Genomic DNA, 42,490 nt, shown 5'->3' with positions numbered 1-42,490 from the left:
AAGTATTAAAGGCGTTGGTAAAGTTCTTTCTTTAGAAACAATCATTAAAACCAGGAACTTTTCACGCTTTAAAAATGCAAGAAAGTTTGCATGCTATTGTGGCACTGCGCCATTCCCTTGTGAGTCAGGAACCAGCCTTAAAATGAAAACTAAAGTTGATTCACATGCTGACAAGCGCATGAAAACATTGCTTGATCTTTCTGCAAAAACTGCTATTCAACATGACAAAGAACTAAGAGAATATTATTTAAAACGATTGGAAAAGGGTAAATCAAAAATGAGTACTATTAATATCGTTCGAAATAAGATCTTATATCGAATGTTTGCTGTAGTAAAGCGTCAAACACCATTTGTTGAGAACAATGTAAAAGCTGATTAGAAACTTTTTTTGGCAGTATCTATACCTTAGAATACGCAAAGATGAATACCAATCAAGCACGCCTGCACCCAATAGTGCCTCTCTGGCCTAAGAAACTACAAACTACACACTACAAACTACAAACTTCCTTAAACAGCATGTTTAAGGAGAAACACATTCTTACCAGGTAGCCCCATAACTGATCATAATAAAAGTTGGTGTCTCCATCCACTGTTCCTGTTGCCTTAATGTATCCTGTTTGCTTAGCCATATGATATTAGATTTTATAGCTGCAAGTTTTTGAAAATCCATGTCAGTTCGAAACCACCATGTCCGTTTTGGCCGCTTTTGGCCGATTTGACCGATAATGACCGCTTTTGGCCGGAAGGGAAGAGAGTCGGGAGTCTTGAGTCTGGAGTCGGGAGCCGAGGAATACAGGCACGTAATGGTAGCCTTAGGGCAGGCAACTTGCTACCAAAGCCCTATCTCCGGTATAGATACTGCGTGATCATCACGCAGTATCTATACCGGAGCTATACAGTTGATGGGGAGTAGATGGGGAGTACCCATAGAGAAGCCCGGCAGAAAATGAATAAATGGGTTGGCGAAGAACGGGAGAAAGCACAATGAGTAAATAAAATGGGGACTTCTATTTAAGCCCCCTTTTATAAACTTGTGTGATGATCTTCCGTTATTTAAACTTCTATCCAGATCAAAGACAAACGATTCGTATTGACAATAAAAATTAATTCGTTTTGGGAATGGTGTCGAATATGTTTTGGCGGTCGCCAGGTTTGGTTATAATCTCAATTACGCCATTTTTTCCTTTTTCTCCATATTTAGCGATGGCTGGCTTGTCTTTAAGCACATTAACTGACTGTATCATTGTAGGGTCAAGCTTATCAAGGGTGCCATTGAATTCTTTTCCATCAACATAAATAAGAGGCTTATCTTTTCCACGAATGTTGATGGGTGTGTCTTTTTCAGTATGAAAATCTTCCTTAGTCTCGAAATTCTTTTCTTTGATAAGTTTTCTTTGCCTGGCCTGCTCTATGGTTAAAGTTTCGCGGGTACCATCTTTGTAATCAATGGTTATCAATCCTTTGTTTTTATCGACATTCACTGAATTGATATCTACAGCTTTCTTATTAGGCAATGTGTCAGATAGGGTAGTATAAGAGCCTTTTTCAGTAGAGGCCGCATATCTTTCTACCGCCTTAAGGATCTTTCTGGCTACTAATTCCTGGTTCGCTTCATTGGTAATAAATTCCCTGTCTTTTTTATCTGTGATGTAACCACATTCGACCAACACTGAAGGACATATATTTTTGTCTACTACCCAAATACCAACGGCGCGCTTGATCAATTCAGGTGTGGTCGGGTATATGGAGGTTAATTCTTCTTTGATCACAGAACCTAATAACTCACTTTGATGCTGGAAGGGGGTGTTTTTATTTGAAACATAAACTTCCATGCCGTTACCGGTTTTATCGTTTTCTGCTGCAGCTACATGTAGTGAAATAAACAGGTCGGCATTGTTTTCTTTTGCCAAATCCACTCTTTTGTGAAGTTCTATGATGTTGTCATCTGTCCTGGTTAAAACGATATTTATTTTGGAGTTGGCATTGATGGACTTGATCTTTTTGGCAATGGCTAATACAATAGCATCTTCATAAATATTATTGCTGGAAGCACCTGATAAATGCCCATTGGTCATTTTTCCATGGCCTGCATCTATTACTATTGTAATAGGTTTTTCAAGGTGTGCGACAGATACAGTTTTGAAGCTGAAGGCTAATACTATACAAGCTATCAGGGGTAGTGCCAGTATACGGCTAAAATAAGTAATACGGGGGTTCTGAATTTTGGTAAGCATAAGGAGTCTTCGTTTTATAGATGATTGAAAAAAGGCATTGGTAAGCTGGCTGAAATGGTGCGGATAACTTGCCTGCAGTATCATGGCTGCCAGTGTAGCTGTATCATGTTGTTTAACAGCTTTTTGATCTGCTATGAATTCGTGGATCATTTGCAATTCTTTCCTGATCAGCCAAAAAAATGGATTGCACCAAAACACTATCAGTATAAGCTGTAGAAATAATTTATCCAAACTATGAGCTTCTTTTACATGCACCAGTTCATGTTGGAAAATTTGCTGGCCCGTTGGTGTGTTGATATCAATATCCTCGTTCCAAAGAATATAATTAAAAAATGAAAAAGGGGTTCCGGGCTCACGGGTAGAGATGAATTTGATCCGGTTAACCTGGCTGATAGTATGCCTGCGAATAAGGGCAACTATTTTCGACAAGGAAACAAAGGCACCAATAAGGATAATGACAGAAATGAAGCAATAGAGCAGGCCAAACCACTGTTCTGTACTGAATAACTTATTTTGACTACCCGATAATTCCTGCATATAGACATCTGCCGACTGCACTGCTTTTAATAAACGGATGGCATTATTTGGTTCATCCTGGTAATGGTACCAGGTAAATTGCAGGCAGGGGAGAGCAAGGGACAAGATGACAATAGCCAATAAATAAAAGCGGTTCCATTGATGAAAAACTTTATTGCGCAGGGCCATATGGTAATAGGCAAATAATAGCCCTGAACAAATAATAACCTTCAATAAATAATAGGCAAGGGCTATCATTTTTTTCCTTTTTTGAGTTGTTGTAATAGGGTTTCAAGGTCCTCAACACTGATACTGTTTTCTTTTACCATAAAAGAAACAGCATCGCTAAACGAACCACCAAAATAGCTTTTTACCAGTGACCTGATTGATGCTTTTGAATAGCTATCCTTGCTTACTAATGGATGGTATTGGTGCTGTCTTCCAAATATCCTGATGCCGACAAATTCTTTTTCAATTAAAATTTTAAGCAGTGTGGCTATTGTGTTCTGGTGTGGCCTGGGAGGTGGCATGGCATCCATTATATCGCGTATGAAGCCTTCTTTAAGCTTCCAGAGCACCTGCATCACCTGTTCTTCTGCTTTGGTTAATGTTTTCATTTGAATAATTATGGCGTTAAGTTATAACTAATTATTTAGTTTAACAACTAAAAACTTAGTTTATAAAATTATTGGCTTGGTGCATGGTCATTCTTATGTTATTTTGCACCAATTAAATTTGAGGAATGGCAGAGAGCATAATAGATATACGAAATGCCAATATTTACCAGGGCGATAATCTTATATTACAGGATGTCAATCTTACAGTAAATAAAGGTGAGTTCGTTTACCTGGTAGGTAAAACCGGTACTGGTAAGTCAAGTTTATTGAAAACCCTGTATGGTGAGCTGCCATTAAAAGAAGGACAGGCAACTGTTGTGGGTTATGATATAAAAACGCTGACCTGGAAAACTGTTCCTTACTTAAGAAGAAATATGGGAGTGGTATTCCAGGATTTTCAATTACTGACCGACAGGAATGTAAATGATAACCTCAAGTTTGTTTTGAAAGCGATAGGATGGAAAGATGAAAAACTGATGAATGAGAAGATCGCTGATGTTCTGGATAAGGTAGGGCTTCGTTCCAAGGGTTTTAAAATGCCTTACGAAATGAGTGGTGGAGAGCAGCAACGTGTAGATATTGCCAGGGCGTTATTAAATTCACCTAAATTGATATTGGCTGATGAACCAACAGGAAACCTTGATCCGGAAACATCTGATGAGATCATGAACCTTTTGATACATATAGCAAAGGATTATGGCACTGCTGTTGTTATGGCCACCCATGACTATATTGTTATTCAAAAGTTCCCTGCCAGGATGGTGAAAACAGAATCTGGAAGGGTTTATGACAACGCTACCATATTGCACTAAGCTTTAACGCATTGGTTTGATTGTTATACAATTCTTTGATGGACTGCCTTTCAGTGATCTGCTCTTCTTCAAAAGGCTTTTCAAATAAAGTAATAATTGTATTCCGGAAGTCTTCTGCAGTTTCTGCTGTATAGACTGATGTATTAATGCCTGTTCCTTTTATCCCCTGGTTATTAGTAATGCAGAACCGGCCATAGAATAGTGCATGTAACAACTTCAGTTTTACCCCGGTATTATTAAAGGAAGGAAGAACATTGATATGAGCATCTTTTATCAATGCGTCCAGTTCATTGGAAGGAGGTTGAAAGATAAGCCGTATGTTATTTTTTTTCCTTGCCAGCTTTTGCAGTTTCCCGGATATTCCTTTCCCTGCTATCACCAATGGAATATTTATTTGGTTAAAAACATTGTTGATCAACCATTCTGCAGCTATTTCGTTTTCAATGATACCCATATTACCATGATACAAACAATATTCTCCTTTGCCCGGGAGAGATTTTATTTCCTGCCAGGGTAAAAAACAAGGGATGAAATGAGTATTACTAAATCCCTGCTGCTTAAAGATGCCCAGGTCATTATTTGATAACACGGCCAGTTTAAGATGGTGGTCCAGTTTGTGTTGAAAGCGATTGATCCTTCCTGACTCAATTAAATAGTAGCTCTTGCGCAGCCAATTGGGTTCATTCAAGGCAAGGGCGCTATAATAAGCAGCTTCTTCATTATGCATTCTCAGCACTACACGTGATGGTTGCCTTAGGTATGGAATAATACCAGCGCAATGAAGGCCTTCCAGTAATATGGGATAGTTATCCTGGTTAATCTTATTGATCAACGCTTTATTGATTCTTGAAGTAGTGATATAAGGGTTGAAAATTGAAAGAGAGCTTAAGTATTTGCTTCTTTGATAAGCATTTATTTCAAGACAATACTTTTCAAGTCCCTCTACATTGCGATGCTCTTTATAATTGAAGTAATGCAAACTGATCTTCTTTCCCAGTTCTGCCATGGCCTTCACTTTGTAGTACATGTCAATAGCTCCACCATAATCCGGGGGCGATGGAGCATCAAGGCAAACTATGTGCAGGTTGTCATTCATTGGCAAAGATTTGGTTGTAATAAGCAACCAGTTTCTGTTCTTCAAATTGCCAGCAAAAAACTTCACGTGCCTGCATACAATTTGCTTCCATTTCTTTTAATAAGGCATCATTCTCCATAATTGAGTTAATGGTATTACTGATGTCTTTAGGCGAAAGGGAATCTATCAAAACTGCAATTTTAAATTGATGGTTTATTTTTTCATATTCGGGAAATCTCATGGCAATCTGTGGTAATCCACCATGCATGTAATCAAAAAACTTATTGGGAAGTGCCATGTATTGGTTCAGGCCTTCTTTTTCACTAATGGCAATACCAAGGGAAGCTTTCTGAGTATAAAGCGGGAGATCTCCAGGCAGTACCATTCCTTTTAATTCAATCTTGTCCTGCACCTGGTGTTTACTTATCACTTGTTTCAACTCAGTCATAAAATTTCCATCACCACAAATTACCAGTTTGTAGGGCACGCTCTTCATGGCTGGAATAAGGAATTCAAATCCACGGCCATGATTTACCGCTCCCTGGTATAAGATGGTTTTTTCTTTGGGCAGGTGCTGGTTATTTTTATTCAATACAGGGAGATTCCTGATAACCAGGTAATCCCGTTGGTATTTATGGTGAAAAGCTTCGGCAAGTCCATTGCTTACTGTGTAGCCCCATTTAAACTTAGGTACAGAAAATCTCTCAACAGCCCGCCAGGTTTTTTGCACCATTGGTCTTGTGTGTACTTCCTTTAACTCAGTAAAATATTCATGGGCATCATATATCCTTATAGTGTTTTTCAAACCAGATATAAACAGGCAGGGTAGGATGGTATCCAGGTCAATGGCACATATTGCATCCATTTTAACTGAGAGCAGGTAAAAGAAAAGCCGGGTATTGTATTCCAGGTAAAACAAGAACCCCTTATTAAAAAAACAACGGAGCCTTTTTTGTTTGTAGGTTCTTTTATCTAAAGGACGAGAGTTAGTTAATTGTCTGCCAATCAATGTTACATCAAAGCTATTATTGGCCAGGGACGTACATATTCTTTGCATACGCTGATCGTAAGTCAGGTCATTTGTTACAGTAAAGAATATGCGTTTCAAGATTGGAAAGATATGGTTGTTATGGCTTTATAAATTTTTTCTATAGCTTCTACGGTCCTCAATCCATCAAAAGCATTGGCAAAATCATTCTCTTTATTTTCAAGTGCGTATATCAAATGGTCGTATACTTCCTTATGGTTGCTCATTGATCCTTTATAAGATGTGTACTCATTAGAAGGTCTGCCGGAGCTATTAAACTCATTTTCATTTTCCAGGGATTGATATTGTATTTCATTTAAGTATTCGCCACCCAGCCGGATGGTACCTTTTTCCGCAACAATAGTAAGGGCGATCTCATGGTTTTTTTTATACGTGTTTACAGACCAGTGAAAACTTCCCATGATTCCTTCGTTCATATATAGTGCTGCTACCCCGGTATCTTCAAATTCCATCCCTAGCTTTTGAGCTGGTTTTCCGCTAAATCCTTTTGCCTCTGTTATTCCTCCAAATAATGACACGATGGTATCGATATAATGGCTGAATTGGGTATAAAGTGTGCCGCCATCGGGAAATGATTTGCCATGCCAATCCAGGTAATATTCTACCGGCCGGTTCCATAAGCAACTTAAATGAAAACTGTAAACCTTACCGAGTTTTCCTTCGTCCAATAATTTCTTTACCTGGATAAGAAGAGGGTTATACCTGTTAGATTTGACAACAAACAGGTGTTTGCGGCAAAATTTTTCTGTTTCAATCATCTGCCAGGCGGCTGCACTAGTCAGGCATAAAGGTTTTTCACACAAAACATGTTTGCCTGCCTGCAATGATTTAATAGCATGTTCGGCATGAAAACCATTGGGAGTGCATACTGATATAATATCTATTTCGTTTTCTGCCAGTAAAAGTGCATCAATAGAATAATAGGCTTTGCATTTGAATTCCTTTGCCAGCAGGTCTGCCTTTTCAGGGACTATATCACAAACAGCTTTTAAATGACCTATCCTTTGAATATTCTCTGTATGTCTCCTGGATATACGTCCGCAGCCAATGAGGGCAAATTGATACATAGGCATCAAAAATAATTAGTATAAAATAAAAAGCTCTCCTTTTGGGGAGAGCTTTCAAAACTATATTGATGTAATTACATGTTCATATTGCCCATATCAACATTGTTTTCTGCTTTTGTATTCTTGCGTTTGAATAGGTTGGCATCAAACTTACCAAAACGGTAGTTGAAGTTTAGCCTGAATATCTGCGGATCTCTTCTTCTGACTATATCCTGCACAAAGAATGTGGATTCCGAGTGTGCATCATACTTACGTGTACGCAGGATATCATTTACATTCAGTGAAAGCGATGCTTTCTTGTCCTTCAGGAAGTCAAATTTTATTGCAGCATCTACGCCATAATTAGGACGTATATAGCCCTGGGAAGCTGTATTGTTGCCTCCAAACATACCGCCACCGCCAAATCCACGACCACCACCACCTGGTGAAGAAATAATCTTGGACTGGTAGTCGCCAGAAAGCTGGAAAGAAAAGTTCTTAGGTAGTTTAAAAGTGTTATTAAGCTTTACAAAATAGCTTGGAAACTGTTCAGGACTTGGCTGGTTGTCAATGCTGACTTTAGCAGTAAACAGGTTTACGTTAGAGGTAAGATCCCACCAATTGGTCATTTTGTTCCTTGCTGTAAGTTCAAGACCCGTAATATACATGCGGTTAGCATTGATATAAGTGTTAACCACACCATACTTACTAATGCTCGTATCAATTTTCTGGAACCTGGTGATCAGGTCATTGGTGTTTTTAAAATAAGCTGAGGCAATAAAGTTATCCCTGTTCTTAAATGTCTTTGAATAGGACAGTTCAAAGGAGTTGGTAAATTCCGGTTGCAGGGCAGGGTTACCAACACTGACGTTAAGCAGGTCGCTGGAATCTATAAAAGGAAATAACTGGAACACATTAGGACGGTTGATCCTACGGCTGTAATTGAACTGAATTTCATCAGTTTCAGTCAGCTTTTGTGAAAGGAACATGCTTGGGAAGAAACTGATAGGAAAGTTGATCCTGAAAGTTTGATTCTTTGTTGGAATGTCTCCGGTATAATCAGACCTCTCTGCTCTTAGTCCTAACTGGTAGCCAAAATTTTTAATGCGATTAGAAAAGTTTGCATAAGCTGCATAAACATTGTCCTTATTATTATAAATAGTATTAAGGGAAGTTGGCTTTAGCTCTCCATTAATGGTCCTGGTATAGAACTGGTTGAAATTGTTGCTTTGACGCATAGATGCTCTTAACCCAACTTCAATTTTGGAATTGGCTGAAATAGGGTTTGCATAATCTGTTTGCAATACCCAGCTTTCATTATTTCCCCCACCTAATTGTATCTGCTGGTATGTTTTATTGAAAACATTTCCAGGCATGGCATAATAGTTAGTGTTGGTGTTATTCTCGCTTGTACTTTTCCCCTTGTCATAGGTGGCATCAGCTGTCAGTTCATGGCCTGTTTGAGGGAAATTATGTTTATAACTAAACTGGGCTCTTGAATTATTGAAAGTATAATCAGTATTAGAGATCCGGTGCTGGTAAGAGCTGCCATATCCCATATTATCAGCCAGTGAATCAATATTGATATCACTTGTTTGATTAGGTGACATTTTACCTTTCATAAGGGTACCACTTACCGTAAAAGTATTACGGTTGTCAATGAAATAGTCAATGCCAGCCCTACCAAAGCGGAACTGTCCTGTTCCACCTGAATTGTCATTTTGGGTAAAATGGGTGCTGCTATCATTGTTACCAAAGTTGGTTCTGTCAGTAAAGCCTGTACTAATGGATTTTCTCTGGAAAAGATTTCCGCTACCAAAAATGTTGATCTTATTTTGACGAAGATTAATATCAGCGCCTCCGCCTACACGGCCACGGCTATCGGCATTTATACGAACATTACCGCTATAGCCCACACGCCTGTTCTTCTTCATTACTATATTAAGTATTCCGGCAGTACCTCCGGAAGCATCAAATTTTGCAGAAGGATTGGTAATAATCTCTACGCTTTCAATAGCATCAGCTGGTATCTGTTCTAATGTTAAGTTGGTTGGACGACCGTCCACAAATATTTGGGGAGTATTATTTCTTAAAGTGACATTTCCATCAATGTCCACATTAACAGATGGAACATTCTTCATCACGTCTACTGCAGTTCCGCCTGCAGATGTAATATTCTTTTCTACATTAAATATTTTGCGGTCAATACCCATCTGCAATAGTGGCTTGGAAGCGGTAACTGTTACCGAGCCCAGAACATTTTCATCTATCTGCATTTTGATATTTCCCAGATCTTTATCCAGTGCGCCCAGCATTGCAGCCGGATCATTGCCCATGGCATTTTTATTGGGCATTTCAAAGGCAACAGGCATATTCAATTCTTTAAATCCAATGCCGGTGATCTTTAATTTGTATTTTCCAAAAACCGGTACGTTTTCTATGCTGAAGTCACCAACTGAACTGGTTAACATACCACCAATAATAATTTCTTTTGGTTTTTTAGTTGCGCTATCCATTTTAGTGGTCACCAGCGTAACAGACACTGCTTCCAGGCCTTTGTTTGCTGCATCAACCACTTTACCATAAAATCGTCCTGCAGGAGCCTGGCCATTTCCTCTCATTTGCCCTCCAGGCATTTGTGAAAATGATTGCAATGAAATAAATCCTAACAGTAATAAAATATAAAACTTTCTCATGTATTGTTAATTGCGATGCAAAGGTAGATGGCAATACTGCGGGTAGTTGATTAATTAACCTTATTTAACATTAAACTGTTTAAAAGGTTGATAGGCAATATCAATGGCAAATAAAAAGGCCTCCTGTTGCCAGGAGGCCTTTGGGTGACTGAGGGGTCTCGAACCCCCGACCCTCAGAACCACAATCTGATGCTCTAACCAACTGAGCTACAGCCACCGTGTGGGCTGCAAAAATAATGAATTGAAGTTGATATTCTGCTTCTACTTATTCAAAATATTTCTGTTTTTTCAATGGCACATTTATTTTATTATTTGTTATTTATATTACCGCGGGAAGCTATTCGAACCAATGAATTATTTTTCTGATCATTTGGCTACGGAATATTTCCGCTTGTCAAAAACGTTTGTTAAAGGGATAAACTATAGTAACAGAGCATTTTATTTAGACTAAATTTGGTACTATGCCTAAGGCACTTAAATACATGTTAGATATGAAAAGACTTCCAATATTAATTGTGATGATTGTCGCCGGGGTATTCCTTGCGTTCAATACAATGGGAAAAACCAATGCTAAGATCCCGCCCTCCAAGTATGAAAAGATCCTGCAGATAGTAGGAGAAATATTGAGCCAGGGCCATTATAGCCCCAAGGATATCAATGATGACTTTTCCAAAAAGGTATTCACTAAGTACTTCGAAGAACTGGACCCAGATAAAAATATATTCCTTCAAAGTGATATTACATCTTTAGATAAATATTCCACCCGTATAGACGACGAGATCAAAGGTGCTCCCGTTCAGTTCTTTTTAGAGGCCGGTAAAATTTTTAATAAAAGGGCAGAGGAAGCCACTGCTGTTTATAAGGAGATATTATCTAAGCCTTTTGATTTTTCTGTTAACGAAACTATCGTTACAGACCCTAAAAAAGTAAATTTTGCTTCTTCTGTCACTGAACGGAAGGAACAATGGCGTAAGCGTTTAAAATACCTTGCCTTACAGCGTTTTGTTGACCTGCAGGATGCAAGGGCAAGCAATAAGGGAAAAGAAGGATTTGTTGTAAAAACAGATGCAGAACTGGAAAAGGAAGCAAGGGATAAGGTTAAAACTACAATGGACCGCATTTTTGACAGGTACCGTTTGAAGTTTAATGACGACGAAAAGTTCAGTGTTTATGTGAACACCATTACTTCAATGATGGATCCGTACACAGAGTTTTTCCCACCGGTTGATAAAAGATATTTTGATGAGCAGCTCAGCGGTTCATTTTACGGTATAGGTGCTCAGCTTACTTATGAAGAAGGCAATATTAAAATAGCAAGTGTACTTCCCGGCGGCCCTGCACAGAAATCTGGCGAGGTGGAAGCAGGTGATATAATTGTGAAGGTGGCCCAGGGTAAGGAAACTCCTGTTGAGCTGACGGGTTATGATGTAACTGATGCAGTTAAGGTGATTCGCGGGCAAAAGGGTACCGAGGTGAAATTGACCCTCCGTAAAAAAGATGGCACTTTAAAGCCCGTTTCGCTGATCAGGGATAAAATCGTACAGGATGAAAGCTATGTTCGCAGTGCGGTGATCAACCAGGGTACTTCTAAAATTGGTTATATTTTCCTGCCTGAGTTTTATGCAAATTTTGATGATCCCAACGATCCTCACAGGAGCTCTGCTGATGTTGCCAAAGAAGTACAAAAGCTAAAAGATGATAAGGTAGACGGTATAGTAATAGATCTGCGCAATAATGGAGGTGGATCGCTTTATGATGTGATCCAGATAGCAGGCTTGTTCATTGACCAGGGACCAGTAGTGCAGGTAAAAGACAGGGAAGGACAGCCACAGGTAATGCGTGATAAGGATGGAGGCGTATTATATGATGGCCCGCTTGCTGTAATGGTAAATGAATTTAGTGCTTCAGCTTCAGAGATATTTGCTGCTGCAATACAGGATTATGGCAGGGGTGTGATCATTGGAAGTACAAGCACATATGGTAAAGGAACTGTGCAGCGCCCAATCGGCCTTGATCCTACATCTAACTTCCTGGCTACCAATTCAGATCTTGGATCTTTAAAACTGACACTGCAGAAGTTTTACCGTATTAGCGGAGGCTCTACCCAATTAAAAGGAGTAGTTCCAGACTTAGTGATACCTGATTATTACGAGTATTTGAAAATGCGTGAAAGGGATAATAACAATGCTTTGCCATGGGATGAAATCTCTAAAGCTTCTTATAAGTTATGGCAACCTGGTTATGACCTTCAAACTATTAAAACACTTGGCTCTGCAAGGATTGCCAATGATTCAGTTTTCCAATTGATCAGGAAAGAAACCAATATGTTGGCCCAGCAGGATGATAAGGTATATCCATTGCAAATAGATCAATTCCGTAAGGAGCAAAAGATCACACGTGATGCTGTAAAAGAAATAGAAAAGCTGGTTAAAATGGATAAGAATATGCAGGTATCCTTTTTAAAGCAGGATGAACAACGGTATGTATCAGCTGATAAGGATAAAACAGAAAGATATAAGCAGTGGTTGAACAACGTTAGTAAAGATGTGTATGTTGACCAGGCTGTAAAGGTTATCAATGATATAGTAAACCAACAGAATATTGCTAAAGGAAAAACAGCCCAGAAGACTTTCTGATAGGCTGTTATTACTACCAGGATATAATTTTAGTGAACCATCTCTTATAAAGAGATGGTTTTTTCTTGAAGATACCTTTCTTTCAGAATGTTTTGATGATGTTGAATGTGACCAAGGATTATAAACCCAATCCCTTTTACATATACAGGGTTTCCATTGGCCGTTCCTGTTTCGTTCAGCATAGTTGGAGTAAAGGATCTGAATAATAAAGCGGTGGCGTATTGAACGGCTTTTAGTTCTTCTACCAGGTCTTCTTTTGTTCGCAACCCGGCCATTGAATTCGAAGCATAATAATTCTCATCAAATCCAGGAAGAGAAGTCTGATCTTTCCTTGCAAAGCATAAAGCCCGGTAACAAAAGATCCGTTCAGTATCAATTATATGCTGAACCATTTCTTTAATGGACCATTTTCCTTCAGCATAACGAAAATCCCATTTCTCAGCAGGTATTGTAAGGAGAAAATTGATGAATTCTGTTGGATAATGAGCAAATGCTTCGTCTAGTTCCCTTGTAGCAACCAGGTTAATATACTTATGATAATACTCAGGAACCCGGGAAAGTTCAACCTTTGACATGTGTTAATATATTTTAAGGGCTGAAAATAAAAAATCCCGGCAATACTACCGGGATAAAAAGGATTAACGGAAATTATATTAAGCTCTTTTGGACTTTTTTATCTTGATCTTGGTTTTAACGGGTGTCATATCAGCTTGTTTAGTCATAGCATCTGCAAGTTTTACTGCTTCATAAGCATTTAATACACCACCGCTTTTACTTAAATCTGAAAAAGGAACTGTTTTACTGGAATTCGGTTGGGTCACCTTTACTTTAGGATCAACAGCGCTTTTTTCAATAACCTGCTTTACCTGTTGGGGAGTGAGTGTTGGATAATATTCAAGAAGGAAAGCTGCAACCCCTGCCGTAACAGGAGAAGCCATACTTGTTCCGGAAAGGTTCCTGTATGTATTTCCTCCAGGGACGGTTGAATAGATATTGACACCGGGTGCGAAAACATCAACTTCTTTTTTACCAAAGTTGGAAAAATCCGCTACAAGGCCGCCATTTGATGGATCACCGCTGGCACCAACCATTATCCAGTTATTTACTTTCTCATGATCTAATAAAATAGGAGAAGGGTAGTGAGGCATAGTGTCTACCAGGTAGCCTTCATTTCCTGCAGCTGCTACCAGCAAAACACCTTTACTTTCAGCATATTTTACAGCATCATCAACCCATTTCTTATTAGGTGAATAATACTTACCAAAACTCATGTTGATGACACGGGCTCCATTATCTACAGCATACCTGATTGCCAGGGCAATATCCTTGTCATGTTCATCCCCATCAGGTACTGCCCTTACCATCATAATACGGACATTGTCTGCAATACCATCTACTCCCTTGCCATTATTCCTGGAAGCAGCTATGATACCTGATACATGGGTACCATGTAAGGCAGAGGACATCCCAGCCATTACATCATTATTGCCATAGAAGCGGTCATTGATATCATTTTCATTGTCTTTAACAATTTCTCCCCTGTAATCTTTAGGAGCTGTATTGGCTGCATCAGCCTTGGTAAGATCAGCTTCAATACCATCAAGAATCTCTGTATTAGGTATCTCGAAATTATTATTATTGCCTTCACTGATGTTAAGAACCACATTGCGCATTACCACAGCATCAGGATTCGTTGGCTTATATGTTTTAAGGTCTTCGCCGTTGTATTCAGTTTTACTCAATTCCTTCCTGATCACAGAATCACCTCTTTTCAAGGATGGGAACAGGCGTTTGATAAAGAAGAGTTCATTTTGGTCAACTCCTTTAGTGATATCCGATTTAGCCCTTAGCCATATATTGTATTCTTCCTGGTCTTCTTTACTTAAAGTAGATGGATCTTTTATATTCTCAAAATGAGGTTTTAGTGCATGATAGATCCTGGCAGCTTCATAAGAATCCTTATCAACATTTCTACCGTCACGTCCGCCAAGGAAGTTCCAGCCATGAACGTCATCCACATATCCATTACCATCGTCGTCAATCCCGTTACCAGGAATTTCTTTTGGATTTACCCACAGTATAGGTTTCAGGTCTTCATGTGTGGTATCAATACCTGAGTCAATAACTGCAACTACTACTGTTTGACTTTTCTTTCCTTTTACGAAATCATATGCTTTATCCAGGTTAATGCCATAATAACCCTCTTCAATGCCTTTTAAATGCCAGCCATTGGAGGATGTTTTTTTTGAACTTTGGCCAAATGAGGTTAAACAGAAAACTGAAACAAATGCAAGCAGTACGGATCTCTTTAATGAATAAACCATCAGATATTGTTTAATAAATTGAGTATTTGTAAAATTAACCAATCACTTAATAATAAGTTGTCAAAACGTATACAATTGGTTTGCCCTGATTTGTTAAAACAGTGTGGTTATTGTACAGGTAAGTATCAGCAGTTAGCTAATGACAATTATAAGATCAATAATATAACTCTCTTGAGTATTCCAGGAGTTAATTGGATTATTAAATATTATTATAGGTCAAATTTTATTCCCTGTGCCAGGGGCAGGCTTTTGCTATAGTTGATGGTATTGGTTTGTCTCCTCATATAGAATCTCCATGCATCACTACCACTTTCACGGCCCCCACCTGTTTCTTTTTCACCTCCGAATGCTCCTCCAATCTCTGCTCCGGAAGTGCCAATATTTACATTAGCTATTCCACAATCACTTCCAGACGAAGACAGGAATTGTTCAGCTTCTCTTAAATTCAGGGTCATTACAGCAGAAGATAAGCCCTGTGGGACATTATTCTGAATAGCAATTGCTTCATCAAAAGTTTTGTATTTCATCAGGTACAATATAGGGGCAAAAGTTTCATGCTGTACAATTTCAAAATGGGGCTGGGCTTCAGCTATACAGGGCTTCACGTAGCAACCAGTTTCATATCCAGGGCCTTCCAAAACGCCACCTTCTACTATAAAAGTTCCACCTTCAGCCTTACATTTTTCTATAGCTTTCAAATAAGATTCAACAGCAGCTTTATCAATTAACGGCCCCACATGGTTGTTTTCATCCAGTGGATTGCCTATCCGTAACTGTTTATAGGCATTAACCAGTTTTTCTTTGAATTTATCATATACTTCATCATGAATGATGAGGCGGCGGGTGGATGTGCAGCGTTGACCGGCAGTACCTACTGCACCAAACAAACAGCCTATTAATGCCATATCAAGATCAGCATCTCGGGATATAATGATTGCATTGTTCCCACCTAACTCCAACAATGATCTGCCTAACCTTGCACCAACGGCAGCGCCTACCGATTTGCCCATGCGAGTGGACCCTGTGGCAGAAACAAGTGGTATCCTGCTATCCTTTGCAATTTTGTCTCCCATTTCTCTTTCGCCGGTTACTATGCAACTAACTCCTTCGGGAACGCCATTTTTATTAAAAACTTCCGCAATAATATTTTGACATGCCACTGCACAAAGGGGAGTTTTCTCTGATGGCTTCCAAAGGCATACATCTCCGCAAACCCATCCCAACATGGCATTCCAGCTCCAAACAGCCACAGGGAAATTAAATGCAGAAATGATGGCAGCAATGCCAAGCGGATGCCATTGTTCATACATCCTGTGCCCGGGACGCTCACTATGCATTGTCAAACCATGAAGCTGCCTGGAAAGCCCAACGGCAAAGTCACATATATCGATCATTTCCTGGACTTCTCCATAGCCTTCCTGCAGGCTTTTGCCCATCTCGTAAGATACCAGCTTGCCCAGGTTTTCCTTATTTTTTCGGAGTGCCTCACCTATTTGACGTACTACATCTCCTCGTTTAGGTGAAGGCCAGGTTCTCCATTCAATAAATGCTTTTTGTGCCGTGCGGATCACTTCTTCATAGGAGTTATCATCTGTAATTTTGATACTGGCAATTAAGTGGCCATCGACAGGGGAGTAGGAACTAATAGTTTTTCCATGGCTCTCTATCCATTGTAAGCCTGTTGATGTGCCGCTATTTTGATCCTTTATTCCTAATTGTTTGAGTACGTCCTGCATGATCATTATTTTGATAAAGATATTTTGATTCCTCCCATGATCCACCTGCCTGGCATGGAAGCTCCTAAAAGGTCCGAATAATTCTTATTAAAAAGGTTATCTACCTGGGCAAATACACTTAGGGTCTTCTTTTTTACATAATACTCCGCCCTGGTATTTAATAGAAAATAATTCGTAGTAAATTTTGCTATTGCAGCAGGAGCATCACCCTGGGGCCGCCGGTCTTTATAGATCCCTGAAACACTTATTAAAAAATCACTAATGCTGTATTGAACGGTACAATTTACCAGGTAACGGGCATGCGATGATAAGTAAAGTGATGGTATAGTATCACTTTCCCTGCTATGAAGCCACACTGAGCCTAAGGTTATAAATAACTGTTGTGAAGCTTTAATTGCTTTTGCATATTGCATTTCAGCTTCTATTCCCTTTGTTTTCACCTTTGCAATATTTTTTGCCAGGTAATAAGAACCAGAAGGAATAAGATTTTCTTTGCGTGGCATATCACTATAAGGCGTTAATGCATAATCTATTAATTTGTTTTGAAACCGCTGGAAATAAGTAAACGATAATTTGAGAGAATTGCCAGGATATATATCAACTCCACCTTCATAGCTATATGAGCGCTCCGGCATCAGGTAGGGATTACCAATTTTACCGCTGCTAACAATTGGTTTATTATAATTATTATATCGTTCAGTGAAGTCGGCGTCTCTCATTGTTTTTCCAACACTTCCTCTTAATTGGAACAATTCCTTTCTATAGGAAATGTTCATCTGTGGCACCAGCTCCCATCCTGTATTTTCTACCCATTCAGTTCTTAAGGCAGGAGATAATGCAATGTAGTTTCCAATTTTTTGGTTGGCAAGCACAAACAATCCAACCTGTCCCAATGAATGGGTTCCCCTGTCATTAGACGCTATTTGTTTATTTATATATTGTCCGCCATACACAAGAGTAGTTTGTGGTTTTATTTTCCACTCATTGGTTATACCAACCTGGTACAGTTTGCTTTTATTTTGATTAGCTATGGAGTGAGGATTGAATGAATAATTATCATCAAGCAGTTTATAACCTGCACTTAGTCTTTGTGTATTCTTTTGAGAAAGGTGGGTAAGTTGCACCTGGCTCCAGTTTGTACTTACTTTTTCTTGTGCTGTATCGGAAGTGAAATTGGTATAAAAGTTTTGGGCGGCAAACTTCCTGTTATCATACGCCCCTCTCAATGATAATTGCCAGTTATCATTAAAGAAATGGCTTAAAGAAATAGTAGCTGTATTATTATGGAAATATCCTTTTATTCCCCGTTGCTGTTGCCCGGTTGCATTATTTGTTAACAATCCGAATCCTATAGAAGTTTTGCCATTGTTAATGAAAACGCCTGCGCTTGCATTTAATAGCCCAAAAGTCCCGGTGGATACCTGGGCAACCGAGTTTCTTGCACGAGCTTCTTTTTTGGCTGCAAAAGTTTTGGTGATGATATTGATTACGCCGCCCACAGCTTCTGTACCATATATTGCTGAAGATGCACCTTTTAATATTTCAATTCTTTCAATTTCAGATGGTATAATTGGAAAGTAACTGCTGAAATGACCGGTATTGGGATCATTTAACCGTACCCCATCCATTATCACCAATACTTGTTGAAATGTACCTCCACGTAATACTATATCACTTTGAGAACCCATGGGCCCACGTGATTGAACTTCAATACCAGGTAGATACTTTAATAATTCATCTATAGAATTGACAGGTAGATTATAAAATTGTTCTCCTTTTATAACATAAATATTCCGCCCTGTTTTTGACGTTCGCTCAGAGCTTATGGAGGATGTAATTGTTATAGGATCAAGGTTGATATCCTTTTCCTGGGCCATGCCAAAGACCGGAATACAAAGCAAAAAGGCTTTGATTACTTTACTGGTTAATGCGTTCATTTTCTTTTTCAACAGGACGCAAAAATAGGATTAACCAAAAAAAGCCTTAATAAGATTCATTATCGTTGGGAAAATTGTTGGATCGAACATCTTCAATATATTTCTGGACAGCCTTTGTAGCCTGGTCATGTATATTTAAATATTGCCTTAAGAATCTGGGCTTAAATTCAGTATTGATTCCAAGCATATCATGCATTACCAACACCTGCCCATCGCAATATTTGCCTGCTCCAATACCGATTGTAGGAATGTGCAGGGCAGCCGAAACTTCTTTTGCCAGGTTAGCCGGTATTTTTTCAAGTACCAAAGCAAAACAACCTGCTTCTTCAAGTAGTTTAGCATCTTTTCGCAGCTTATTGGCTTCAGCTTCTTCTTTAGCCCTCACGTTATAGGTGCCAAATTTATAAATAGACTGCGGTGTTAATCCCAGGTGGGCCATAACGGGTATCCCGGCAGCTATGATCTTTTTCACTGATTCCAGTACTTCTTCACCTCCTTCCAGCTTTATCGCATGTGCACCAGTTTCTTTCATGATTCGTATGGCAGAAGCCACTGCAAGCTCACTGTTGGATTGATAAGATCCAAAAGGAAGGTCTACTACTACCAATGCTCTCCTGGCTCCCCTTATAACTGATGAAGCATGATAGATCATTTGGTCCAGCGTAATGGGGAGAGTAGTTTCATGACCTGCCATAACATTGGACGCTGAATCTCCAACGAGTAATACATCTATGCCTGCAGCATCAAAAAGCGTAGCAAAAGAAAAATCATAAGCTGTGAGCATGGAGATCTTTTCTCCCGATGCTTTCATTTTTTGCAATGTATTGGTGGTAATACGTTTTACTTCAGGGGTATTGGCACTCATTGGTGATATTTAAGAGTTGGTTCAATGGATCAAAGTTAGGTTCCTGAAGCAAAACTTAAGTAATACTGTCTAACTATTCTAACGTTAGTTATTGACCGAAGTTTTTCGCAGCCGGTCATAAAGAATATGTACCAGTCCATCTGCCAAACCTATCTTAGGAACAAAAATCTCCTCTGTATCAGCCCATTTCATTACATTAATATAGATAAGCAATGCCGGTACAATTACATCGGCCCTATCCTCGCGCAGCTTATACATGGAAATTCTTTGAGTTAAACTGAGGCTGCTGAACTCTTTATAATAGTTACGTAATAACTCAAGGCTTAATGGCTTTCCTTCTTTTCTCTTTGATAAAGAAAATATCTTATTAATATTCCCTCCAGATCCAATAGCTGTAATATGGTGATAGCCCGTAGTTTTTTCTTTAATAAATTTTTTCATCTGGTTCCAATGGTCTTCTGTCACCTTGTTCTTTAACAGCCGAATGGTTCCAATATTGAATGACTCTTTGGAGACTAATTTTCCATCACTGAAAAAACTTAATTCTGTACTGCCGCCGCCAACATCAATATATAAGTAAGATTCTTGTGTATTAAGGTTTTCTGCCACGTGATTTTCATAAATAAAAGAAGCTTCTTCTTCGCCAGTGATCACTTTAATCTCAACACCAGATTCAGCTTTTACCTTTTGAAGTATCTCTTTAGCATTAGAAGCATCCCTCATAGCAGATGTGGCTGCAGTTATAAAATGTTTCACATTGTAGACATCGATGAGAAGTTTGTAAGACTGGATAGTTTTTACCAGCATTATTTCCTTTTCTTCCGATATTGATCCCATTTCAAAAACGTCAAAACCCAAACGCAAGGGTACCCGGACAAGTGTAAGTTTTACAAATTCAGGTTTGCCTGCCTGCCCTTGAACAACATCAATTATCAGCAGTCGTGCTGCATTACTACCTATGTCAATTGCTGCTAACCTCAACTGGCTTTTCTATTTTACGGTTTAAATAATTAAATGTTTCTACCTGGGAACGTATAGGCTCACCCTGGGTTCTTACATATTCGTTGCTTAGATCATTATCTAACCAGCGGGCTTTCACATTATCATGTAACTGAATATTTAGTATATCCTTTAATTCTTTTTTTATTCTTTCATCAAAAATAGGACAGGAAGCTTCCACCCGGTGGTCAAGGTTGCGAACCATCCAGTCTGCGGATGAAATGTACACTTTTTCCTTGCCACCATTATGAAAAATCCACACACGGGCATGTTCCAGGTATTCATCAACAATACTGATTGCTTTTACCGGTATAAGAAATTTGTCATCCTGAGAAAACATACAAAATATGCCCCTGATAACCAGGTTGATCTCAACGCCTGCTCTGGCAGCTTCATATAGTTCATTTATGAGTTCTTCATCTGATAAAGAATTCATTTTTGCCGTGATGATCCCTTTCCCTTTTTTCTGAACATTCTTTATCTCAGTCCTTATAAGTTTTATAATTTCTTTCCTTATAAAGATGGGACTTGGAATAATAGTATTACAAGCTTTTAAGAAATGTGTTCCGGTTTTATAGTGCTCCAGGTAATTAAACAGCCTGTTCACATCAGCCATAATATTTTTGTTGGACGTAAGCAAGCAATGATCTGCATATATCCGGGCTGTATCTTCATTTAAATTCCCAGTACTTACAAATCCATACTGAACAATACGGTCCTGTACTCTTTTTCTTATTACGCAGACTTTAGCATGCACCTTCATGTTAGGGATACCTATCAGTACTTTTACACCTTCATCCTCCAGTCTTACCTTCCAGGCCAGGTTAGCTTCTTCATCAAATCGGGCCCTTACTTCCAGCATAACCATTACCTGCTTTCCATTTCTAACAGCGTTTATAAGTGCATTGATCACTTTTGATTGTTTTGCTAATCGATAAGTAGTGATCTTAATTGAAGCTACATCAGGATCAATGGCTGCCTCTCTTAAAAGGTCAATGACGGGGTTGAAAGAATGGTACGGGAAGTGGAGCATCACATCTCTTTTCATCACCACATCTGTAACCCTGTTTTCAAGTAAAAGTGGATGATCAAAGGGTTTTCTTCTCTTGCTTTCCCCATTGAATATCTGTTTAGGAAAATCCATAAAATGCCTGAAATTATGAATACGTCCACCGGGAATAATATTATCCCGCTTGCTTAGATTGAATTTCCTGATCAGGTATTCCAGTAACCCTGGATCCATTTCTTTGTCGTAGATGAACCTTACTGGTTTTCCTTTGCGGCGGTTCTTAATGCCTTTTTCAATTTTCTGGATAAGATTAGTAGATATGTCATTATCTATATCTATTTCAGCATCACGGGTCAGTTTAAAAACACCTGACTGGTATTGATCGTAACCAAAATAACTAAATATCTCAGGCAGATTGAATCTTATGACGTCTTCAAGCAAAATTATATGGTGTTCATTCTCAGGGGAGGGTAGGATAACAAAACGGCTCATTACCCGGGTGGGAATTTCAATAATTGAATACATTCTTTTGAGTGCACTTTCTTTCTTCCACATTACAACACCCAGGTATATGGATTTATCTCTCAGAAAGTTTAATTCCTGTATGCTTTCTATCATTAAAGGTATTATGTTAGGACTTACTTCCTCTTCATAATACTGTTGCACGAATTCCTGTTGTTCCAGATTCAGATCTTTCTCTGTAACAAGAAATATCTTTTCCTCCTGGAGTTCTGAAAGAATGCCATTCCAAATGCGGTTAAATTCGCTTTGCTGATTCAAAACCATCATTTGAATCTCTTCGAGAATACTTTCAGGATTGGCTTCCAAATGCATTTTAGCTTTAGTGCCTACCTGGATCATTCGTTTTAATGTGGCAACTCTTACCCGAAAAAACTCATCGAGGTTATTGGAAAATATACCCAGGAATCTAATTCTTTCCCTAAGGGGAACGCTGGGATCAGCAGCCTCCTGCAGCACCCGGGCATTGAATGAAAGCCAGCTAATATCTCGTGGAATAGTTTTACGCCTGGAATTTGCCATGCAATATGTTTCGTATCAACATAAATATACGCAACATCCGTGCTTAACTATAAAAGGCTATTTATTTTGCAGTTTGTTAATGATAGAAGTGGTTGAGTAACCTTCAACGATAGGATTCAATACTACTTTTCCGCCCCATGCTATTACTTCCTTTGCTCCGGCTATATCTTCTACTTTATAATCACCACCTTTAATAAGTACATCGGGCCGTATTTCCACTATAAGTTCTCTCGGTGTTGGCTCAGAAAAAATGATTACTGCATCAACCATCGCCAGGGCTGCTATTACTAATGCCCTGGAATTTTCATCATTTACAGGTCTGTTTTCACCCTTAAGGCCCTTTATAGATATATCTGCATTAATGGCAACTACCAGGTAATCGGCCTGCCGGGCGGCCTCTGTCAGGGAAGCAATATGGCCGGCGTGCAGGATGTCGAAACAGCCATTCGTAAATGCGATCTTTTTATTTAATACCCGCCATTGACTGATTCTACGCTGCAGCTCAGGTAATGTCGATATTTTGTTCTGTATACTGTTGCCTGGATTCAATGTTTTGCTTTCTTTTATTATGATAGGAAAATAAACCAGAAAATATTACACCTGCTCCAATAATTATAATTGTTTGTACAGACCATAACAACCACCCCAATGCATTTCCTATGGTATCTTCATTTAAACCATAGAGACCCATTAATTTGGCTACCAGCAGGGGATAAGCGCCAATTCCCCCCGGAGTCAACACCATTCCCACGCTTCCTACAGCCAGTGTAGTTAAACCACCGCCAATGCCCAGGTGGGCAGTTTCCTGTAAAGCATATATGCCAATAGTGGTACTAGCCAGGTAAAGTGACCAGATCAGAACTGAATAAAACAGAAATATTCCTTTGTGTTTAATGAACTTAATGCTGCTCAAACCATGAAGAATACCCCTGATCACATGTTTTATTTTGGCAACCGCATCTATATGACCAAAACGCCTGAGCAAGAAAAAGAGCACACCCACAATAGTTATTATGACGGCCAGCACTATTACGATTTTCTGGATAGACGCATGACCGGTTTTATCTGTAAAAAACTTTCCAAAGGAATGCGATACGTACCCGCCAATAACATGTCCCTGGAAAATTAGAGCAAGAACAAAGACAATAATAAGAGAGACGAGGTCTACAGCCCTTTCCATAACAATGGTTCCAACAAGCCGGTCTGCACGCACATTCTCGTAGCGGGAAAGTAGTGTACATTTTACAACCTCACCTAACCGTGGAACACCGGCATTCACAAGGTAACCAATCATTACCGCAGCAAACGTATTGAAAGTACTTGGGTGATAGCCCATTGGCTCCATAAGTATCTTCCATCTAAGGGCCCTGAAATAATGACTCAGAAGCAATAATATAAAAACAGGAAATATTAACCAATGCCTGGCCCTTTGCAAAGCATCTTTTATTTGCAACCATTGCAAATGATCGATCTTGCGTATAGAAAGCCATACAAATAAAATCCCGAGTCCCAGGAAAAATGAATACTGGAGTATGGTAAAGATGGATTTCCTCATTCAATTCGAAGATACCAAAGGAATGCCGAACAGACCAACAGGTCCTTAATCATTACATTGTAATATCAAACGATCATCCCTGTTTGTTTTGTTAGTTTTTTATAATTTGTTTCCTTCCTTTGGAAACACTACCCAGGGCTTAAATGTTTTAGCTTCTTCAAAAGGCATTGAGGCATAGGAGATGATCACTACTACATCACCCACCATTCCTTTACGTGCTGCCGGGCCATTCAAACAACAAACTCCTGATCCACTTTTCCCTTTGATCAGGTAAGTGTCCAGCCTTTCCCCGTTGTTAACGTTTACCACGGTAACCTTTTCATTTTCTATCATATTGGCAGCTGCCATAATATCTTCATCCAGCGTTAAGCTGCCAACATAATGAAGATTTGCTTCGGTAATTACTGCACGGTGCACTTTAGATTTTAAAACTGCAATATTCATAGCGGACGCAAAGGTAATTTATGGACGTGAAGTCTTTGTTAATTCAAAAGAAGATTATCTATCAACCTTACATTCCCAATGGTTGCAGCAACCAGGGCGACATCTGCTTCGGAAGCATTCTCACTCGGAGCCAGGTCGCCTGCTTTGGCTATTTCAACATAATCCACCAAAAATCCTTGCCTGGTTAAATGCTCTTTGGCATTTTTCTTTAATGTTTCCAAAGGTGTTTGCGGCAGGTTAACCTTAATATTTTCCAGCTCTTTATAAATGGAAACAGCCAATTCTTTTTCCTGGCCAGTCAATCGCAGGTTACGGCTGCTCATGGCAAGTCCGGAACTTTCTCTTTTTGTTGGACAAATATGTAAATCCACCTTTACTGCCCTCCCGGTAATCTCCAGTAATTTTTTTATGACCATGCATTGCTGAAAATCTTTTTGACCTAAATAAAGATTATCAGGAGTTATAATATCCAAAAGTCTGTCCACTACTTCACAGACTCCCTGGAAGTGCCCTGGCCGGTAATGACCCTCCAGGTTATGCTCAATGGAGCCCAGGTCATAGTGCTTTTTCAGATATCCAGTTGGGTATATTTCGGAGGTGGAGGGGAGGAATAAGATGTCGCAACCTGCGGCAACCAGGTGCTCAATGTCCATACTAATAGTTACAGGGTAATGCTTGAAATCTTCCGGATTGTTGAACTGAGTTGGATTGATAAAAATACTGCAAACCGTGATATCATTGCCAGCTGTGCATTGATCGATAAGAGACAAATGACCCTCGTGGAGAGCTCCCATTGTTGGGACAAATCCAACAGTTTTGCCTGTATTCTTTTGACGCTGAAGATGTTCTGTAAGAGCTCCTGCCTGTTTGAAAAGGATCATAAATCTTGATTACAGATATACTAACTGTCCTGTTTAATTAGAAATAGTTACCTTTGCAAACCTTTTTCCCAGAGTTTAAAACGGTAACAATGTCAGCAAAGAAAAGAATTTTATTCATTGCCAACGAAATGTCTCCATACCTTGAATTGACTGAATTTTCAGAAATAGTAAACAAGCTGGCGATAAAATCTAATGATAGTGGTTACGAAGTGCGTTGTATTATGCCCCGGTTTGGCGCCATCAATGAGCGCCGTCATCGGTTGCATGAAGTTGTGCGTCTTTCAGGTATAAATGTTTCAATAGATAACGAAGATTTTCCTTTGCAGATCAAAGTGGCATCCCTGCCTAATGCACGTCTGCAGGTATATTTTCTAGACAATGAGGACTTGTTTAAAAGAAAGCACATTTTTACTGATGATAATGAAAAATGGTATGATGATAATGGTTTAAGAGCCATTTTCTTTTGCAAGGGAGCCCTTGAAACCGTTAAAAAGTTTGGCTGGCCTCCGGATCTTATTCATTGCAGTGGATGGATGACAGGTTTGATACCATTATACCTTAAAACTGTATATAAAAAGGAGCCGGTATTTTCTCATAGTAAGATCATATTCACCTTGGGTCAAACAACCTTTAAGGAAAAACTGGGTACTGATTTTCTACAAAAAGCTATGATACATCCTTCATTAAAAGAAAAGGATCTTGAACCTTATAAGGATGCAAATAATTTAGCCATGTTTCGTGGTGGAGCTACCTATGCTGATGCAATAACATTAGGTGCAGAAAAGATCGATAAAAAGCTGTTGGATGAGTTTTCGAAAGTTCGCGGCAAGAAAACATTGCCTTATAACGCAGAGTCTGATTTAACAGACTATTTACAGTTGTATGGCGATCTTGCGAACAAGTAATTTTCAAACTGCTTTAATTAATATTTGTGAAAAAGCACAACCGGATCTTTTTCTTTGCGGCACTGTTTTTACTAATTGGTTTTATTTCTTGCAAAAAAATTAATGAAGCTACAGATCTTGGTGGTGATTTAATTCCTGCAGTTGACAATGTAAACACCTTTGAAGTTGCCTTAAATGCTGTTACGAATAACATGCTCTATGATGATACTACAAAGGTTAATTATAGTGACCTGGTAGCAGCGGGCGATTTGAATGATCCCGAATTCGGAACTACGCACGCGGGCTTTCATTTCAATATTACACCTGTATCACTTGGCACCAATCCCTTTCTTGGTCGTGACACTACAAAGATCATTGACTCTGTTGTGCTCTCTCTTCAGTATGATAATAGTTATGGAGACACCCTGAATGGATTTCAAACACTTCATGTCTACGAGATTGCTCCAAACCAGGATTTTAAGGACACAGTTTTATATAAATATGCTGATCCTTCAACTGATTTCCCAACAACCGGATCAGAACTGGGGTCTGCGACATTCACTGCAAAGTCTGCTAAAGATTCTATTCGCCTTATCCGTGCTGGAGACACTACAACTGTAAATAATGTAGTAAGAATCAGGCTGGATAACTCCTTGGGTGAAAGGTTTGCACAATATGACACTACAGCAAGTATGCTGAGTGGTGGATATCATTCAGATACTACAAGCGGATCAATTTTCAGAAAATTATTTGCCGGATTTGCCATTAAAGCCGACAACGGAAGTAACATGTTAAGTTACTTTGATCTGACAGCTACCTCGCAAACCCGCCTCACTGTCTATTACCAGATAGTTCATAATAACGGGAAAAGAGATACATTATCAACAGATTTTAATCATCGCACAAACGGGCAAGCTAATTATGTAAAAATGACGCCTGCTTCCAATTGGGCTGCTTATTTAAATAATGGTACTCCGGATGATGACAAGCTTTACATCCAATCAGCTCCATCAGGGTCTTATGCATCTATAAATGTACCAGACCTTTCAACCCTTGGGAATAAGGTAATTCACAAGGCGGAGATCATTACTTCAGTACTTCCTTCAGCAGGTGCAGATAAGTTTACACCCCCACCATATTTATTTTTAGACTACACTAATAGTGGCACACTCGATACTGCCTTTTTATTTGACAGGGATATAAACCTTGGTGTAAACCAATCTATAGACCTAAGCCTTTTTGGTGGTAATCTAAAGAACAACCAATACCGTTTTGATATCACAAGGTATGTGCAGGGCATTGTTACAAGGCATACGCCTAATGATACCTTGCGATTATATGCTCCATTAAGAACGCAGCTGTTTGTTCCATTGGCTGGTATTTATGTAAGACCACAAATTGAACAAGCCATTGGCATGGGAAGGGTAGTACTTGGCGGCGGCAATTTTGTTAATGCTGATCAACGACTGCGGCTTCGTATTATTTACTCCAACTTATAATATTAGATCGGGTGTTATATTTGCACCCGATTTTAATTTATTAACTACTATAAATATTTCCAGTTCATGCCTTACTTATTCACGTCAGAAAGCGTATCAGAAGGTCATCCTGATAAAATAGCAGATCAGATCTCTGATGCTTTAATCGATAATTTTTTAGCTTTCGATCCAAATTCAAAAGTGGCTTGCGAAACGCTTGTTACTACCGGCCAGGTAGTATTAGCTGGAGAAGTAAAGTCTAAGGCTTACCTGGATGTTCAGGATATAGCACGCCAGGTCATCCGCCGTATTGGTTACACCCGTAGTGAGTATATGTTTGAATCTAATTCATGTGGTATTCTTTCAGCTATCCATGAGCAATCTTCAGATATCAACCAGGGTGTAGATCGTAAAACTAAAGAAGAGCAGGGTGCCGGCGACCAGGGTATGATGTTTGGCTATGCAACTAATGAAACAGAAGATTACATGCCACTGGCCCTTGATCTTGCTCATAAATTATTACAGGAGCTTGCTGCCATTCGCCGTGAAAACAAACAGATAAAATACCTGCGTCCAGATGCTAAAAGCCAGGTAACGCTGGAATATGACGATAACAACCGTCCTGTACGTATTGATGCAATAGTGGTTTCTACCCAGCACGATGAATTTGCTACAGAACCTAAAATGCAGGAGCAGATAAGGAAAGACATCCTTAATATCCTTATTCCCAGGGTAAAGGCTAAATACAAAAAATACGCAAAGCTCTTTAATAACGATATTAAATACCATATAAACCCAACAGGTAAGTTTGTAATAGGTGGCCCCCACGGTGATACCGGTCTTACAGGCCGTAAGATTATTGTAGATACTTATGGAGGTAAAGGAGCACACGGTGGTGGAGCTTTTAGCGGTAAAGACCCTTCAAAGGTTGACCGTTCAGCTGCTTACGCCACTCGTCATATAGCAAAGAACCTGGTTGCAGCCGGGGTTTGTGATGAAATATTGGTGCAGGTGTCTTATGCCATTGGTGTTGCGCAGCCTACCAGTGTTAATGTAAACACTTATGGTACCGCTAAAGTAGATATGACTGATGGCGAAATCAGTAAATTGGTGGAAGATATCTTTGATATGCGTCCTTATTTCATCGAGCAACGCTTAAAGCTTCGCAATCCCATATATAGCGAAACAGCAGCCTATGGCCACATGGGCCGTAAACCAGAGGTGGTGACAAAAGAATTCTCAACTCCTGATGGTAAGGTGGTAAAGAAAAAAGTAGAGTTGTTCACCTGGGAGAAACTGGACTATGTGCCTAAGGTGAAAAAAGCATTTGGGATCAAATAATTTTATATTCAATAATAGAAACCTCTGTTCTTTCGACAGAGGTTTTTTATTTTCAACCTATGAAAAGAACTTTGCTGTTCTCTTTTTTATCATTGCTGGTCATGATTTTTATTATGCGCTGGCAAGGTCAGTCACTAATCACCCCTTCCAGTTCTATTGGTATTCTTGACCTGGAATTTGCCAAATCTACAGCGCGGCTTAACCAGTTATTATTGTTTTGGAACTACAATGATATTGCCCTGAATATATACCTGGACTTTGTTTTAATTGCTGCTTATACCTGGTTCTTTATTTCATCCTGTGTATACCTGAAACATAAACTTCCTCTTGTCAACTGGAGTGACAGGTTCATTTCCATGGCAGTTGCTGCGGCTCTATTCGATGTATGCGAAAACCTGGTAATGCTTTTTATCATTAATGGAAGATTCAATCCCTCATTTTCACTACAGGTGGTATTTTATTGTGCCCTTGCCAAATTCATCCTTGCAGGCCTGGTACTGTTGTATATTCTTATTATGTTGCCAATAGCTATATTGAAAAGGCCCAAATGGGATCTATAGTTATTGAAAAACTATCCCAGACTAAGTTACTTTTGGCAAGTGAAAAATTTCAGACCCCAGCAAAGGCCTAAGAAGAGTTCCATGATTATTGGCAGGAATAACGTTATCAATGCCCTGCAATCTGGAAAAGCCCTCGATAAGATATTTTTAAATGCAAAAGCTACAGGTGACCCGGTCAGCCAAATCAGGCACCTGGCCTCCCAACATGGTGTGCCGCTAAGCTATGTACCCCTGGAAAAGCTTAATGGTTTTAATGTTGACAATCATGAAGGCTGCATTGCCCTGATCTCGAAAGTGCAGTATCATAATTTGCAGGAAGTAATATCATGGGTTGTTGAGAAGGGAGAAACACCATTGTTCCTGATACTGGATGGCATTACAGATGTCAGAAATATTGGAGGTATAGCCAGAACAGCTTTGTGCACTGGTGTGCAGGCCATTATCATCCCTGAAAAAGGAGTGGGCGCTTTGAATGAAGATGCTATACTAACCTCCGCCGGTGCCCTGGAACACGTTACAGTATGCCGTGTCAACAGCCTGATGAAGGCCGTAGATGAACTGCACCTGAATGGAATCAAAGTACTGGCCAGTGAAATGACAGCTACCACAAAAGTTTATGATGTTGACTTTACTTCACCTTTGGCCATTATTATGGGTGGTGAGGAAAAAGGCATTTATCCTGCTTTGATGAAAATAAGTGATGAAAAATTCAGCATTCCCATGAAGGGAGATTTTGAATCTCTTAATGTTTCTGTGGCAACTGGTATGATCCTTTACGAAGCCATGAAGCAGAGGTCACAGGGTAAGTGATACTATTTATTTTTTGTTTTTAAAACCAGGAATAAATATTTCAATAGTCCACTATTTAACCTTTTCAATGACAAGTGCTAAAAATATCCAATTGGTAGAGTGTCCCCGCGATGCTATGCAGGGTTGGAAACATTTTATACCCACTGAACAAAAAGTGGAATATATCAATTCATTATTACAGGTAGGGTTCCATACTATTGACTTTGGCAGCTTTGTATCGCCAAAGGCTATTCCTCAAATGGCGGATACTGCTGATGTATTGAAAAAATTGCATTATGCAGATTCAGGATCGGCATTGTTAAGTATTGTAGCCAACTTGCGGGGAGCTGAGGAGGCTGTATCCTATAATGAAATCAGTTACCTGGGTTTTCCATTCTCTCTTTCGCCAACATTCCAGCTAAGGAATACCAATAGCACCATGGAAGAAAGCGTGAAAAGGGTGGAGGAGATCCAGAATCTTTGTGTCAATCATAATAAAAAACTGGTGGTATACCTGAGTATGGGTTTTGGAAATCCATATGGAGATGCTTATACACAGGAAGTATTATTGCTATGGGCTGATGAAATGGTACAACGAGGAATAACCATACTATCCTTAGCTGATACCGTAGGATTGGCGACACCGGCTCAAATAAGTTTTGCATTAAATACCCTTATTCCAAAATATCCGGATACCACTATTGGCGTTCATTTGCATTCCACTCCATTTAACTGGAAGGAGAAACTGGAAGCAGCCGTAAATGCAGGTTGTACACGTATTGATGGTGCGCTCAAAGGAATCGGTGGATGTCCTATGGCGCAGGATGACCTGGTTGGAAATATGAATATGGAATGGATCATCGGTTACCTGCAGGAACAAGGGTTAGTGAAAAATATTAATGAAGCGGCACTTGAAAAATGCCTTGACATGTCATCCAGGATCTTTGTATAACCAGGAATAATGAATAGCTATTGAAATGAAGTTTCACTACGAATTTGATATCAAGAAGTTACCTGAGCCTATAACGCACAAGGATAAGTTATTTCTCATTGGCTCCTGCTTTACAGAGAACATTGGCGAAAAATTGAAAAGATCTGGATTTACAATAATGGAAAATCCAAATGGTATCTTGTTCAATCCTGTTAGTGTGGCAGAAGCTATAACCGGTTATATAGAAAATGTTAGCATTGATGAAAAAGATCTGTTTTACCTGAATGAAGGATGGCATAGCTGGAAGCACCATAGCCGGTTTTCTTCCATAACAGCTAAGGATTCGGTTGAAAAAATTAACACTGCAACCGGGAATGCCAACAGCTTTCTCAGGCAGGCTGATTATATAATGATCACGTTAGGGTCTGCATGGGTATATACATTAACAGAGAAAGCATTAAATGCCCGTGTAGGAAGCATAGCTGGTAATAACCACAAAGCTCCCTCAGATTGGTTCAACAGAAAATTATTGATGCTTGAGGAAGTGCTGAAAGTCCTTGATAATGTCATTCACCGCATTTTTCTTTTCAATTCAAAGGCCAGGATCATATTTACCATAAGCCCGGTCAGGCATTTACGGGAAGGCGTAATAGAAAATAACAGGAGTAAGGCCTTACTGATACAGGCTGTCCATCATTTAGTAGATAAATTTGATAAGCTCTTTTATTTTCCTGCTTACGAGTTGGTAATTGACGACCTGCGTGACTATCGTTTTTATGCCGAGGACCTGGTACACCCGAATTACTTTGCCACCCAATACGTTTGGGAGAAATTTGTTGATGCCAGTATGAACGAAAAGACGCGAAGCCTGATCAAGGAAATTCAATCCATTCAGCTGGCTTACCAACATAAACCATTCAACGTGGCTTCAGAACAGCATAAAAAGTTTCTAAAAAGCTTTTATGATAAGACTGCGGCCTTGGTAGACCAGCATCCCTATCTAAACCTGGAAAAAGAATTGGCTTTTTTCAAATCAGGACTTTAAGAATTATTAAGGGTCAAAGAATTATTGTATAGGGCTGGGTCAATGAATCCTGTCACCTCTTACATCAAGCTTAGAAATGATCACTGCCTCGTATTCCAGCCATTCCTGCCATCTTTTCCTGACCTTTTCCTTATCTATATAAGTTTCTGCCAGTTCAATAAAAAGGGTATAGTGCCCGGCTTCACTTTCCATAAAGCGGCGGTAAAACCTACGCATGTATTCATCTCCCAATCCTTCACTCAACCTTTTAAAACGTTCGCAGCTCCTGGCTTCTATCATGGCCATCATAAGTAATTGGTCCAGGAGCCTGCCTTCTTCAGCACCTCCTGTCTGGCAAAAAGTAAAAAGGGCATTAGCGTAAGCATCCTTTCTCTGCAAACCCAGTTTTAAGTTCCTTTTTTGCAATTCTGCCAATACAAGCCGGAAATGGCCCCATTCTTCAGTGACAATCGGTGCGAGGGCAATGACCAGCTTTTCTTTCTGGTTGTATCGCTGTATGAGGGAAATACAACTAACAGCCGCCTTTTGCTCGCAATAGGCATGATCACTTAGAATTTCTTCCAGTGATTTACCCGCCAGGTTTACCCACCTTGGATCGGTAGGCAAATGGAGTCCTAAAATGGCCCTGGTATCAGGTGAAATAGGTTCATGCGTTTCCATCACACAAAAATATCGGCTTCAGTGTCAATAAAGTAAACTCCCATCGAAATCGGCAAAAAGGAAAGCTCATAAACTCGCATTAGAATGGTTTTGCTCCCATAGTAAAGGCTTCGCTTTAATGGTCAGCCATTCTACTTCAAAGACTATTATCTAAGGCCTATGCAACGCCTATGTGCCGCCTATGTAACGGCTATGTAACGGCTCTTTAAAGAGTCGCAACTAACCTGGCATATGGCTATTTAACAGGCTTTACAAGAGGAGCTAGCATATTATTTTGCTTGTAAAATGTTGGTGGAAAAATGGAAGTTATGCAATAAAATACTTATATATTGGTGAACTTAATCTGCTTTTTCATGATTTAGCTCTTAGGTTTAAGCTCTTTTTAGCAAGGTTTTACTTACCTTCGCCGCCAAAATATACTAAGGTATCTAATCGGATGCAATTCTAAAAAATTCACGATGTCAGTAACAAAAGAAAAAAAAGCTAACATTTTTGCCAATTTTGGCGGTAAGGAAACCAACACAGGATCTATTGAGGGTCAGATCGCTTTGCTAACTGAACGCATCGCACAAATCTCAGGTCATCTTCAACAAAACAAAAAAGATTTCTCTACTCACCGCGGCCTTATGCAATTAGTAGGTAAGCGTCGCCGCTTATTAAACTACCTGCAAAAACATAACCTGCAGGGTTACCGTACTTTGATTGAGAAATTAGGAATCAGAAAATAAGTTAAGTATAGAATTATAAGCTACCTCCCAACTTCATTCAGTTGGGTTTTGGCTTTTATACCGGCTTATTTTTCAACTATCAAACACCCTCAAATTCTAATCATGTTATCACAAAAGTTCAGTAAAACATTCAGTATAGGTGATGGTCGTGAAGTGACCATTGAAACCGGCAGGCTTGCCCGCCAGGCAGATGGCTCTGTAACCGTTACCATGGGTAACAGCATTTTGTTAGCTACTGTTGTAGCTACAGAAGAGCCTAAACCCGGTCAGGAATTCTTTCCATTAAGCGTTGACTATATGGAAAAATTTGCTTCGGCAGGCCGTATTCCCGGATCCTTTTTTAAACGTGAAGGAAGGCTTAGCGATGGAGAGATATTGATCTCCCGCCTCATTGACCGTGCCTTACGCCCTCTTTTTCCGGATGATTATTTCTGTGAAGTGCAGGTTATAGTAACGCTGATTTCTTCTGATGCGGAAGTAATGCCGGATTCACTGGCTTGCCTGGCTGCATCTGCAGCATTAGCCGTTTCGACTGTGCCTATCCAGGAGATCATTTCTGAAGTACGGGTTAGTCGTATTGATGGAAAATTCAGGATCAATCCAAGCCGCAGTGAAATGGAGAAGTCTGATATGGACTTTATCATTGCAGCCACCGAGAAAAATATCATGATGGTGGAAGGTGAGGCTAAGGAGTGTAGTGAGGAAGATATTGTTAAAGCTATTGAAGCAGGCCACGAAGCAATAAAAGTTCAGATCAAGGCACAACAGGAATTGAGAGATATGGTTGGTGTTACTTCTAAGAGGGAGTATGCCAAGCCAGAAGAAAATGTGGTATTACGTAAAAGGGTAGAGGAATTTGCAAAGGCAAGAATTGATGCCGATTCACGTGCTAACCTGCCTAAAACAGAACGTAAGGAAAACTATAAAAAGCTTTATGAAGAGCTGAAAGAAGTGATCACTAAAGAAGCAAATCTTGCCGAAGGCGAAGACCTGAGTGATGAAACTAAGAAGCTTATTAAAAATTACCTTGCCGACCTTCAATATGATGTGGTTCGGGATATGATCCTGAATGATAAAATACGTCTTGATGGTAGAGGCCTTGACCAGGTGCGTCCACTGGATATGGAAATTGATGTGCTGCCAACTCCACATGGATCAGCATTATTTACCAGAGGAGAAACCCAGTCCTTAACAACAGTAACATTAGGAACACCGCTTGATGAATTACTTGTAGAAAGTGCAGCTAAATCTGAATATTCCAAGTTCATTTTGCACTACAACTTTCCTCCATTTTCAACTGGTGAAGTAAAGTTTTTAAGAGGACCTGGTCGTCGTGAAGTAGGACATGGTAACCTGGCTCAGCGTTCACTAAAACAAATGCTTCCGGGAGCTGACTATGCTTACACGCTGCGCGTGGTAAGCGATATCCTGGAAAGCAATGGTTCTTCTTCAATGGCTACTGTATGTGCAGGTTCCCTGGCATTATTTGATGCAGGTGTTCCTATGCCTAAGCACGTAGCTGGTGTAGCAATGGGACTGATATCTAAGGAAGGAAAATTTGCTGTGCTTACTGATATCCTTGGTGATGAAGATCACCTGGGAGATATGGATTTTAAAGTAACAGGTACACGTGATGGTATATGCGGAATTCAGATGGATATCAAGGTTGATGGGTTAAGCATGGAGATCATGCGTAATGCCCTTGAACAGGCACGCCGTGGACGGATGCATATTCTTGATGCCATGTACAATTGTATACCAGAAGCCCGCTCTGATGTGAAGCCACATGCCCCTCGTATGGTGAAAATGTTCATTGACCGCGAATATATCGGTGCAGTGATCGGGCCAGGTGGAAAAGTGATACAGGAAATACAACGCGAAACTGGTACTACCATCAATATTGAAGAGAAGAACAATATGGGTGAAGTGAGCATTTTTGGTACAGATAAGGAAAAAGTAGATAAAGCTCATAATTGGGTGAAGGGAATAGTAGCTGTTCCAACTGTAGGAGATGAGTATGAAGCAGTGGTGAAATCAATCATGCCATATGGAGCTTTTGTTGAGTTCTTACCTGGCAAGCAGGGATTGCTGCACATATCTGAAGTAAGCTGGAAGCGTTTGGAAACACTTGAAGGCGTATTGAATGAAGGTGATAAAGTAAAAGTGAAACTGACAGGTACTGATCCAAAAACAGGTAAGTTCAAATTGTCACGTAAGATCTTATTGCCAAAGCCGGAAGGTCAGCAAAGAATGGACAGGCCGCAAACCGGTAATGGACAGGACAGGCAGCAAGAGAACAGACCACAGGAAAATCAATAATAAAATCGTTTTCGAAAAGTAAGGCTGCCTGTTGAGGCAGCCTTTTTAATTTTACAAGATGAATAGTATTCAGGTTAATATAGAGGCCAATGAAGAGCAGCAAGAAATACTGATCAGCCTGTTGGAAGATTTGTATGCTAACGGGTTTGAACAAACGCAGGATGCATTGATAGCATATTTCCCGGAGAATAATTTTGAATCCTATGCTGTTAATGAAGTTTTGAGGCCATACAAATATGCCATTACCACCCTGGAAGCACAAAACTGGAATAAGTTATGGGAGAGCAATTTTGAGCCTGTTATTGTAGAGGATTTTTGTGCTATAAGAGCCGAATTTCATAAACCTTTTCCGGATGTTGCGCATGAGATAATCATCACACCTAAAATGAGCTTTGGTACTGGACATCATGCTACCACCTACATGATGATTCAGCAAATGAAGGATATAGATTTTGTTGGTAAAACAGTATTTGATTTTGGAACCGGCACCGGCATTTTATCTATCCTTGCAGAAAAGCTTGGCAGTGAACAGGTTCAGGCCATAGATATTGATGAGTGGAGTATTGAAAATACAAAGGAGAATATTAACAGGAACGGGTGCTCTAAAATTAATGTAGAGCTTAGTACAGAATTACCTGAGCAGAAATTTGATATAATACTTGCTAACATAAACAGGAATGTGCTTTTGGAATATATGGCCGGCCTTAAAGGCATACTTAAGCCTTTAGAAGGTCAACTTTTATTAAGCGGACTTTTAACAACTGACCAGGATATTATTACAGAAGCGTGCGCTAAACATGGGCTGAGCTTAAATAAAAGGCAGGAAAAAAATAATTGGTTATCCTTATTGTTTGTTAATGGGTAATGATTTAAGACTTAAATACTATTAACTCTAGCCGAATTTGATTAAATTTGCCTTGCTTCAACCATTATTCTATGAATGAGGTTTTATTAATTGTACTAGCTTATCTCATTGGTAGCATTCCTACCGCTGTAATTATCAGTAAAGTTTTCTTTGGGTTTGATATAAGAGAATACGGAAGTGGGAACTCAGGAGCTACTAATACCTATAGGATATTAGGACCAAAATGGGGTACAATTGTAATGATTGGCGACATGCTTAAAGCTATTGTTGCTGTTAAGCTTGCTTTCTTTTTACCTAATTCATTTGAAAATGATATATACCTGGTCAATATGCAACTTGGCTTAGGCCTTGCTGCTGTGGTCGGTCATATATTTCCCATCTGGGCAGAATTCCGGGGCGGAAAAGGGGTTGCATCCCTTTTTGGAATGGTTCTCGGTATCCAGCCAAATGTTGCCCTTTGTTGTGTTGGGGTTTTTATTCTGGTATTATATTTAACCAGGTGGGTATCTTTAAGTTCTATTCTTGCAAGTATTGCATTCCCCATATTCATTCTCGTCATCTTCAATGAACCTGAAAAGCTGTACAGGGTTTTTGCTTTAACCGTAGCCATGCTGGTTTTGCTTACGCACCAGAAAAACATTGGCAGACTGATTAACGGTAGTGAAAGCAAGGTTCCAATTTTAAAGCACCGTGACCGTCGCCGTAAGGAGCGTGAAAAGCTTTAACAAAACAGAAGTAAGCCTGCCGTCTTATAGGGTATCTATACACTTTGGTATAATCATTGAATCCCTAACAGTAAAAAATATAAAGATGGTAAGGAAAATAACGGCCTTTTTTTTGGCCGCAACTTTATTCGTATCCTGTTCAACTAACACTATTACAGGAAGAAGTCAACTTAAATTATTGCCTGAATCTGAACTGCAATCCATGGCAGTGCAACAATACCAGCAATTTTTATCAGAAAATAAGGTAGTTAGCGCATCTGCTGACAGGGATGCTGAAATGGTAAGAAGAGTAGGGCAAAGGCTGTCTACGGCCGTAGAGAAATACTTTGCATCAAAAGGTTTACAAAACCAACTTGAAGGTTATAAATGGGAGTATAATCTTGTAAATAATAAAGAAGCCAATGCCTGGTGTATGCCTGGTGGTAAGATAGTAGTATATACTGGTTTATTGCCGTATACGCGAAATGAGGCAGCTCTGGCTATTGTTTTAGGTCACGAGATAACACACGCAGTTTTTCAACATGGAAACGAGAGAATGAGCCAGCAAATGCTTCAGCAAGGATTAGGTTCTGCACTTTCAGTTGCTCTGTCTAATAAGCCAAGTACCACACAAAACATATTTTTGCAGGCTTTCGGTGTAGGTTCATCTTTAGGTATTTTGAAATTTTCAAGAGCTGATGAATCTGAAGCTGACCATTATGGTCTTATTTGGACAGCTCTAGCTGGATATAATCCACAGGAAGCGATTCCATTTTGGCAAAGGATGGCCTCACAAAGCAATTCAGCGCGCCCACCTGAGTTCCTTAGTGATCACCCCTCAGATAGCAGGCGTATCAATGATATCAAAAAATGGATGCCAGAGGCAATGAAATATTACAAGCCCATGGGTAAGTAAATAGATTAAATTTTTACAGAAAAACCCGCCAATCGTGGATTTGCGGGTTTTTTATTGGCTCATTAGTTGGTAGAAAGCAGTATTTTCCGTACTTTTGCGTGCCTGTTTGTGTGAAAAACCTTAGTACTACTTCACAACGTTTAAAAAAAACAGTTATCCCGGTATGTCACAAACAATTTTAGAAAAGCTTCAACTTAAAAACGAAAAGAACATTTTAATCCAGGGCCTTCCTTCTTCAATTGAAAAACAATTTTGTAAACTTTCTTTCGCAAAGAATCTTACTCCATTGTTACGATCCAGGAAAATAGATTTTGCTTTGGTTTTTGCTGTGAGTGAGAACCAATTGAATAGTATCCTGGATGACATTATGCCTGCTTTAAAAGAGGAATCTAAGCTTTGGGTTGCTTATCCTAAAGTAACTTCAAAGATTACTACCGACCTGAACAGGGATGGTAGCTGGAGCAAACTTGCAGAAGCTGAATATGAAAGTTCAGAGCAAGTATCATTAGATCATGTATGGCACGCCGTATACTTTAAAAAGAACGGTTTGCTTGAGGAACTTGAATTGGAAGAAACAGTCGTTGTTAAGCGTAAAACTAAATTAGCCAACGCTTAAAAATTAAAAGAGATAGTGGAAAGAGGGTGTAATAGCCCTCTTTTTCTTTTTATGCCTCTTTTATAAAATCCTCAATATACATTCCGAGCACTGAGGATAACGGAGTTTCTTTTTCTAATTGTGCATCTATCCATTTCCTGGATTGTCCCATTTTTTTGATCAACACGACTGCTCCGTTGACCAGCTTGCATTCAAATAATAGTTCTTCTGCAGATTTTAAAAGTTTTACATCTGCAGTTCCAAACAAACCATAATAGGGATAACTGATGCTGAATTGATTTGTGGATTGCACATAGGATAAAAAGGCACCCATAAGGCAGAGGTTTTAATATGATTGGATTTATTGTTAGGCTGTAATAAAGAGGATAACAAAAAGGCCGGACAATTTCTTGCCGGCCTATAGTATTATCAGTTATTTAAGTTTGCCAGAAAATAACCTTCTTTATGAAGGACCGTCTTATTAGGAATAGCTGTTAATAAAGAATCCTTTACTAATTTTTCAACTAATCTTAATTGGTTATCCTGGTCGCCGGACTGTGCTATTAATTTCCAGCTTTCAATTTTCATTAGGGCTCTTTTGCTGGTCTTTACAACATGACGATCGAGCCACTCCGACCTTTCGGCCAGGTACAGTTGATGATTACGAAAATAGGCATGCATAGGAGGAAGATTTTAATAATTGGTAGCTTTGTGCTTTCAAAATAATAAGAAAACTTCAGAATTTCCTAATCCTCCCGAAAATTTCCTTTGTTTACATAAAAACACTTAGCCTGTATATTGGACTACCTAATGAATTCTTAGGTTAAAATCTATGGTGTTGCAATTATGCTAATACTTCAGTTGTTGATTTATTGTATTCCTCGATTAATTTTTTCTGTAATTCATATGTCATTGGCTGGTAGCTATCAAAATGCATTTTAAACTTGGCCCTTCCCTGGGTGAGTGACCTGAGAGAAGAAGAGAAACCGTACATTTCTGATGCAGGAACCTTAGCTATAATTTTTTGAAAATGACTTTCTGAATCCATACCCTCTACAACACCTCTGCGGCTTTGAAGATCACCCATTACAGCGCCGGTCAGGTCTTCAGGACATAAAACCTCTACTGCATTGATAGGCTCGAGTATTTGGGGGTCTGCCTGTTGGAATGCTTGTTTGAAAGCCATTATACCAGCGATCTTAAATGATATATCATTAGAGTCTACAGGATGCATTTTGCCATCATATACACTTACCCGAACATCTCTAACATAAGAACCCGTCAATGGGCCTTCGTGCATTTTTTCCATAACTCCTTTAAGAATGGAAGGCAGGAAACGGGTATCAATAGCGCCCCCGACTATACAATTATAGAACACTAATTTTCCTCCCCAGTCAAGGTTAAAAACTTCACGGCCTCTTACATTCAGCCCTTCGGGTTCAGGCATACCCTCATACCATGGTTCTATCCTCATATATACTTCACCAAATTGGCCGGCACCTCCAGATTGCTTTTTATGGCGGTAATTGGCTTCAGCCATTTTCCTGATGGTTTCCCGATAGGGGATCCTTTGTTTTCCAAACTTAACTGGTACTTTATGCAGGTTCTCTATTTTCCATTTTGCTACTGCTAAATGCATATCTCCCTGGCAATGGATAAGTGTTTGTTTTAGTTCCTGTGACACTTCTACAATGAGTGTAGGGTCTTCTTCTCTTAACTGGTGAAGTGCCTGGGCCAGCTTTTCCTCTTCTCCTTTATTGACTGGTTCAATGCATACCGTCATGTTAGGCGAAGGAAATTCAATAGGTGGCAATTCATAATTTTTACCCTTTATATGAAGTGTATTATTGACATGGGTATTTCGTAATTTTAAAGTGGCACCAATATCGCCGGCAACTAGTTCGTTAACAGGCAATCTTTTGTTGCCTTCCATAAGGAATAACTGGTTTATTTTTTCATTAACCCCATTAGATTCATTAATCAGCTCCATGCCAGTTCTGATAGTACCCGAAAAAACCTTGAAGAATGATAGATCTCCTACATGAGGTTCAGAGATAGTTTTATAAATAAATATGCATGCAGGTCCATTTTCCTGGCAAGGCAATTCTTCGTTACTGTTAGTTATTTGCGGAGGCATTTCATTAGCGCTGGGGCAAACATTGTCAATGAATCCCATTAACCGCCCACTACCCATATTGCGTTCCGCACTCAGACAGAAAACAGGGAACAGGTCGTGCCTGATCATAGCTTTTTTCATACCTGCTTTCATTTCATCCTCTGTAAGTTCACCTTGGTCAAAATATTTTTCCATCAGGGTTTCATCATTACTTGCAATAGCCTCTACAAGTTCTTTATGCAGTTTTTCTGCTTTTTCTTTTTCAGAATCGGGAATATCGAGTTTATCAGGTTTGCCACCAGTGTCATTGAATTTATACATTACCATTCTCAATACATCAATGATCTCATGAAAACCCGCACCTTGCTGCCTTGGATATTGTACAACCGTAACATTAGATCCAAAGTTGTCCTTAGCCTGCTGAACTGTTTTATCAAAGTCGGATTGTTCATCATCTAATTTATTAATAGCAAGGATCATTGGGGTTTTGAAACGTTCCGTGTATTCCCAAATTATTTCGGTTCCAACTTCAACTCCCATAGTTGCATTCAATAACATTACCCCGGTATCTGCCACACGCAATGCTGACAGAACTTCTCCCACAAAATCATCATAGCCCGGGGTATCTAGAATGTTTATTTTAAAGCCACGCCATTTTGTATGCATTAGTTTGGAAAAAATAGAATTGCCGCGTTCCTGTTCCAGCGGATGGTAATCACCCACTGTTGTATTCTCATAAACAGAACCGCGGCGGGATAGCAATCCAGCTTCAAATAACATGCACTCCGCTAAGGTTGTTTTGCCAGAGCCGGCATGGCCCAGCAAAACAATATTTTTGACATGAGAGGTATCAAACTCTGGCATAAAATAAAGTTTTAGGTTGAGGCAATAGAGGTTTTATACATACATTTTGCTGTATGTTTTTAAAAATGAAATATGAAATATTATAGACAGCTAGTCTTGCTGACAAATCTTTGAAACTCGTTCCGTAGTTCCTGTAGCAGGCTTTCTTCGTGTAAAAAATCGTTCAATAATTGCTCATGTTCTGCATAAGTAGATTCAGAAAGCTGGTCACCTTCGGTCATTAT

At 39.5% G+C, this 42,490-nt stretch carries 39 protein-coding genes and 1 tRNA gene (1 of these 40 only partly in view); 16 read left to right on the top strand and 24 right to left on the bottom strand.

What is annotated here, in order from left to right:
- On the top strand, nucleotides 1-379 hold a 379-nt coding region (locus tag BUA53_RS21000; protein ID WP_139256358.1), incomplete at its 5' end, for a transposase.
- Between the two features lie 109 nt (nucleotides 380-488).
- Here BUA53_RS21000 and BUA53_RS21190 read toward each other — a convergent pair.
- The 3 genes from BUA53_RS21190 to BUA53_RS07205 all read right to left on the bottom strand — a co-directional run bounded on the left by BUA53_RS21190 (nucleotide 489) and on the right by BUA53_RS07205 (nucleotide 3,367).
- Complete coding sequence (locus BUA53_RS21190; protein WP_175546029.1) at nucleotides 489-629, bottom strand: hypothetical protein; 141 nt, start codon at nucleotides 627-629, stop codon at nucleotides 489-491.
- A 474-nt stretch (nucleotides 630-1,103) separates the two neighbouring features.
- Complete coding sequence (locus BUA53_RS07210) at nucleotides 1,104-3,008, bottom strand: N-acetylmuramoyl-L-alanine amidase (RefSeq protein ID WP_072834671.1); 1,905 nt, start codon at nucleotides 3,006-3,008, stop codon at nucleotides 1,104-1,106.
- On the bottom strand, nucleotides 3,005-3,367 hold the full coding sequence (locus BUA53_RS07205) for a BlaI/MecI/CopY family transcriptional regulator (RefSeq protein WP_217652948.1): 363 nt from the start codon (nucleotides 3,365-3,367) through the stop codon (nucleotides 3,005-3,007). Before BUA53_RS07205 ends, BUA53_RS07210 begins: the two co-directional genes overlap by 4 nt.
- 125 nt (nucleotides 3,368-3,492) lie before the next feature.
- On the opposite strand from BUA53_RS07205, the gene BUA53_RS07200 reads away from it, so the two are divergent.
- Nucleotides 3,493-4,179, top strand: coding sequence for a cell division ATP-binding protein FtsE (locus tag BUA53_RS07200; protein ID WP_072834669.1), 687 nt, complete (start codon nucleotides 3,493-3,495; stop codon nucleotides 4,177-4,179).
- Here the strand turns inward: BUA53_RS07200 and BUA53_RS07195 are convergent.
- From BUA53_RS07195 to BUA53_RS07175, 5 genes are all read right to left on the bottom strand, one after another.
- The gene (locus tag BUA53_RS07195) at nucleotides 4,163-5,275 is read right to left on the bottom strand and encodes a glycosyltransferase (RefSeq protein ID WP_072834668.1); all 1,113 of its coding nucleotides are present in this window, start codon (nucleotides 5,273-5,275) and stop codon (nucleotides 4,163-4,165) included. The two genes, BUA53_RS07200 and BUA53_RS07195, sit on opposite strands and share 17 nt — an antisense overlap.
- Complete coding sequence (locus BUA53_RS07190; protein ID WP_245793049.1) at nucleotides 5,268-6,362, bottom strand: glycosyltransferase; 1,095 nt, start codon at nucleotides 6,360-6,362, stop codon at nucleotides 5,268-5,270. Before BUA53_RS07190 ends, BUA53_RS07195 begins: the two co-directional genes overlap by 8 nt.
- Entirely contained in the window at nucleotides 6,359-7,375 is a 1,017-nt protein-coding gene (locus tag BUA53_RS07185) for a Gfo/Idh/MocA family protein (RefSeq protein WP_072834667.1), read from the bottom strand. The genes BUA53_RS07190 and BUA53_RS07185 overlap by 4 nt, the downstream gene beginning before the upstream one ends.
- A 68-nt stretch (nucleotides 7,376-7,443) precedes the next feature.
- Complete coding sequence (locus tag BUA53_RS07180; RefSeq protein WP_072834666.1) at nucleotides 7,444-10,044, bottom strand: TonB-dependent receptor domain-containing protein; 2,601 nt, start codon at nucleotides 10,042-10,044, stop codon at nucleotides 7,444-7,446.
- A 143-nt stretch (nucleotides 10,045-10,187) separates the two neighbouring features.
- Nucleotides 10,188-10,261 (bottom strand) — tRNA-His (locus tag BUA53_RS07175).
- A 274-nt stretch (nucleotides 10,262-10,535) separates the two neighbouring features.
- On the opposite strand from BUA53_RS07175, the gene BUA53_RS07170 reads away from it, so the two are divergent.
- A complete protein-coding gene (locus tag BUA53_RS07170) occupies nucleotides 10,536-12,680 on the top strand; it encodes a carboxy terminal-processing peptidase (RefSeq protein ID WP_072834698.1) in 2,145 nt (714 codons plus the stop codon).
- Between the two features lie 44 nt (nucleotides 12,681-12,724).
- Here BUA53_RS07170 and BUA53_RS07165 read toward each other — a convergent pair whose 3' ends face one another.
- From BUA53_RS07165 to panC, 11 genes are all read right to left on the bottom strand, one after another.
- Nucleotides 12,725-13,255, bottom strand: coding sequence for a DinB family protein (locus tag BUA53_RS07165; protein WP_072834665.1), 531 nt, complete (start codon nucleotides 13,253-13,255; stop codon nucleotides 12,725-12,727).
- A 78-nt stretch (nucleotides 13,256-13,333) separates the two neighbouring features.
- Nucleotides 13,334-15,004, bottom strand: a complete 1,671-nt coding sequence (locus BUA53_RS07160) for a S8 family peptidase (protein ID WP_072834664.1) — start codon at nucleotides 15,002-15,004, stop codon at nucleotides 13,334-13,336.
- A gap of 209 nt (nucleotides 15,005-15,213) precedes the next feature.
- Nucleotides 15,214-16,740, bottom strand: a complete 1,527-nt coding sequence (gene amaB, locus BUA53_RS07155; protein WP_245793047.1) for an L-piperidine-6-carboxylate dehydrogenase — start codon at nucleotides 16,738-16,740, stop codon at nucleotides 15,214-15,216.
- A 5-nt stretch (nucleotides 16,741-16,745) separates the two neighbouring features.
- The gene (locus BUA53_RS07150; protein ID WP_072834662.1) at nucleotides 16,746-18,677 is read right to left on the bottom strand and encodes a TonB-dependent receptor plug domain-containing protein; all 1,932 of its coding nucleotides are present in this window, start codon (nucleotides 18,675-18,677) and stop codon (nucleotides 16,746-16,748) included.
- Nucleotides 18,678-18,723: 46 nt separating this feature from the next.
- Entirely contained in the window at nucleotides 18,724-19,542 is an 819-nt protein-coding gene (panB, locus tag BUA53_RS07145; RefSeq protein WP_072834661.1) for a 3-methyl-2-oxobutanoate hydroxymethyltransferase, read from the bottom strand.
- Between the two features lie 84 nt (nucleotides 19,543-19,626).
- Nucleotides 19,627-20,523 (bottom strand): Ppx/GppA phosphatase family protein, encoded by an 897-nt coding sequence (locus BUA53_RS07140; protein WP_072834660.1) that lies wholly within the window; start codon nucleotides 20,521-20,523, stop codon nucleotides 19,627-19,629.
- Nucleotides 20,504-22,591, bottom strand: a complete 2,088-nt coding sequence (gene ppk1 / locus BUA53_RS07135) for a polyphosphate kinase 1 (protein WP_072834659.1) — start codon at nucleotides 22,589-22,591, stop codon at nucleotides 20,504-20,506. The genes BUA53_RS07140 and ppk1 overlap by 20 nt, the downstream gene beginning before the upstream one ends.
- Before the next feature lie 57 nt (nucleotides 22,592-22,648).
- Complete coding sequence (rfaE2, locus tag BUA53_RS07130) at nucleotides 22,649-23,140, bottom strand: D-glycero-beta-D-manno-heptose 1-phosphate adenylyltransferase (protein ID WP_072834658.1); 492 nt, start codon at nucleotides 23,138-23,140, stop codon at nucleotides 22,649-22,651.
- The gene (locus BUA53_RS07125; RefSeq protein ID WP_072834657.1) at nucleotides 23,094-24,146 is read right to left on the bottom strand and encodes a lysylphosphatidylglycerol synthase transmembrane domain-containing protein; all 1,053 of its coding nucleotides are present in this window, start codon (nucleotides 24,144-24,146) and stop codon (nucleotides 23,094-23,096) included. Before BUA53_RS07125 ends, rfaE2 begins: the two co-directional genes overlap by 47 nt.
- A gap of 99 nt (nucleotides 24,147-24,245) precedes the next feature.
- The gene (gene panD / locus BUA53_RS07120) at nucleotides 24,246-24,590 is read right to left on the bottom strand and encodes an aspartate 1-decarboxylase (RefSeq protein WP_072834656.1); all 345 of its coding nucleotides are present in this window, start codon (nucleotides 24,588-24,590) and stop codon (nucleotides 24,246-24,248) included.
- 38 nt (nucleotides 24,591-24,628) lie between these two features.
- Complete coding sequence (gene panC / locus BUA53_RS07115) at nucleotides 24,629-25,471, bottom strand: pantoate--beta-alanine ligase (RefSeq protein ID WP_072834655.1); 843 nt, start codon at nucleotides 25,469-25,471, stop codon at nucleotides 24,629-24,631.
- Between the two features lie 89 nt (nucleotides 25,472-25,560).
- Here panC and BUA53_RS07110 point away from each other — a divergent pair, with 89 nt between their 5' ends.
- From BUA53_RS07110 to BUA53_RS07080, 7 genes are all read left to right on the top strand, one after another.
- Nucleotides 25,561-26,376 (top strand): glycogen/starch synthase, encoded by an 816-nt coding sequence (locus BUA53_RS07110; RefSeq protein ID WP_072834654.1) that lies wholly within the window; start codon nucleotides 25,561-25,563, stop codon nucleotides 26,374-26,376.
- A 26-nt stretch (nucleotides 26,377-26,402) separates the two neighbouring features.
- Entirely contained in the window at nucleotides 26,403-27,854 is a 1,452-nt protein-coding gene (locus tag BUA53_RS07105; RefSeq protein WP_072834653.1) for a DUF4270 family protein, read from the top strand.
- A 66-nt stretch (nucleotides 27,855-27,920) separates the two neighbouring features.
- Nucleotides 27,921-29,174, top strand: coding sequence for a methionine adenosyltransferase (gene metK, locus BUA53_RS07100; protein WP_072834652.1), 1,254 nt, complete (start codon nucleotides 27,921-27,923; stop codon nucleotides 29,172-29,174).
- 59 nt (nucleotides 29,175-29,233) lie between these two features.
- The gene (locus tag BUA53_RS07095; RefSeq protein WP_072834651.1) at nucleotides 29,234-29,734 is read left to right on the top strand and encodes a hypothetical protein; all 501 of its coding nucleotides are present in this window, start codon (nucleotides 29,234-29,236) and stop codon (nucleotides 29,732-29,734) included.
- A 39-nt stretch (nucleotides 29,735-29,773) separates the two neighbouring features.
- Nucleotides 29,774-30,544, top strand: a complete 771-nt coding sequence (rlmB, locus tag BUA53_RS07090; RefSeq protein WP_245793045.1) for a 23S rRNA (guanosine(2251)-2'-O)-methyltransferase RlmB — start codon at nucleotides 29,774-29,776, stop codon at nucleotides 30,542-30,544.
- Nucleotides 30,545-30,611: 67 nt separating this feature from the next.
- The gene (locus BUA53_RS07085; protein WP_072834649.1) at nucleotides 30,612-31,475 is read left to right on the top strand and encodes a hydroxymethylglutaryl-CoA lyase; all 864 of its coding nucleotides are present in this window, start codon (nucleotides 30,612-30,614) and stop codon (nucleotides 31,473-31,475) included.
- A 25-nt stretch (nucleotides 31,476-31,500) separates the two neighbouring features.
- Nucleotides 31,501-32,499: a GSCFA domain-containing protein gene (locus BUA53_RS07080; protein WP_072834648.1), complete on the top strand. Its 999-nt coding sequence runs from the start codon at nucleotides 31,501-31,503 to the stop codon at nucleotides 32,497-32,499.
- A 39-nt stretch (nucleotides 32,500-32,538) separates the two neighbouring features.
- Here the strand turns inward: BUA53_RS07080 and miaE are convergent, their stop codons facing one another.
- A complete protein-coding gene (gene miaE, locus BUA53_RS07075; RefSeq protein ID WP_072834647.1) occupies nucleotides 32,539-33,159 on the bottom strand; it encodes a MiaE family protein in 621 nt (206 codons plus the stop codon).
- 458 nt (nucleotides 33,160-33,617) lie between these two features.
- Between miaE and rpsO the strand changes: the two genes are divergently transcribed.
- The 6 genes from rpsO to BUA53_RS07045 all read left to right on the top strand — a co-directional run bounded on the left by rpsO (nucleotide 33,618) and on the right by BUA53_RS07045 (nucleotide 39,307).
- Complete coding sequence (gene rpsO, locus BUA53_RS07070) at nucleotides 33,618-33,887, top strand: 30S ribosomal protein S15 (protein ID WP_072834646.1); 270 nt, start codon at nucleotides 33,618-33,620, stop codon at nucleotides 33,885-33,887.
- 102 nt (nucleotides 33,888-33,989) lie between these two features.
- Nucleotides 33,990-36,206, top strand: a complete 2,217-nt coding sequence (gene pnp, locus BUA53_RS07065) for a polyribonucleotide nucleotidyltransferase (RefSeq protein WP_072834645.1) — start codon at nucleotides 33,990-33,992, stop codon at nucleotides 36,204-36,206.
- 58 nt (nucleotides 36,207-36,264) lie between these two features.
- A complete protein-coding gene (gene prmA / locus BUA53_RS07060; protein WP_072834644.1) occupies nucleotides 36,265-37,071 on the top strand; it encodes a 50S ribosomal protein L11 methyltransferase in 807 nt (268 codons plus the stop codon).
- A 71-nt stretch (nucleotides 37,072-37,142) separates the two neighbouring features.
- A complete protein-coding gene (plsY, locus tag BUA53_RS07055; RefSeq protein ID WP_072834643.1) occupies nucleotides 37,143-37,796 on the top strand; it encodes a glycerol-3-phosphate 1-O-acyltransferase PlsY in 654 nt (217 codons plus the stop codon).
- A 202-nt stretch (nucleotides 37,797-37,998) separates the two neighbouring features.
- Nucleotides 37,999-38,691 carry a M48 family metallopeptidase gene (locus BUA53_RS07050; RefSeq protein ID WP_245793043.1) on the top strand — a complete coding sequence of 231 codons (693 nt, stop codon included), beginning with the start codon at nucleotides 37,999-38,001 and terminating at the stop codon, nucleotides 38,689-38,691.
- Between the two features lie 163 nt (nucleotides 38,692-38,854).
- Nucleotides 38,855-39,307: a hypothetical protein gene (locus tag BUA53_RS07045; RefSeq protein ID WP_072834642.1), complete on the top strand. Its 453-nt coding sequence runs from the start codon at nucleotides 38,855-38,857 to the stop codon at nucleotides 39,305-39,307.
- Nucleotides 39,308-39,356: 49 nt separating this feature from the next.
- Here the strand turns inward: BUA53_RS07045 and BUA53_RS07040 are convergent, their stop codons facing one another.
- The 4 genes from BUA53_RS07040 to BUA53_RS07025 form a co-directional block, all read right to left on the bottom strand.
- Nucleotides 39,357-39,620 (bottom strand): hypothetical protein, encoded by a 264-nt coding sequence (locus BUA53_RS07040; protein WP_072834641.1) that lies wholly within the window; start codon nucleotides 39,618-39,620, stop codon nucleotides 39,357-39,359.
- A gap of 95 nt (nucleotides 39,621-39,715) precedes the next feature.
- Entirely contained in the window at nucleotides 39,716-39,967 is a 252-nt protein-coding gene (locus tag BUA53_RS07035; RefSeq protein ID WP_072834640.1) for a hypothetical protein, read from the bottom strand.
- A 163-nt stretch (nucleotides 39,968-40,130) separates the two neighbouring features.
- On the bottom strand, nucleotides 40,131-42,266 hold the full coding sequence (locus BUA53_RS07030; protein ID WP_072834639.1) for an elongation factor G: 2,136 nt from the start codon (nucleotides 42,264-42,266) through the stop codon (nucleotides 40,131-40,133).
- Between the two features lie 80 nt (nucleotides 42,267-42,346).
- On the bottom strand, nucleotides 42,347-42,490 hold the end of the coding sequence (locus tag BUA53_RS07025; protein ID WP_072834638.1) for a hypothetical protein. 231 nt of this gene lie beyond the right edge of the window; the window shows 144 of its 375 coding nt (coding positions 232-375); its start codon lies beyond the right edge, outside the window; the stop codon is at nucleotides 42,347-42,349.

The organism is Flavisolibacter ginsengisoli DSM 18119, assembly GCF_900129295.1.
GTDB lineage: Bacteria > Bacteroidota > Bacteroidia > Chitinophagales > Chitinophagaceae > Flavisolibacter > Flavisolibacter ginsengisoli.
This window is presented reverse-complemented; position numbering and strand designations above follow the sequence as displayed.

Bases quoted from the DNA above. Each gene is read 5' to 3' on its own strand.
- BUA53_RS07125 (WP_072834657.1), bottom strand. From the start codon at position 24,146: ATGAGGAAATCCATCTTTACCATACTCCAGTATTCATTTTTCCTGGGA.
- pnp (WP_072834645.1), top strand. From the start codon at position 33,990: ATGTTATCACAAAAGTTCAGTAAAACATTCAGTATAGGTGATGGTCGT.
- BUA53_RS07210 (WP_072834671.1), bottom strand. From the start codon at position 3,008: ATGATAGCCCTTGCCTATTATTTATTGAAGGTTATTATTTGTTCAGGG.
- BUA53_RS07080 (WP_072834648.1), top strand. From the start codon at position 31,501: ATGAAGTTTCACTACGAATTTGATATCAAGAAGTTACCTGAGCCTATA.
- miaE (WP_072834647.1), bottom strand. From the start codon at position 33,159: ATGGAAACGCATGAACCTATTTCACCTGATACCAGGGCCATTTTAGGA.
- ppk1 (WP_072834659.1), bottom strand. From the start codon at position 22,591: ATGGCAAATTCCAGGCGTAAAACTATTCCACGAGATATTAGCTGGCTT.
- amaB (WP_245793047.1), bottom strand. From the start codon at position 16,740: ATGCAGGACGTACTCAAACAATTAGGAATAAAGGATCAAAATAGCGGC.
- BUA53_RS07040 (WP_072834641.1), bottom strand. From the start codon at position 39,620: ATGGGTGCCTTTTTATCCTATGTGCAATCCACAAATCAATTCAGCATC.
- BUA53_RS07030 (WP_072834639.1), bottom strand. From the start codon at position 42,266: ATGCCAGAGTTTGATACCTCTCATGTCAAAAATATTGTTTTGCTGGGC.
- metK (WP_072834652.1), top strand. From the start codon at position 27,921: ATGCCTTACTTATTCACGTCAGAAAGCGTATCAGAAGGTCATCCTGAT.
- BUA53_RS07045 (WP_072834642.1), top strand. From the start codon at position 38,855: ATGTCACAAACAATTTTAGAAAAGCTTCAACTTAAAAACGAAAAGAAC.
- BUA53_RS07185 (WP_072834667.1), bottom strand. From the start codon at position 7,375: ATGCCTATGTATCAATTTGCCCTCATTGGCTGCGGACGTATATCCAGG.
- BUA53_RS07160 (WP_072834664.1), bottom strand. From the start codon at position 15,004: ATGGTTTATTCATTAAAGAGATCCGTACTGCTTGCATTTGTTTCAGTT.
- rpsO (WP_072834646.1), top strand. From the start codon at position 33,618: ATGTCAGTAACAAAAGAAAAAAAAGCTAACATTTTTGCCAATTTTGGC.
- plsY (WP_072834643.1), top strand. From the start codon at position 37,143: ATGAATGAGGTTTTATTAATTGTACTAGCTTATCTCATTGGTAGCATT.
- BUA53_RS07050 (WP_245793043.1), top strand. From the start codon at position 37,999: ATGGCAGTGCAACAATACCAGCAATTTTTATCAGAAAATAAGGTAGTT.
- BUA53_RS07150 (WP_072834662.1), bottom strand. From the start codon at position 18,677: ATGAACGCATTAACCAGTAAAGTAATCAAAGCCTTTTTGCTTTGTATT.
- BUA53_RS07205 (WP_217652948.1), bottom strand. From the start codon at position 3,367: ATGAAAACATTAACCAAAGCAGAAGAACAGGTGATGCAGGTGCTCTGG.
- BUA53_RS07110 (WP_072834654.1), top strand. From the start codon at position 25,561: ATGTCAGCAAAGAAAAGAATTTTATTCATTGCCAACGAAATGTCTCCA.
- prmA (WP_072834644.1), top strand. From the start codon at position 36,265: ATGAATAGTATTCAGGTTAATATAGAGGCCAATGAAGAGCAGCAAGAA.
- BUA53_RS07085 (WP_072834649.1), top strand. From the start codon at position 30,612: ATGACAAGTGCTAAAAATATCCAATTGGTAGAGTGTCCCCGCGATGCT.
- BUA53_RS07095 (WP_072834651.1), top strand. From the start codon at position 29,234: ATGAAAAGAACTTTGCTGTTCTCTTTTTTATCATTGCTGGTCATGATT.
- BUA53_RS07200 (WP_072834669.1), top strand. From the start codon at position 3,493: ATGGCAGAGAGCATAATAGATATACGAAATGCCAATATTTACCAGGGC.
- BUA53_RS07180 (WP_072834666.1), bottom strand. From the start codon at position 10,044: ATGAGAAAGTTTTATATTTTATTACTGTTAGGATTTATTTCATTGCAA.
- BUA53_RS07035 (WP_072834640.1), bottom strand. From the start codon at position 39,967: ATGCATGCCTATTTTCGTAATCATCAACTGTACCTGGCCGAAAGGTCG.
- BUA53_RS07195 (WP_072834668.1), bottom strand. From the start codon at position 5,275: ATGAATGACAACCTGCACATAGTTTGCCTTGATGCTCCATCGCCCCCG.
- BUA53_RS07170 (WP_072834698.1), top strand. From the start codon at position 10,536: ATGAAAAGACTTCCAATATTAATTGTGATGATTGTCGCCGGGGTATTC.
- panB (WP_072834661.1), bottom strand. From the start codon at position 19,542: ATGAGTGCCAATACCCCTGAAGTAAAACGTATTACCACCAATACATTG.
- panD (WP_072834656.1), bottom strand. From the start codon at position 24,590: ATGAATATTGCAGTTTTAAAATCTAAAGTGCACCGTGCAGTAATTACC.
- BUA53_RS21190 (WP_175546029.1), bottom strand. From the start codon at position 629: ATGGCTAAGCAAACAGGATACATTAAGGCAACAGGAACAGTGGATGGA.
- panC (WP_072834655.1), bottom strand. From the start codon at position 25,471: ATGATCCTTTTCAAACAGGCAGGAGCTCTTACAGAACATCTTCAGCGT.
- BUA53_RS07165 (WP_072834665.1), bottom strand. From the start codon at position 13,255: ATGTCAAAGGTTGAACTTTCCCGGGTTCCTGAGTATTATCATAAGTAT.